General features: G+C 62.6%; 54 protein-coding genes (2 of these 54 only partly in view). 23 read left to right on the forward strand and 31 right to left on the reverse strand.

Translation table 11 applies throughout. The annotated features are described in order from the left end of the window. The 4 genes from ACZ6WW_RS10960 to ACZ6WW_RS10975 form a co-directional block, all read right to left on the reverse strand. A protein-coding gene (locus ACZ6WW_RS10960) for a sugar ABC transporter ATP-binding protein (protein WP_465274219.1) crosses the window boundary here: on the reverse strand, positions 1-43 show its beginning. It extends 1,439 nt beyond the left edge of the window; the window shows 43 of its 1,482 coding nt (coding positions 1-43); the start codon lies at positions 41-43; its stop codon lies beyond the left edge, outside the window. A gap of 8 nt (positions 44-51) precedes the next feature. After that, positions 52-450 carry a D-ribose pyranase gene (gene rbsD, locus ACZ6WW_RS10965; RefSeq protein WP_465274220.1) on the reverse strand — a complete coding sequence of 133 codons (399 nt, stop codon included), beginning with the start codon at positions 448-450 and terminating at the stop codon, positions 52-54. Further along, complete coding sequence (locus ACZ6WW_RS10970; RefSeq protein ID WP_465274221.1) at positions 447-1,340, reverse strand: ribokinase; 894 nt, start codon at positions 1,338-1,340, stop codon at positions 447-449. The genes rbsD and ACZ6WW_RS10970 overlap by 4 nt, the downstream gene beginning before the upstream one ends. A 139-nt stretch (positions 1,341-1,479) precedes the next feature. Then, complete coding sequence (locus ACZ6WW_RS10975) at positions 1,480-1,890, reverse strand: hypothetical protein (protein WP_465274222.1); 411 nt, start codon at positions 1,888-1,890, stop codon at positions 1,480-1,482. 130 nt (positions 1,891-2,020) lie between these two features. Between ACZ6WW_RS10975 and ACZ6WW_RS10980 the strand changes: the two genes are divergently transcribed. Then, complete coding sequence (locus ACZ6WW_RS10980) at positions 2,021-2,725, forward strand: glutathione binding-like protein (protein ID WP_465274223.1); 705 nt, start codon at positions 2,021-2,023, stop codon at positions 2,723-2,725. Between the two features lie 94 nt (positions 2,726-2,819). Then, complete coding sequence (locus ACZ6WW_RS10985; protein WP_465274224.1) at positions 2,820-5,048, forward strand: S9 family peptidase; 2,229 nt, start codon at positions 2,820-2,822, stop codon at positions 5,046-5,048. A 117-nt stretch (positions 5,049-5,165) separates the two neighbouring features. Here the strand turns inward: ACZ6WW_RS10985 and ACZ6WW_RS10990 are convergent, their stop codons facing one another. The 9 genes from ACZ6WW_RS10990 to lptM all read right to left on the reverse strand — a co-directional run bounded on the left by ACZ6WW_RS10990 (position 5,166) and on the right by lptM (position 11,661). Further along, positions 5,166-5,657 (reverse strand): hypothetical protein, encoded by a 492-nt coding sequence (locus ACZ6WW_RS10990; RefSeq protein ID WP_465274225.1) that lies wholly within the window; start codon positions 5,655-5,657, stop codon positions 5,166-5,168. Between the two features lie 107 nt (positions 5,658-5,764). Then, positions 5,765-6,121, reverse strand: coding sequence for a S8 family serine peptidase (locus tag ACZ6WW_RS10995; protein ID WP_465274226.1), 357 nt, complete (start codon positions 6,119-6,121; stop codon positions 5,765-5,767). Positions 6,122-6,157: 36 nt separating this feature from the next. Beyond that, on the reverse strand, positions 6,158-6,772 hold the full coding sequence (locus tag ACZ6WW_RS11000; protein WP_281851152.1) for a hypothetical protein: 615 nt from the start codon (positions 6,770-6,772) through the stop codon (positions 6,158-6,160). A gap of 111 nt (positions 6,773-6,883) precedes the next feature. Continuing rightward, a complete protein-coding gene (hslU, locus tag ACZ6WW_RS11005; RefSeq protein ID WP_465274227.1) occupies positions 6,884-8,218 on the reverse strand; it encodes an ATP-dependent protease ATPase subunit HslU in 1,335 nt (444 codons plus the stop codon). 50 nt (positions 8,219-8,268) lie between these two features. Next, positions 8,269-8,805, reverse strand: a complete 537-nt coding sequence (gene hslV, locus ACZ6WW_RS11010; RefSeq protein WP_281851150.1) for an ATP-dependent protease subunit HslV — start codon at positions 8,803-8,805, stop codon at positions 8,269-8,271. Between the two features lie 150 nt (positions 8,806-8,955). Next, on the reverse strand, positions 8,956-9,840 hold the full coding sequence (gene xerC / locus ACZ6WW_RS11015; RefSeq protein ID WP_465274228.1) for a tyrosine recombinase XerC: 885 nt from the start codon (positions 9,838-9,840) through the stop codon (positions 8,956-8,958). A 13-nt stretch (positions 9,841-9,853) separates the two neighbouring features. Next, entirely contained in the window at positions 9,854-10,537 is a 684-nt protein-coding gene (locus ACZ6WW_RS11020) for a DUF484 family protein (protein WP_465274229.1), read from the reverse strand. 67 nt (positions 10,538-10,604) lie between these two features. After that, positions 10,605-11,468, reverse strand: coding sequence for a diaminopimelate epimerase (gene dapF / locus ACZ6WW_RS11025; protein WP_465274230.1), 864 nt, complete (start codon positions 11,466-11,468; stop codon positions 10,605-10,607). A 7-nt stretch (positions 11,469-11,475) separates the two neighbouring features. Then, positions 11,476-11,661, reverse strand: coding sequence for an LPS translocon maturation chaperone LptM (gene lptM / locus ACZ6WW_RS11030; protein WP_281851146.1), 186 nt, complete (start codon positions 11,659-11,661; stop codon positions 11,476-11,478). 99 nt (positions 11,662-11,760) lie between these two features. Here lptM and ACZ6WW_RS11035 point away from each other — a divergent pair, with 99 nt between their 5' ends. After that, entirely contained in the window at positions 11,761-12,441 is a 681-nt protein-coding gene (locus tag ACZ6WW_RS11035; protein ID WP_281851145.1) for a hypothetical protein, read from the forward strand. 18 nt (positions 12,442-12,459) lie between these two features. Here the strand turns inward: ACZ6WW_RS11035 and ACZ6WW_RS11040 are convergent, their stop codons facing one another. Next, the gene (locus ACZ6WW_RS11040) at positions 12,460-12,933 is read right to left on the reverse strand and encodes a GNAT family N-acetyltransferase (RefSeq protein ID WP_281851144.1); all 474 of its coding nucleotides are present in this window, start codon (positions 12,931-12,933) and stop codon (positions 12,460-12,462) included. Between the two features lie 227 nt (positions 12,934-13,160). On the opposite strand from ACZ6WW_RS11040, the gene ACZ6WW_RS11045 reads away from it, so the two are divergent. After that, on the forward strand, positions 13,161-14,648 hold the full coding sequence (locus ACZ6WW_RS11045; RefSeq protein WP_281851142.1) for a RimK family protein: 1,488 nt from the start codon (positions 13,161-13,163) through the stop codon (positions 14,646-14,648). Between the two features lie 158 nt (positions 14,649-14,806). Here ACZ6WW_RS11045 and ACZ6WW_RS11050 read toward each other — a convergent pair whose 3' ends face one another. Continuing rightward, positions 14,807-15,067 carry a hypothetical protein gene (locus ACZ6WW_RS11050; protein ID WP_465274231.1) on the reverse strand — a complete coding sequence of 87 codons (261 nt, stop codon included), beginning with the start codon at positions 15,065-15,067 and terminating at the stop codon, positions 14,807-14,809. A gap of 124 nt (positions 15,068-15,191) precedes the next feature. Between ACZ6WW_RS11050 and aroE the strand changes: the two genes are divergently transcribed. The 5 genes from aroE to ACZ6WW_RS11075 all read left to right on the forward strand — a co-directional run bounded on the left by aroE (position 15,192) and on the right by ACZ6WW_RS11075 (position 19,207). Next, positions 15,192-16,025 carry a shikimate dehydrogenase gene (aroE, locus tag ACZ6WW_RS11055; RefSeq protein ID WP_281851139.1) on the forward strand — a complete coding sequence of 278 codons (834 nt, stop codon included), beginning with the start codon at positions 15,192-15,194 and terminating at the stop codon, positions 16,023-16,025. 2 nt (positions 16,026-16,027) lie between these two features. Further along, entirely contained in the window at positions 16,028-16,285 is a 258-nt protein-coding gene (locus ACZ6WW_RS11060) for a YkgJ family cysteine cluster protein (protein ID WP_465274232.1), read from the forward strand. 119 nt (positions 16,286-16,404) lie between these two features. After that, positions 16,405-18,174: a peptide-N4-asparagine amidase gene (locus ACZ6WW_RS11065; RefSeq protein WP_465274233.1), complete on the forward strand. Its 1,770-nt coding sequence runs from the start codon at positions 16,405-16,407 to the stop codon at positions 18,172-18,174. 67 nt (positions 18,175-18,241) lie between these two features. Next, complete coding sequence (locus ACZ6WW_RS11070) at positions 18,242-18,535, forward strand: hypothetical protein (protein WP_465274234.1); 294 nt, start codon at positions 18,242-18,244, stop codon at positions 18,533-18,535. A 126-nt stretch (positions 18,536-18,661) separates the two neighbouring features. Continuing rightward, positions 18,662-19,207, forward strand: a complete 546-nt coding sequence (locus tag ACZ6WW_RS11075) for a hypothetical protein (protein ID WP_465274235.1) — start codon at positions 18,662-18,664, stop codon at positions 19,205-19,207. Positions 19,208-19,382: 175 nt separating this feature from the next. Here the strand turns inward: ACZ6WW_RS11075 and ACZ6WW_RS11080 are convergent, their stop codons facing one another. The 3 genes from ACZ6WW_RS11080 to ACZ6WW_RS11090 all read right to left on the reverse strand — a co-directional run bounded on the left by ACZ6WW_RS11080 (position 19,383) and on the right by ACZ6WW_RS11090 (position 23,929). Further along, positions 19,383-21,146: a peptide-N4-asparagine amidase gene (locus ACZ6WW_RS11080; protein WP_465274236.1), complete on the reverse strand. Its 1,764-nt coding sequence runs from the start codon at positions 21,144-21,146 to the stop codon at positions 19,383-19,385. Positions 21,147-21,620: 474 nt separating this feature from the next. Further along, positions 21,621-22,154, reverse strand: a complete 534-nt coding sequence (locus ACZ6WW_RS11085; RefSeq protein WP_281851133.1) for a gamma carbonic anhydrase family protein — start codon at positions 22,152-22,154, stop codon at positions 21,621-21,623. A 41-nt stretch (positions 22,155-22,195) separates the two neighbouring features. After that, positions 22,196-23,929: a patatin-like phospholipase family protein gene (locus ACZ6WW_RS11090; protein ID WP_465274237.1), complete on the reverse strand. Its 1,734-nt coding sequence runs from the start codon at positions 23,927-23,929 to the stop codon at positions 22,196-22,198. Between the two features lie 124 nt (positions 23,930-24,053). Here ACZ6WW_RS11090 and ACZ6WW_RS11095 point away from each other — a divergent pair, with 124 nt between their 5' ends. The 5 genes from ACZ6WW_RS11095 to ACZ6WW_RS11115 all read left to right on the forward strand — a co-directional run bounded on the left by ACZ6WW_RS11095 (position 24,054) and on the right by ACZ6WW_RS11115 (position 30,313). Further along, positions 24,054-26,096 (forward strand): M3 family metallopeptidase, encoded by a 2,043-nt coding sequence (locus ACZ6WW_RS11095; RefSeq protein ID WP_465274238.1) that lies wholly within the window; start codon positions 24,054-24,056, stop codon positions 26,094-26,096. Positions 26,097-26,117: 21 nt separating this feature from the next. Continuing rightward, the gene (xth, locus tag ACZ6WW_RS11100; RefSeq protein WP_465274239.1) at positions 26,118-26,891 is read left to right on the forward strand and encodes an exodeoxyribonuclease III; all 774 of its coding nucleotides are present in this window, start codon (positions 26,118-26,120) and stop codon (positions 26,889-26,891) included. After that, on the forward strand, positions 26,891-27,565 hold the full coding sequence (locus tag ACZ6WW_RS11105; RefSeq protein WP_281851129.1) for a YecA/YgfB family protein: 675 nt from the start codon (positions 26,891-26,893) through the stop codon (positions 27,563-27,565). Before xth ends, ACZ6WW_RS11105 begins: the two co-directional genes overlap by 1 nt. Positions 27,566-27,616: 51 nt before the next feature. Then, positions 27,617-29,395 carry a zinc ribbon domain-containing protein gene (locus ACZ6WW_RS11110; RefSeq protein WP_465274240.1) on the forward strand — a complete coding sequence of 593 codons (1,779 nt, stop codon included), beginning with the start codon at positions 27,617-27,619 and terminating at the stop codon, positions 29,393-29,395. An 84-nt stretch (positions 29,396-29,479) separates the two neighbouring features. Beyond that, positions 29,480-30,313, forward strand: a complete 834-nt coding sequence (locus tag ACZ6WW_RS11115) for a pirin family protein (RefSeq protein ID WP_465274241.1) — start codon at positions 29,480-29,482, stop codon at positions 30,311-30,313. A gap of 174 nt (positions 30,314-30,487) precedes the next feature. Here the strand turns inward: ACZ6WW_RS11115 and ACZ6WW_RS11120 are convergent, their stop codons facing one another. From ACZ6WW_RS11120 to ACZ6WW_RS11150, 7 genes are all read right to left on the reverse strand, one after another. Next, positions 30,488-33,250 carry a discoidin domain-containing protein gene (locus tag ACZ6WW_RS11120; RefSeq protein ID WP_465274242.1) on the reverse strand — a complete coding sequence of 921 codons (2,763 nt, stop codon included), beginning with the start codon at positions 33,248-33,250 and terminating at the stop codon, positions 30,488-30,490. Between the two features lie 3 nt (positions 33,251-33,253). Continuing rightward, a complete protein-coding gene (locus ACZ6WW_RS11125) occupies positions 33,254-34,078 on the reverse strand; it encodes a carbohydrate ABC transporter permease (RefSeq protein ID WP_465274243.1) in 825 nt (274 codons plus the stop codon). Next, on the reverse strand, positions 34,075-34,953 hold the full coding sequence (locus ACZ6WW_RS11130; protein ID WP_465274244.1) for a carbohydrate ABC transporter permease: 879 nt from the start codon (positions 34,951-34,953) through the stop codon (positions 34,075-34,077). The genes ACZ6WW_RS11125 and ACZ6WW_RS11130 overlap by 4 nt, the downstream gene beginning before the upstream one ends. A gap of 136 nt (positions 34,954-35,089) precedes the next feature. After that, a complete protein-coding gene (locus ACZ6WW_RS11135) occupies positions 35,090-36,382 on the reverse strand; it encodes a sugar ABC transporter substrate-binding protein (protein ID WP_465274245.1) in 1,293 nt (430 codons plus the stop codon). Further along, positions 36,379-37,854, reverse strand: coding sequence for a glucoamylase family protein (locus ACZ6WW_RS11140; protein ID WP_465274246.1), 1,476 nt, complete (start codon positions 37,852-37,854; stop codon positions 36,379-36,381). Before ACZ6WW_RS11140 ends, ACZ6WW_RS11135 begins: the two co-directional genes overlap by 4 nt. Before the next feature lie 143 nt (positions 37,855-37,997). Continuing rightward, complete coding sequence (locus ACZ6WW_RS11145; protein ID WP_281851121.1) at positions 37,998-41,033, reverse strand: TonB-dependent receptor; 3,036 nt, start codon at positions 41,031-41,033, stop codon at positions 37,998-38,000. 157 nt (positions 41,034-41,190) lie between these two features. Continuing rightward, the gene (locus tag ACZ6WW_RS11150; RefSeq protein WP_281852799.1) at positions 41,191-42,195 is read right to left on the reverse strand and encodes a LacI family DNA-binding transcriptional regulator; all 1,005 of its coding nucleotides are present in this window, start codon (positions 42,193-42,195) and stop codon (positions 41,191-41,193) included. A 429-nt stretch (positions 42,196-42,624) separates the two neighbouring features. Here ACZ6WW_RS11150 and ACZ6WW_RS11155 point away from each other — a divergent pair, with 429 nt between their 5' ends. From ACZ6WW_RS11155 to ACZ6WW_RS11180, 6 genes are all read left to right on the forward strand, one after another. Then, positions 42,625-43,086 carry an SPFH domain-containing protein gene (locus ACZ6WW_RS11155; RefSeq protein ID WP_281851120.1) on the forward strand — a complete coding sequence of 154 codons (462 nt, stop codon included), beginning with the start codon at positions 42,625-42,627 and terminating at the stop codon, positions 43,084-43,086. A 118-nt stretch (positions 43,087-43,204) separates the two neighbouring features. Further along, a complete protein-coding gene (gene rsmG, locus ACZ6WW_RS11160; protein ID WP_465274247.1) occupies positions 43,205-43,837 on the forward strand; it encodes a 16S rRNA (guanine(527)-N(7))-methyltransferase RsmG in 633 nt (210 codons plus the stop codon). Positions 43,838-43,922: 85 nt separating this feature from the next. Then, on the forward strand, positions 43,923-44,780 hold the full coding sequence (locus tag ACZ6WW_RS11165; protein ID WP_281851118.1) for a ParA family protein: 858 nt from the start codon (positions 43,923-43,925) through the stop codon (positions 44,778-44,780). Between the two features lie 2 nt (positions 44,781-44,782). After that, positions 44,783-45,661 (forward strand): ParB/RepB/Spo0J family partition protein, encoded by an 879-nt coding sequence (locus ACZ6WW_RS11170; protein WP_281851116.1) that lies wholly within the window; start codon positions 44,783-44,785, stop codon positions 45,659-45,661. A gap of 148 nt (positions 45,662-45,809) precedes the next feature. Continuing rightward, positions 45,810-46,526 (forward strand): glycosyltransferase, encoded by a 717-nt coding sequence (locus ACZ6WW_RS11175; protein WP_281851115.1) that lies wholly within the window; start codon positions 45,810-45,812, stop codon positions 46,524-46,526. Between the two features lie 86 nt (positions 46,527-46,612). Next, complete coding sequence (locus ACZ6WW_RS11180; protein ID WP_281851114.1) at positions 46,613-46,981, forward strand: DUF488 domain-containing protein; 369 nt, start codon at positions 46,613-46,615, stop codon at positions 46,979-46,981. Here the strand turns inward: ACZ6WW_RS11180 and ACZ6WW_RS11185 are convergent. Next, positions 46,959-47,906: a patatin-like phospholipase family protein gene (locus ACZ6WW_RS11185; protein ID WP_281851113.1), complete on the reverse strand. Its 948-nt coding sequence runs from the start codon at positions 47,904-47,906 to the stop codon at positions 46,959-46,961. The genes ACZ6WW_RS11180 and ACZ6WW_RS11185 overlap by 23 nt on opposite strands. 16 nt (positions 47,907-47,922) lie before the next feature. Next, positions 47,923-48,906 carry a helix-turn-helix transcriptional regulator gene (locus tag ACZ6WW_RS11190; RefSeq protein ID WP_281851112.1) on the reverse strand — a complete coding sequence of 328 codons (984 nt, stop codon included), beginning with the start codon at positions 48,904-48,906 and terminating at the stop codon, positions 47,923-47,925. Positions 48,907-49,169: 263 nt separating this feature from the next. Between ACZ6WW_RS11190 and ACZ6WW_RS11195 the strand changes: the two genes are divergently transcribed. Next, positions 49,170-50,063 (forward strand): hypothetical protein, encoded by an 894-nt coding sequence (locus tag ACZ6WW_RS11195; protein ID WP_465274248.1) that lies wholly within the window; start codon positions 49,170-49,172, stop codon positions 50,061-50,063. Positions 50,064-50,147: 84 nt separating this feature from the next. Further along, entirely contained in the window at positions 50,148-50,975 is an 828-nt protein-coding gene (locus ACZ6WW_RS11200) for a DUF481 domain-containing protein (protein WP_281851109.1), read from the forward strand. Positions 50,976-51,154: 179 nt separating this feature from the next. On the opposite strand, the gene hemC is transcribed toward ACZ6WW_RS11200, so the two are convergent. The 4 genes from hemC to ACZ6WW_RS11220 all read right to left on the reverse strand — a co-directional run bounded on the left by hemC (position 51,155) and on the right by ACZ6WW_RS11220 (position 54,627). Continuing rightward, positions 51,155-52,075, reverse strand: coding sequence for a hydroxymethylbilane synthase (gene hemC / locus ACZ6WW_RS11205; protein WP_465274249.1), 921 nt, complete (start codon positions 52,073-52,075; stop codon positions 51,155-51,157). 77 nt (positions 52,076-52,152) lie between these two features. Then, on the reverse strand, positions 52,153-52,857 hold the full coding sequence (locus ACZ6WW_RS11210; protein WP_465274498.1) for a LytR/AlgR family response regulator transcription factor: 705 nt from the start codon (positions 52,855-52,857) through the stop codon (positions 52,153-52,155). A 23-nt stretch (positions 52,858-52,880) separates the two neighbouring features. Beyond that, entirely contained in the window at positions 52,881-53,936 is a 1,056-nt protein-coding gene (locus tag ACZ6WW_RS11215; protein ID WP_465274250.1) for a sensor histidine kinase, read from the reverse strand. A gap of 28 nt (positions 53,937-53,964) precedes the next feature. Next, a complete protein-coding gene (locus ACZ6WW_RS11220; RefSeq protein ID WP_465274251.1) occupies positions 53,965-54,627 on the reverse strand; it encodes an alpha/beta hydrolase in 663 nt (220 codons plus the stop codon). A gap of 240 nt (positions 54,628-54,867) precedes the next feature. Between ACZ6WW_RS11220 and ACZ6WW_RS11225 the strand changes: the two genes are divergently transcribed. Then, positions 54,868-55,837, forward strand: the 5' portion of a protein-coding gene (locus tag ACZ6WW_RS11225; RefSeq protein WP_465274252.1) for a S9 family peptidase. The gene runs 1,466 nt beyond the window's last position; only the first 970 of its 2,436 coding nucleotides appear in the window; it begins with the start codon at positions 54,868-54,870; its stop codon lies off the right edge, out of view.

Genomic DNA, 55,837 nt, shown 5'->3' on the forward strand with positions numbered 1-55,837 from the left:
AGGCCTTATGGATGCCGTGCATGCTGACCAGGTTGGTAGTCATGAGAATGCTTAGAAAGTGACGCCGGCGTGCAGGATCGCGTTGGCGTAAGGCGACGTTTCGCCGGTACGTACGACGGCCCGCGCCGAGGCGCAGGCGCGTTTGAAATCTTCGTGAGTCAATTCATCTACGGTGAGGCCATCGGCACGCAATCGCTCCGCCAGTGCCAGCATCGACGGGTTGCGCGCATGGATTTCGCTTGCCATGGTGATGCGCTCCACCGCGAGCTCACGATAGACCGCGTCGAAGACGTCAACGAAGCGTGGCGTACCAGCGACGAGCGCCAGGTCGATACACGTCACACCGGCAGGCACTGGCAGGCCGACGTCGGCGATGACGATGGTGTCGGTATGTCCCATCGCGGCAATCACCCGGTTGAGCTCGGCATGCAGCAGGCCTTGGCGCCTCACGACTGCCGCTCCAGAAATGCGTCCAGGGCAGCCAGGGTCGGCATGCCGTCGCGTGCGCCTAACTGGGTGACCGACAAGGCGCCGGCCGCACAGGCCTTGCGTACGGCGGTACCCAGGTTGTCCTTGAGAAACACGGCAAGCGCGGCATTGAAGGTATCGCCTGCACCGGTACTGTCGACAACATCGACGCTGAAGCCGCCCTGCGATTGCGGTTCGCCGCCGTCGCGATACCAGGCGCCTTCGGCGCCGCGGGTGAGGACAACAGGGCAAGGTGTACGGCGCATCAGCTCGCGGAAGTCTTCGTCAGGATCGGCTCCGAGCAGGATCGCCAATTCATGTTGATTGGGCGTGACGAAGCGTGCGAGCTTGAGCCAGGCCAGCGGCAGGGGCTGGGCCGGCGCGGGATTGAGGATGACTGGCACGCCGAGGCGTTGGCCCAGACGCAGCGTGGCCTCGACCGTGTCCAGCGGCGATTCCAGCTGGACCAGTACGGCATCGGCACGCGCGATGGCGTCGCTTGCCCGCTCGACGTGAGCGGGTGACAGGCGGGCATTGGCTGCGGGGACGATGACGATCTGGTTTTCGCCGCCGGCCACAGTGATCGAGGCGGTACCGCTACCGCAATCGTCGATACGGTGCAGGTGATCGAGCGCGATGCCTTCACGCTGCAGCCCTTCCCGCAGCTGATCGCCGAAGGCATCGTCGCCAACCGCACCGACCATCGTCACCTCGGCACCCAGACGGGCAGCGGCTACGGCCTGATTGGCGCCCTTGCCACCCTGCAGGGTGAGAAAGCGCTCGCCGAGCAGGGTCTCGCCCGGACCGGCGAAGCGCGGCGCCAGGGTGACGAGATCCATATTGATGCTGCCAACCACGACGACACGGGTCATGTGGTTCCTTTGAACGAATCTAAGAGACCGCGCAGGATACGCGATCCTGCGCGATCCGATCGTCAAAAGGGTGCTTTTTCAAACAGATACTAAGAGAGACAAACCCCCTTTTCCTGTTCGACGTTTCTCGGAGATCTGACTACTTGCCGCTGGCCGGTGACGCTTGGCCATCCTGTTTTGCTTCACGCCGTTCCGTCATCTTCTCGCGCATATCCGTCCAGCGCTGGCGTTGCTGGTCGGTCAGCACGGCACTGATGCTGCTTTGCGAGCTTTCCATCAAGGACTTCAGCTTGGCGTGCTTGTCGGCTGGCTTCAGGCTGCTGTCGCCGCGGATGGACTGCACCTGCTGTTGGCGGTCCTGCAGGATCGCGCCGATCTTGCTCTGTTGATCGGCGGTCAGCTGCAGGCGTTTGCTGAGCTTTTGCAGCTGCTCCTGCGGGTCCATGTGCTGGCCTTGGGCGTGGCCGGCCGGTGCACTGTCCTGGGCCAGCGCGGGAACGGCGGCGAGGCCGAAAGCCAGGGAGAGCGACGCGAGTATCAAGCGTTTCATCGGACCGATCCTTTGGGTTGGGTCCACGGCTCAACGCCTCGCCCGCGGCCGGCGTTGACGTTCTCTCGCTTGAAAGCCGGTGCAACGCCCCGAAAATCAGAGATCCGTCCGTTCTTTTTTAAGGTTTCCCATGATCGAGCTGTATTACTGGCCCACGCCCAACGGCCACAAGATCACCCTGTTCCTGGAAGAAAGCGGCCTGCCCTATGCGGTCAAACCGGTGAATATCGGCAAGGGCGATCAGTTCGAGCCGGCCTTCCTGGCGATCTCGCCGAACAATCGCATGCCGGCCATCGTCGACACCGAGCCGGCGGACGGCCAGGGTCCGCTGAGCGTGTTCGAATCGGGCGCGATTCTCGAATACCTGGCCGGCAAGACCGGTAAATTCCTCCCGACCGACACCCGCGCACGCTACGCGGTGCTGGAATGGCTGTACTGGCAGGTGGGCGGCTTGGGGCCGATGCTCGGTCAGAACCACCACTTCAATCGCTACGCACCGGAAAAGATCCCTTACGCGATCGATCGCTACGTCAATGAAACGCGCCGTCTCTATGGCGTGCTGAACAAGCGTCTGGACGGCCGTACCTTTATTGCTGGCGACGACTACACCATCGCCGACATGGCGGCCTATCCGTGGACCGTGTCGCACGAGGCGCAGGGCATGGACCTGGCCGATTTCCCCCATCTGAAAGTGTGGTTCGACACCATTGCCGCCCGCCCGGCCACGCAACGTGCCTATGCGCTGGGCGAGCCGATTCGAAACGGATTCGACCTGACCAAGGACGAAGAAGCACGCAAAGTGCTGTTCGGCCAGGGTGCCAAGCCGCAAGCCTGAGTGTGATCCATGGCGAAAACATACTGGTATTGCGTCACACAACGCGTTTTAATCTTTCGATCTTTTGTGTTGGCGCTTTATCAGGATGTTCTCTATGCGCGCTCTCTTGTTTGCGGCTTTGATGACGATGGCTGGTCCCGCGATGGCTGAAAAACTGACGATCGAACGAATCTTCGACGGCGGTAACCTCGCCGGTCCCGCACCCCGCGGCCTGCAGATCTCTCCTGATGGCTCGCGCGTCACCTTCCTGCGCGCCAAGCCCGACGACCAGAATCAGCTCGATCTGTGGGAATACCGCATCAAGGACAACAGCACGCATCTGCTGGTCGACTCCAAGAAGCTCGAGCCGCAGGGCGAGCACCTGTCCGATGCCGAAAAGGCACGCCGCGAGCGCGCTCGCACGGCCGGCCTGCACGGCATCCTGACCTATCAGTGGTCCCCGGACGGCAAGCAGCTGCTGTTTCCCATCGGCGGCAAGCTCTATCTCTACGACCTTGCCGCCGATAAGCCGGCACCGCGCCAGCTCGACACCGGCGGCGACGTGATCGATCCGCGCATCTCGCCCAAGGGCCACTATGTGTCCTATGTGCGTGACCAGAACCTGTGGGTGATCGATCTGGCCAGCGGTAACGCGCACCAGCTGACGCACGACGGCGGCGGTGCGGTGCACAACGGCGAAGCCGAATTTGTCGCGCAGGAAGAAATGGAGCGCAGCGAGGGTTACTGGTGGGCGCCGGATGACAGCCAGATCGCGTTCGAGCGCTACGACGAATCCAAGGTGCCCACGGTCAAGCGCACCGAGGTCTACGCCGATCGCACCGATGTGATCGACCAGCGCTACCCCGCTGCCGGCGACCCGAATGTGCTGGTCAAGCTGGGCCTGGTGGCGCCAGCCGGTGGCCAGGCGCGTTGGATCGACCTGGGCGCGGACACCGACAGTTACCTCACCCGTGTGAAATGGCTGCCCGATGCGAAACATCTGAGCTATCAATGGATGCCGCGCAGTCAGCAAAAACTGGAACTGCGACTGGTCGACGCCAAGACGCTGGCGCAGCGCGTGCTCGTCACCGAGACCAGCCCGACCTGGATCAATCTCAACAACGACCTCACCTTCCTCAAGGACGGCAAGAGCTTCCTGTGGGGCAGCGAGCGCAGCGGCTACCATCACCTCTACTTGTATGGCATCGACGGCAAGCTGAAGCATCCGGTGAGCCAGGGCGACTGGCAGCTCGATGGCGTGCTGGCGGTGGATGAAAAAGCCGGCAAGGTCTATGTCAGCTCGAACCGCGAGTTTGTACCCGATCGTCAGGTCTACGAACTCAAGCTCGATGGGAGCAACGCGACGGCGCCTGCGCGCATCAGCCAGGGCAACGGCACGCACCAGGCCGAGTTCTCGCATGATGCGGCGTTCTACCTCGATACGTTCTCCAACTCGCAGACGCCGCCACAGGTGAGCGTGCACAAGCCAGACGGCACGTTGATCAGCTGGATCGAACAGAACCCGCTCGATGAGAAGCATCCATTCTGGCCCTATCGCGACAGTCTGATCAAACCCGAATTCGGCACCATTACCAGTTCGGACGGCCAAACGCTTTACTACCGCATCTACAAGCCGGCCGGTTTCGATCCGAGCAAGAAGTATCCGGTGTTCGATGCGTACTACGGCGGCCCGCATGCGCAGCTGGTGGTCGACAGCTGGGGTGATTACTTCAACCAGTACATGGCCAACCAGGGTTTCGTCGTCTTCACCCTCGACAACCGCGGCATGGCCCGTCGTGGCCGCAAGTTCGAAGATCCGATCTACCAGCAACTCGGTGCGGTTGAAGTCGACGACCAGCTTGCCGGCATTCATTGGCTGAAATCGCAGCCGTGGGTGGATGGCAATCGCATCGGCGTGTTCGGCTGGAGTTACGGTGGCTACATGACCACGATGATGCTGAGCAAGGCATCGAACGAAATCGCCGGCGGCGTTGCCGTCGCGCCCGTTACCGATTGGCATCTTTACGATACGTTCTACACCGAGCGTTACCTCGGTCGTCCGCAAGACAACGAAGCCGGCTACACGCGCAGCTCTCCGTTTGCGTGGCTCGATGGCCTCACCTCAAAGCTCTATCTCGTGCATGGCATGGCTGACGACAATGTGTTGTTCGTCAATTCGACCAAGCTGATGGCGGAGTTGCAGAAACGTGGTACGCAGTTCGAGTTCATGGCGTACCCGGGTGCGAAGCATGGGCTGAATCTGCCGGGGCAGCGCGTGCACGTTTATCACCTGATCGAGAATTTCTTTCAGGGGCAGGTGAAGGGTGATGCGTCGGGTAAATAAGGCCTGGCGGGCTCTATCAATCTGCGCGGTCGAAAGGGACGTCTAAAACCCCTCCTACTCGTCATCCCGGCCTGCGCCGGGATGACGATAGGAAGAACTGAGGTTATTCGACGTTGGCTATGGCTGTCCCACGACTTGCCGCACATCCTGCCAAACCTTGTCGATCTTCTTCTGCTTCTTCTTGGACTTCGAACAAAGCGGAATCGAAACGTAGTTGCCGTTGGCGAAGAACGAAAGGTCTTCGTAGCCCGTGGTAGGACCTGGGCAAGGCGGGTTGTCGGAGAGATCGTCGAATGCGCCGTCGCTGCGCAGCGCGGCGTAGAAGTTGTCGTATTCAGCAGGGCTCAGTTGCACCGTCTTGTTGACGTCGCCATTGTGCGATCCCGACTGGATGGTCTTCTTGCCTTTGGCGTCGATGTCGACGGCATAGCGCGACCAGTTCGGCGATGAAATCACGCCGGTGGACTTGGCGTATTTCACCGCGAAATCATCGGGACGCTGGTGACGCCTGGAGATCATGCTGCAGCCGGCGATCGCAACGATCACGCCGAGTGCGGCGATGACACGCAAGGCTTGGAGGAAGCGCGACCGACCGTTGACACCGAGCATGCGTGGCTCTCCTACGCGTAAGGCTACGCGCGGATCATACCAACGCATGCGACGCAAGAACGTCGCACGGGCAACCGCGTTGCACGAGTATGAATTTGCGATGCGGGTTATTTATCCAGCTTCGGACCGCGAATCGGGTCGACGGTCTTGCGCGCGTTGACTTCCACATGCGTCACGCCGGGCTGGGCCTGGAACGCAGCGATGGCCTGATCGATATCCGCATCCGGTGGTAGCGTGACAACGGCGGCGTCACCCGAACCCATCGGCCGTACGAAAATCGTGCCGACTTTTGCGTTCGCCGCCTGCGCTGCAGCGGATTTGGGACCGTCCTTGTAGGTGACGATCAATTGCTTGGCGTTGGGTGCCGCATCGGCAGGCATGGCATTACCCCGATAGACCTGGGCGTGGGCGGCACATACAAGAAAGGCGGCCAGCGGAACGAGGATGAAAGTTCGAATACGCATGGGCCGCCTCTTTGTCGATGTGGATGTTGCCGAAGCTTACTCGTGCGCCAACCCCAGGCCGGAACCTTGTTCGATCGGCGGCGCGGTACCGGCGACGGCGAGCAGGGACTGCGCATAGCCGTCTTCGATGCTGACGGTGGATACCTCGTCCCAGGAGAAGAACGATGCCTCGCGCAGCCATTCCGCGTCGGGGCTGATTTCCTGCATGTTGAAACCGTCTTCCTCGACGCTGACCAGCTTGCCGATGTAGCAGACCTCGGCCTCTTCCTCGCTATCGACATGCACGCCGATCACCGCCGACTGGCGGGCCGCCGCTTCGACGACTTCGCGGATGTTATCCAACGGGAAGTTCTGCGGCAGGGTCGGCGTCAGCCCTTTCAGGGTCAGTGCCTTCTCCATGAACAAGGCGTGCTTGTCCGGGACTTCCAGTTCGCTGACATCCCGGTGACGCATGATGTAGATGCCGTCGTAGGTGATGGTGTCGCCCACCACCCACAGCAGAAAGAACTCGCGTCCGACGCCGCCGACGTATCCGCAGAAGCTGCCGTGTTCGAGTTCTTCACGCCATAGCCTGACCAGCTGGCGGTTTTCCTGGGCCTCGCGCAGTTGCGCGCGCTGCCCAGTGGTCTTCAGTTCGATGATCTTGCCCATGGGCGCAATTTTACCAGAGGGGGGTCGCCGGCTTGTTAGGGCCGGCTAACGGGCAAGAAAGTTCGGTACTTAAGCTTTTACAAACAATAACTTGCGACAATGCCGCAGGGCTTAGAGGATGTAGCGGCTGAGGTCTTCGTCCTTGACCAGGGTACCGAGGTTCTTGTCTACATATTCGGCGTCAATCGTGTACTTTTCGCCGGACTTGTCTGCAGCTTCGTAGGAGATCTTTTCCAAAAGTCGCTCCATGACCGTGTGCAGGCGGCGGGCGCCGATGTTCTCGGTGCGCTCGTTTACCTGGAAGGCGACCTCGGCCAGGCGATCCACGCCGGAGTCGGTGAATTCCAGGCTGACGCCCTCCGTGCCAAGCAGAGCGACGTACTGTTTGGTCAGCGCGCTGTGCGGCTCGCGCAGGATGCGCTTGAAGTCGCCGACCGACAGCGCTGACAGCTCGACGCGGATCGGCAGACGACCCTGTAGCTCCGGGATCAGGTCCGACGGCTTGGCCAGCGAGAACGCACCCGAGGCGATGAACAGCACGTGGTCGGTCTTGATCGGGCCATACTTGGTCGACACAGTGGAGCCTTCGACCAGCGGCAGCAGGTCGCGCTGCACGCCTTCACGGCTGACGCCGGCCCCGCCCCACTCCGAACGCTGGGCGATCTTGTCGATCTCGTCGATAAAGACGATGCCATTCTGCTCGGCCGCCTCGACGGCCTGTGCGCGAATTTCTTCGTCGTTGAGCAGCTTGCCGGCTTCTTCGTCGATCAGCAGCGGGCGCGCGGCCTTGATCGACAGCTTGCGCTGCTGGGTCTTGGCGCCGCCCATGTTCTGGAACATCTGGCGTAGCTGCTGGCCCATCTCTTCCATGCCGGGCGGCGACATGATCTCGACGCCGACATTCATGGCGAAATCGAGTTCGATCTCGCGGTCGTCCAGCGCACCCTCGCGCAGCTGCTTGCGCAGTTTCTGGCGGGTATCGCTATCGATGGCCGGTGCCGGATCGTGGCTCCAGTCGCTGGGCGACTGGCGGCGCGGCAACAGCGCGTCGAGAATGCGATCCTCGGCACGGTCTTCGGCCTGGGTGCGCACGCGCTTCATCGCCTGCTCGCGAGTGAGCTTGTAGGCCACGTCGACCAGGTCGCGCACGATCGACTCGACGTCCTTGCCGACATAGCCCACCTCGGTGAACTTGGTCGCCTCGACCTTTACAAACGGCGCATTCGCCAGCGTGGCGAGGCGGCGTGCGATTTCGGTCTTGCCCACGCCGGTCGGGCCGATCATCAGGATGTTCTTCGGCGTGACCTCGTCGCGCAGGCTCGGCTCCAGCTGCATGCGGCGCCAACGGTTGCGCAGCGCGATCGCGACGGCGCGCTTGGCGTCGTGCTGACCGATGATATAGCGATCGAGTTCGTTGACGATTTCGCGGGGAGTGAGTTCGGACATGGCTTTAGCTCGGGGAACAGGGAATGGGGAGCGAGGGGAGACCGCTCACGTCAAAGTTCTTCGATCGTCGTGTTGTGATTGGTGTAGATGCAGATGTCGCCGGCGATCTTCAACGCTTTTTCGACGATGACGCGCGCATCCATCTCGGTGTTTTCCATCAGCGCGAGCGCGGCCGATTGCGCAAAGGGGCCGCCTGAGCCGATGGCGATCAGGCCGTGCTCCGGTTCCAGCACATCGCCGTTGCCGGAAATCAGCAGCGAGGCATCCTTGTCGGCCACCGCCAGCATCGCCTCGAGGCGGCCCAGGCGGCGATCGGTACGCCATTCCTTGGCAAGTTCGACGGCGGCACGCGTCAGGTTGGCGCTGTGCTTGGCGAGCTTTTCCTCGAACAGCTCGAACAAGGTGAATGCATCGGCCGTGGCGCCGGCAAATCCGGCGATCACGTCGCCGTTCTTGCCCAGGCGGCGGATCTTGCGTGCATTGGCCTTCATCACGGTATTGCCCAACGTGACCTGACCGTCGCCGCCGATGACGACGCGGCCGTTGCGGCGGACCGAAACGATGGTGGTGGCGTGGAAGGATTCCATGAGGTCGCTCCGAAGACTTGAACCGATGAGGTGGGGGTGCCTGCTGGCGGTTCAATGGTTGCGGGGACAACCGCGATCAGACACACCGGTTCCTGCGATGCGGCGGTCGCGACAGGCCATACGTAAACGTTGATTGCGATCGAAGCCGTTCTAACGCTTTTTCGCCCGCGGATGCGCCGCGTCATACACCTTCGCCAGGTGCTGAAAATCCAGATGCGTATAGATCTGCGTGGTGGCGATATCGGCGTGGCCGAGCAGTTCCTGCACCGCGCGCAGGTCGCCGGACGATTCGAGCATGTGACTGGCGAAGGTATGGCGAAGCAGATGCGGGTGCACGTGCTTGGCGAAACCGTTCGCCAGTGCCAGATGTTTCAGCCGCGCTTGCACGGTGCGCGGACTGATCGGGGCACCGCCGCGGCCGCGGAAGATCGGCGACTCGGGCGCACGCCCTTCCGCTTCGCCCAGCGCACGCAGCGCGGTAATGGCATGCCGGCCGACCGGCACGATGCGTGTCTTGCTGCCCTTGCCGAGCACACGCACTTCGCCGTCGTCGAGATTGAGGTCGATCCAGCGCAACCCGATCAGTTCGGACAGACGCAGGCCGGACGAATAAAACAGCTCCAGCATCGCGCGGTCACGCACGCCCAGGCTGCCGCCGCTATCGACTTCGACCAGGGTGGTCGCTTCGTCCACGTCCAGCACCTGCGGCAGCTTGCGGTGCACCTTTGGCCCACGCACGCCAGCCGTCGGATCGTGGCTCAGGGTGCCTTCGCGATTGAGCTGGCGGAACAGGCTGCGGCACGACGACAGCAGACGCTGCAGGCTTTTCGGCGACAGGCCGCCGCGGTGTTCCGCGGCAACGAAGCTGCGCATGCGATGCGAATCGAGTGTGTCGAACTGCTCGATCTGCTGCGCCTCCATGTAACGCAGCAACTTGGCCAGATCGCGCCGATAACCATCGACGGTATGCGTAGAAGCCTTGCGCTCGCCGGCGAGTCGGCCGAGCCAGGCTTCCACGTGCTCGCTGGGCTTCATCCGGACACGCGCGTCAGACGACGTCCTGCGTGCGTGCCAGGGCGGCGGTTACCGTGGCGGCGATCATCTTGAGGAACACCGTCCCCATGCCGGGCTGGAAATGATCCGGGTCCTTGCTGCCGATCGCCAGCAACCCCAGCTCACCCAGTGGCATCACCGCGGCCGAACGAATCTCACTGGCGTGCTGGCCGAACAGGCGTTGCAGGCGCTCGTGGGTCAGACGGCCGGAGATCGGTTCGTGGTGGGCAAGGAAGTCGGCGAACTCCGGTATCGACGCGCGGCCACCGGGTTCGAGCACCAGCCAGTCGGCCGGCGGCAGCGCGGCGTCGCCGAACAGCATCAGGCGTACCTGTTCGGTGTGGAAATCTTCGCTCAGCGTAGCGATCACGCTGCGAGCGGCCACGGCAGGCGTACGCGCGCGCAGCACCGCCACGTTCAGTTCGTGCACGCGCTGCATCAGTTGTTCGTTCTCTGCCGCCACCGCGATGAACTCGGCCATGCGCCGCTCGAGCTCGGCGTTCTTCTCGCGCAGGTTCTGCAGCTGATAGGTCGCCAGCGAGGCGACCTGGCCCTGTTCGCGCGGTAGCTGCAACTGGGCAGCCAATTCGGGGTAGTCGGTGAGAAAGTCGGGGTGACGCTTGAGATAAGCGGCCACGTCGCTGGCTTGTAGCGGATCCACGAGTGCCGTGTCGGTCATGCCTTGTCCTCAAATACCGTGCGGAGGGGGCGCACAGCCGGAGTGTGCGACGAGTCGATGCCGGGCATCAATCGCTTAGGTCCATATCCAGCCATTCACCCTCGAAGACGAAGGTGGCCGGGCCGGTCATCCATAAGGTGTGGCCGGGGCCGGCCCAGTCGATACGCAGACTGCCGCCAGGCAGATCGACCTGCACGCTGTCGTCCACTTCGCCGCGCTGGTGGAGCACCGCCATGGCGGCGCAGGCGCCGGTGCCGCAGGCCTGGGTCCAGCCGGCACCGCGTTCATGGACGCGCAGTTGCAGGTGGTCGCGGGCCAGCTTGTGCACGAAACCGGCATTGACGCCGTCGGCGAAGCGCGGATGTGTGGTCAGTGCGGGTCCGACGGTTTCCAGCACCGGATCACGGAGATCGTCCACGGTGACCACCGCATGCGGGTTGCCCATCGACACCACGCCAAACTCGACCACCGTGCCGGCCAGCGGCCCTGGCGGTTGACCGAGCGTCACGCCGATCGTCGGTGCGCCGCCGTCGAAATGCGAGGCCTTCGGATCGAAATCGGGTTCGCCCATATCGACCGATACGCGAGTGGCTGTCAGCAATTTGACCGACACCGGGCCCGAGGGGCTCTCCAGTCGTGCCTCGTCGCCCATTGACATCAGCCCGGCGCGATAAAGCCACGCGGCGACACAGCGCACCCCGTTGCCGCACTGCCCGGCCAGCGAACCGTCGGTGTTCCAGATGCCGTAGTAGAACGCGCAGGACGGATCGCGCGCCGGCTCGATCGTCAGCAGCTGATCGAAACCCACGCCGCGATAGCGATCGCCGATCGCGCGAACCCGCGCCACATCGAGTTCGAAATCGGGAGCCCGGCCGTCGATCACGACAAAATCGTTGCCCAGCCCGTGCATCTTGGTGAAGCGCAAACTCACCGTCGACTCAGAGCGAGCTGCTGGCGGAAGCGGGCTTGACCGTGCTGGTCGCAGGCGCAGGTGCCGCAGGTTTGGCGGGTGCTGCCGCAGGTGTGGCCGGCTTGGCCGGCATATAAAGCGGTCCCTTGTTGCCGCAGCCCGCCAGGGCAAGCGCCACGGCACAAAGCGAAACCAGTGAAAGTGAACGACGCATAGTGAGAATTCCTGCCAGGTCGGCGCGAGTATAGAACGAGCATGCTGGCGCGGTTGGCTATCATAGGCGCCAGTAGTGTTCGTCGAGGTGGAAAAAACAATGGATTGGAGTGTCTGGCTGCGTTGGCCATCGACCATCCTGCTGATTCTTGCGGCAGTCATGCTGCTGGTGACGTTGCTGCAGCTGTTTGTGCTGCGCGATCGCCTGCAGCGGGGTTTGCGCCTTTCGGCGGGCATCCGTGCCGTGGTGGTGCTGGTGGCATTCATACTCACGCTGCTGCTTGGCGGCACCGGCTGGATGATTCACGGCTACCGCCTGCTGGACGAGGAAACGCCCGTCGCCGAGATCGACGCACGCATCCTGTCGCCGCAGCAATGGGCGCTGACCTTGCACCGGCCTGACGGCAGCGTGCAGCACATGACCGTCTCCGGCGACGCGTGGCGGCTGGAAGCGCTGGTGGTGAAATGGAAACTGCCGGCGGTGCTGGCCGGCGTGCCGCCACTCTATCGGTTGGACCGCCTCAGCGGCCGTTACGACGATACGGACCAGGAAGCGCATGCGCCACGCACGGTGATCGATCTGCGTGACGGTGCCGAGGACCTCGTCGACCTACGCAAGAACTATATGACCTGGCTGCCGGAGGTCGATGCGGTCTATGGCGGCGGTGTGTATCTGCCGCTGGTGGATCAGGGGCATTACACGGTGACGCTGTCGCGTGCCGGCGGGCTAGTGGCGCGGGCGGATGAGGCGACCGAGCAGCGGATGGGACAGCCTTTCTAAAGCGCCAAGGGGACGCTCTTAGCCCAGCACCTTCTCATATCGCCAGGCATCTGCACCGTCCTGGTAATAGCGCGCATAGCGTCCGATCTGCCGATATCCCAGCCGCTCGTACAGGCGCATCGCCGTCTCGTTGTCGGTACGCACCTCCAGTCGCAGCGACTGGCAGTGCCGCGCGCGTGCAGCACCTTCGACCGCCGCGATCAGCGCCGAGCCCACACCCTTGCCGCGTGCCTCGGGCTTGCTCGCAATGGAGTACAGCCGCGCGACCCGGCTGCCCTTGCGGAAGAACACCACGGCGGTGCCGAGAAAGCGGCGATGGTTGGCGCTGGCCACCAGCACCTGCGCGGTATCGCTGTCCAGGTGCCGGCGATACTGCGCGCGGCTCAGCCGGTCACTGTCGAAGGTGGCGTCTTCGAGCGCGACCAGGTCGTCCAGATCGGAGAGTTCGGCGCGCCGCACGCGGACGGCGGCGGTAGCTGGCGTAGGGGTCATCGTGGCGTCCTGCGCTCAGGGGAAGGAGAACAAGCGCGGCACTCTAGCGGTCCCTTCCCATGGCGGCAAACACGACCGGCCCGGGCGTTTAATTTGGCTTCAGTGCGCACACTTGTGTGTGAGTGGCTATGTGCCACACTGCGCGACTTGAACGCATGGCGACCATGCGCCGAATTTTCACGTCCTCCCGCGGCGACGGATTGCCAGGGCAGGCTCACTGAGGTGTCATGACCCGGCTCGTCATCGTCGTCGAGAAAGCTTCCGACTGGGGCTCGTATTATCCGTCTGTGGACGTGGTCAGCGCGATGGACTATCTGCGCGAGCCGATCAACAACGATGACGACGAGCGTACACATGTCATCAACCTGTGCCGCAGCTACAAGTATCTGGGCACGGGCTACTACGTATCGTTGCTGGCCGAGGCACGCGGGCATCGCGTGATGCCCTCGGTGCGCACGGTCAACGACCTGCGCCGCCGCTCGCTGTACGGCCTGGATATCGACGACCTCAACCAGAAGCTCACCCACTTTCTGCCGGCGGGCGGGCGCGACACGACCGACTTCGGCATCCTGGTCTATTTCGGCGAGACCGCTTACCCGGCGCTGCAGGACCTGGCCCGCCAGGTGTTCGAAACCTTTCCGTGCCCGCTGCTGCGGATCGAGTTCGAGCGCGACCGCGTGTGGCAGATCAGCTCGATCAAGCCGGTCGGCCTGCACACGCTCGACGACGCGCAAGAAGACGCCTTTGCCGAGGAGCTCGATCGCTTCTCCAAGAAGCTCTGGCGCAAGCCGCGTGCGCGCAAGCGCTACCGCTACGACATCGCGATGCTGGTCGACCCGGACGAGTCGATGCCGCCGTCGAACAAGAAGGCGCTGAAATCCTTTATCTCGGCCGGCAAGGAGCTGGGCATCGAGGTCGACCCGATCGGCAAGAACGACTACCAGCGCCTGGCCGAGTACGACGGCCTGTTCATTCGCGAAACCACCGCCAGCGACAACCACACCTACCGCTTCGCGCATCGCGCGGAGAAGGAAGGCATGGTGGTGATCGACGATCCAAGCTCGATCCTTCGCTGCACCAACAAGATCTTCCTCAACGACTTGATGGTGTCGCGCAAGCTGGCCGTGCCCAACACCGAGATTCTGTATCGCGACAACGCGAAGGGCTTGAAGGATGTCGCCGCCAAGCTGGGCTTTCCGCTGGTGCTGAAGATTCCCGACGGCTCGTTTTCGCGCGGCGTGGTCAAGGTGGAAAGCGAGGCAGCGCTGGAAAAAGCCGCGGGCGAACTGTTCCAGCACAGCGCCCTGCTGCTGGCGCAGGAATTCGTCTATACCGATTTCGATTGGCGCATCGGCGTGCTCAATCACGAGCCGATCTACGCCTGCAAATACTATATGTCGCGCGGTCACTGGCAGATTTACAACCATGGCGCCAAGGGCACGGCCAAGTCGGGCGGTTTCGAAACGATTGCGGTACGCGATGCGCCATCAGAGGTGGTCAAGCTGGCGTTGAAAGCCACCCAGCCGATCGGCGATGGCCTGTACGGCGTGGACCTGAAACAGGTCGCCGACAAGCCGGTCGTGATCGAAGTGAACGACAATCCGTCGATCGACGCAGGCGTGGAAGACGCCTACCTGGGCGACGATCTCTATCGCCGGATCATGCAGGAGTTTCTGCGCCGGATGGAGCGCAAGCGGCTTGGCATAGCCGACTGAGCTTAGGCAGGGTCATGCCGGCGACTCGTCCCTGAGTCGCCAGGTGCATAGGCATCGTCCCTTGATGCCGCTCGCGGGTGGTGCACCGCTTCCCTTTCCACCGACGAGTCCCCTCGCGGCCTCCTGCCGCTTTCATCCACTGCCAAGCGGAATGTTCTTTAGTTCCAGACCGTCGTGCGCACCGGTCGGCGGCGCAGGCGAGCCAGGGCCAGCAGCTGGTGCGGCAGGCTGGGTTCGAGCACCAGCAGGACCGACAAGGGCGCCGCGACCAGCCAGAACGCCAGGGTCCAGCCCCATTGCTCGCTATGCACCGGAACCAGGGTGGTCAGCAGTGCGGCGGTGCCGGCCAGCAACCACACGAGCGCCGCGCCGAGCAGGCGCTGGTGGCGGGCTTGATGGGATTGAGTAGGCTGGCGCATCGCTTCGCATCCGGTGATGGTGTGGAAGCAAGTGTGGGCGGCAGTCATCTCACGGACTGCGACCGCGATAAAATCGCCGTTTGGCCGGTCCGACCGGCCGTCGACTCATTACAAGGGAGTGCTCATGAAGGCAGGTCAGTTCGCGGTTTTCGGTCATCCGATCAGCCACTCGCTGTCACCGCAGATCCACCAGGCGTTCGCGCGCCAGTTCGGCCTGGAGCTGGCCTATCGCACGATCGATGCCAGCCCGGACGACTTCGCCGATGCCGTGCGCCGTTTCTTCGGCGAAGAAGGCGCGCGCGGTGCCAATGTCACCCTGCCGCACAAGAACGCCGCGTATGCATTGGCCGATGTCCGCAGCGAAGCGGCCACGCGCGCCGGTAGCGCCAACGTGCTGACCTTGCTTTCCGATGGCCGCATCGCTGCGCATAACACCGATGGTGCCGGCGCTGTACGCGACCTCACCGAACGCCATCAGCTGGATCTGCGCGGGCACGATGCCCTGTTGCTTGGTGCGGGTGGGGCCGCGCAAGGTGTTGCGTGGTCCTTGATGGATGCGGGCGTACGCACGCTGACCATCGTCAACCGCACGCCCGAAAAAGCCGACGAACTGGCCGATGCGATCGGCGAGCCGTTGCGCGCGCATACGCGTTATTGGGAAGACCTCGACGACATCGGCAGCTTCGATCTGGTGATCAACGCGACCTCGGCCGGCGTGCTCGGCAAGCCACTTGACCTGCCGTTTGGTTTTGTCGGCAACCGTGCTACCTGTTACGACCTGTCCTACGGCAAGGGTGCCACCGGCTTTCTCGCCTGGGCGCGTGTGGCCAACGCCAAATTCATCGTCGACGGCTTGGGGATGTTGGTGGAAACCGCGGCCGATGCCTTTGAGCTATGGCATGGCAAGCGCCCGGACACCGAGCCTGTCTACAACGAACTGCGTCAACAGTACGGCTGAGCATGAGCCTGGCCTGCCGCATGGGTTGCGGCGCGTGTTGCATCGCGCCGTCGATCTCCTCGCCCATTCCCGGCATGCCCGATGGCAAGCCGGCTGGCGTGCGCTGCGTGCAGCTGACCGATGACAATCGCTGCGCGATCTTCAGGCAACCCGGTCGGCCGGCGGTGTGCTCGGGTTTGAAACCGGACATCGACATGTGCGGCAAAGATCGCGGGCATGCGTTGTCCTATCTGCGGGCACTGGAGGCGGCGACCGGCTAGTGCCGGCGGTGCCCGAATAAACTTGCGATGGGGAACACGATGCTCTTCTCCCCTCTAAACCCAGCCCCGTGCTAGCTTCGGCCGGCAGGGGGTTCGGGGTGTAACGGGAGTGCATCGTTATGTCGCAGCATGGTTGGGCTCGCCACGTTCTGTGCCTGGCGGGTTTGTCGTGTGCCTTGGGTTTGGCGGGCACGGTTTTCGCTGATGGGGCTACCCAGCCCACTGTCGGTTCCGCCAATGTCGCTGTGGCTGATCCGGGGGTGCCGCGCCCGTCGGGCAAACCTTGCGTGGTCGAGCTGTTCGGCGATACCACATATACGGATTTCAGCAATCACACCTTCAGCTATGCGCCGCCGGCCGGTTGCCAGGGCAGCTGGTCGAAGGTGGTGCTGGAGGCCGATTTCTCGGTAACGGCCGGACGTCAGTTCGATCGCACCGCCAATATCTGGATCGGCGGCGTCAATATCTATTTCGGAACCACCCAGGAGCCCTCGGCCACGGTAGCGCCGAGCTGGCATATCGAGCGTGACCTCACCGACTACACCGCACTGCTCAAGTCGCCACAGCAAGGCCAGAGCCTGATCGGCAATATCGTCGACGGCACCTATACGGGTGTGATCCATGGCACCGCGCGCTTGCTGTTCTATCCGGGCAAGCCGGCGGCAGCGGCACCCGACGCGGTGTATCCGCTTGGTAGCGATCCGGTTGGCAATACCACGTCGCTGATTACCTCGAGCGATACCTTGTCCAGGACGTTGACGCTGCCGCGCAATGTCGAGAAGGCGTATCTGGATGTATTCGCGCAAAGCCAGATCGGCGATGAGTTCTGGTACACCTGCGTGCCCGACCAGTACGCGAGCGAGGTCGAGGAGTGCGGCGGCGGCAATTTCCGCGAAACCGAGGTCAGCATCGACGGCCAGCCCGCCGGTGTGGCGCCGGTCTATCCGTGGATCTACACCGGTGGCATCGACCCGTACATGTGGCGCCCGACACCCGGCGTGCAGACGCTCAATTTCCTGCCGTATCGCGTTGATCTGACACCGTTCGCGGGTGTGTTGAGCAATGGCCAACCGCATACGGTTTCGGTGAGCGTGGCCGGCGCAAACAACTATTTCTCGGCCACCGCCAGCTTGCTGGTGTACCAGGATGCGCACGCCAAGCAGGTCACCGGCGGTATTACGCGCAACACGCTTGCCAACCAGCCGCCGACGCCCAGCGTCAGCGACACGTTGCAGAACGATGGTGCTGGCAACGTCTCCGGCTCGATCAATACAGACATCAGCCGGCAGTTCGTGATCGAGGGCTATGCCAATACCTCCAAGGGGCGTGTGCAATCGACGGTGACGCAGACGGTGGGTTTTGCCGATACGCAGACATTCACCATCAACGCCACGCAATACCGTCAGGTCACGCAACAGAACACCACGGTCAATAGCGTGAGCCAGAGCAAGCTGGGGCCGGTGATCACGGCCGAGTATCGCGAGAACATCAGCTATCCGTTCTATCTCGATTACAACCAGACCGCGAACGAAGACGGCAGCAGCAACGTCGCCAGTGCGGTAAAGCAGGGTTACCAGAAACATCTGGCGCATCGCCTGCTTGGCTTCGATCTGTTCACTGCCGATATCGCCAATGCCATCAGCACCGGCGACACGCTGGTCTTCGATGCCACTGGCGCCCTGGTGTCGCATAGCGGGCAGCAGAGTACGCAGGACTTCAGCTATGGCGATTCGCTGCTGGGTTGCTACAAGGCTTCGTTGACCACCTCGGCCGGCACCCTGGCCAGCTACACCGAAGGCAAGGGCTGCCTTGGCGGGCGCAATCGCCTGTCGTGGTTCACCCATCCGGACGGTTCGCCTGATGGGGGCAATGCCAGTATCTTGTGGTGAGGTCGAAGCGCGCTCCTCGTTGATGACGAGGAGCGCGTTCTTTCGGGCGCTACCAAGGAGAACCGCCATGCGTCATCGTCTGTTCCTGGCTGCGACCATCGCCGTAGCGCTTGGCCTGGGAGGCTGCCAGACCGTGTCGACGGCCAGTCCCGCGCCTGTGCATGGCTATGTCACCGACATGACGGCGTTCAATGCATTTATCGCAACGCACCCGACGCCAGCACAGTTCCGCGCGATGTATCCGGATGTGCAGCTGGTGATGCCCAATACGATCACCACCATGGATTTCCGCTCCAACAACAGCCGGTATTTTGTCGAGCTGGACAAGGACGGGCGCATCGTGGGCGGGCATTTCGGCTGAGCGTCGCTCAGGACTCCGGTCACATTCCTGACACGCTGTCCGGTTACGGTAATCAAGTTGTCGCGAGGACCTGTCTACAGGGGGCAGCTTCCTGTTGCGACGGATTTCCCCGATCCCCCCGGTGTCATGAACGCTTCTCTCTCCGCCACGCCCAACCGGCGCGGGCTCATCTGGATTTCCAGCGCGGTAGCTGCTGTCGTGCTTGGCGCGATCGGTTGGTACGTCGTCGGCCATACTGGCATGGGCTCATCCGTTTCGACCGGCGGCGCGCCGGCATCGGCATCCAGCACGGACAATTCAGGCACGGGCATCCTGCTCGGCCTGGCCGATACGGCGATCAAGGACAAGCATCTGGTCGCTCCGGCCGGCAGCAACGCGTACGAGTTTTATCTCTCCGTGCTGCAGCTGGATGGGCAGAATAAGACCGCCCAGCAGAACATGCATGATCTGTTCAGTTCGGCATCGGAAGAAGTCGAGCGCGCGATCAACAACAACGATCTCGATGAAGCACAGCGTGAGCTTGGATTGCTGCGTGAATTCGACAGCACCAACTACACGCTCTCGTTGCTGGGTGGCAAGCTCGATGCTGCGCGCCAGGTGATGATCAAGCAGGACGAGGCACGTGCGGCCGCTATCCAGGCGGCTAATGCTCAGGGCACTGCCGCGCACTGACGCCGTATCCGGGCCGAATCTGAAAAGCGGATCTTCTTCGGCAACTGTCTATGCCGTGGTAGTCGCACAATAACGTCGCTGAATGAAAAGCCCAACGCCATAGTTGCGTTGGGCCTCGATGCTGCGTCCGCAAAAATACGCTCCTCGCATGGAGCGAGGAGCGTATCGGCGGATATCACCAGAGCAGGCTGGCGTTGCCACCATCGGACGAACCATCCGGATGGGTGAACCAGGACACACGGTTGATCCCGGCCGGGCAACCCTTGCCATCGGTGAAACTGGCCAATGCCCCAGCCGAGGTCGTCAACGAAGCCTTGTAGCAGCCAAGCAGCGAGTCGGTATAGGTGAAGTCCTGCGAGCTTTGCTGGCCCTGATTCGAGGTCGAGCCGTCGCTATTGAAGATCTGCGTATTGCTGGCATTGACGGTGTTGGACACGTTCGCCGTAAACAGATTAATACCAAGCAGGCGGTGAGCGAGGTGCTTCTGGTAGCCCTGCTGCACCGTGTTCGCCACGCTGAAGTTACCCTGGTCGTCGATCGTCTGGTTGAGATCCACGTCCAACGGATAGGTGAACTTCTCGCTATAGTCAGCGGCGATCAGCGAACCGATCTTGCTCTGGCTATTGCTCTCGACGGTTGTGATCTGGCTGATCGTCTGGCGATATTGCGTGCCACTGATGATGAAGTCCTGGGTGTTGTCGAAGCCCACGGTTTGCTTCACGGTCGATACAACGCGGCCCTTGGACGTGTTGACGACGCCCTCGATCACGAACTGACGGCTGAGGTCGGTGTTGATCGCACCGCTCAGATTGCCACTCGCATCGGTCTGCAGCGTATCGCTGATAGACGGCGAAGTTGACTGGCCAGCCAGCGTATTGCGCGTAACATTACCCGTTACCTGGCTGCTGTTGGCGTCCTGGTATACCAGCAACGCTGCGGTGGCGGCGAAGGACTGGTTTGCGCCCTCGACGCGGACAGTAACCGCATGCGGCTGACCGTCGCTCAACACGCCGGCAAATGGGGTCAGGTCTACGCGATACGGAAGGAAGTTTAGCGACTGAACGCCAGGCGTCGGACGCCACAGATTCGAGTCCATGGCACCGGAAGAAATCCACGGATATACCGGTGCGACACCCGCCGGCTGGCCGTCGATGCTGATTTCAGTCTCGCGAAAGTTGCCGCCGCCGCATGCTTCAACTTCGGCGGAGAATTGGTTGGGCACACAGCTGAACCACAGCGCGTCTGAATTCTGGCCTTGCGCAAATACGTCCAGATAGGCCTTTTCTACGTTGCGCGGCAGCGTGAAGGTCTTGGTCAGCGAAGCAGATGAGGTGGCCAGGGTCGTGATGGAGCCGACCGGGTCGCTGCCCAGCGGATACACAGCATTTGCTGCAGTGGCGGCTGGCTTGCCCGGATAGAACAACAATCGGGCGCTTCCGTGAATCGTGCCGGTATTGGTGTTGTCGACAATATTGTTGATCAGGCTCTGACCTTGCTGCGACGACTTGAGCAGTGCGGTGTAGTCGGTCAGGTCGCGCTCGACATGCCAGTTCGGTGACAGCGTGGCACTGGACTGCGGCGTGGTGCCGAAAAAGAGGTTCACGCCACCAACCCAGATGTTAGCGACGCGATCGACCTGCAAGCCACCAGTGATCGAAAAATCAGCTTCCAGCACCACTTTCTGCCAATTGCCCTGGCAACCGGCCGGCGGTGCATAGTTGAACGGATGATTGCTGGAATTGGCGTAGCTTTCGTTGCTGAACAACTCGACCACGCACGGCGTACCGGCCGGACGCGGCACGGCCGGATCGGCCACGACAGTGTTGGAGGAACCGACCGTGGGTTGAGAAACCCCGTCGGCGTAAACCGTGCCCGCAAAACCCAGGGCACACAAGCTGGCCAAGTAAAGGGCGCGACGAGCCAAAGCGCGATGCGACATGACGTATATCTCCCGATGGATGTACAAAGAAGAACAGCCCCTGCGCAGACAAAGCTGTCTGCAGCTGATAAACCTATCACGCTGTTTATTTAAAATGATGGAAAAACCCGTCGTATAATAAAATTTATTCTCATGGAAATATTCCATGTAATAAAATCCATACGGAAATATTGGCGATCATAAAAGCATTACAAAACAGCAAAGTAAGTGGCGGAAACATTCGCTGTAACAACCATGCTTTTGAATGATAAACGTCACTCCAAACACCGACATATAAACGTTGGTGCTTAATCGAGGTGCCAGTGTCAGTGGGAGGGATATATATACTGACGTAACGATAATGTAGCCATGGATATCAGGCGTTAATCGACTGAAATAAAATTTATGACAACGCCCCCGCCACCAACGCTGTCGTCAGACGGTATTTAGGGAAATCTTGCGATGAAGCCGGCTTCTTACGCCAGGCGACCGTCGTCAACCGGCGAGGTAATCGTCCTTGACCCGCACGTAGTGCTCGGCGGAATACTGCAGCTGCTCCACTTGTTTGTCCGTGAGCAGACGCACGAACTTGGCCGGGTTGCCCAACCATAACTCCCGTTCGCCAACGACCTTGCCCGGCGGGATCAAGCTGCCCGCGCCGACGAAGCCGTATTTTTTCACCACCGCGCCATCGAGCACGGTCGAATGCATGCCGATCAGGCAGTAGTCCTCGATGGTGCAGGCATGGATCACCGCGCCGTGGCCGATGGTCACGCCTTCGCCGACCAGGGTCGGAAAGCCGCCCGGGGAATACGGGCCGTCGTGAGTCACATGCACCACCGCACCGTCCTGCACGTTGCTGCGCGCGCCGATGCGGATGCGATGCACGTCGCCACGCAACACCGCGCACGGCCAGATCGAGACGTCGTCGGCCAGTTCTACCGCACCGATCACCGTAGCGGCGGGGTCGACGTAGACGCGTGCGCCGAGGGTCGGAGTGATGCCTTTGTAGCTGCGTAGCGGGTTCATGGCCGCATTGTAGTTGAGCGCGGGTCGCCCTCACTCGTTTCTTACTTCTGTTTACCCGTTTCCCGCTTCTCGAGCATCTCGCATGTATGCCGATACCCCGATTCGATGGCCGTTTGCCAATCCTTCCAGTCGAGCATCCCCACATGTTCCAACGGCGGCGTCAGCAACAGATCGGCGCGCTCGCGGCGGCGTTCGGCGGGGCCTTCGCTGTTGACCATGGCCGCGCGCACCAGGGTCGAAACGATGCCGGGGCGGCTGATATCGGCGTCTTTTTGCATCAGCACGCGCCACCATGGCGGTGTGGCGAATTCCTCGGCGGTGGTGGCCAGGGTGATTTCCGCGCGGATATCCACGGCCGTGATGTGTTCGATGCCGTCGTCGGCCATGACGTCGGTGGGCAGGTTGTCGACCAGCGCACCGTCGACATAGACGCGCCCCTGATGCAGCACCGGTGGCAGTACGCCGGGGATCGCCGAGGAGGCACGCAGCCAGAGCCACAAGGGGCCATGCCGGTGCACGCTCATGCCATTGCCGGACAGGCAGGTCGAGACACAGAAAAACGGCAGCACCATATCGTCGATATCCAGCGCGCCGAAGGTGGAACGCAGCATTGCCGAGGTGCGATGGCCGCGCGTCAGCGCGACCAGCGGCAAGGTCCAGTCCGATAGCGGCCGGCCCTGCATGAAGGCCCGACGGAAGGTCTCGGTCATGGCGTCGATATCCCAGCCGCAGGCCACGCCCGCGCCGACGATGCCGCCGATACTGGTACCGCCGACCGCGTCGAACACATGACCGGCCTCGTGCAGTGCGCGCAACGCGCCCAGATGGGCCATGCCACGCGCACCGCCACCGGCCAGCACGAGGCCGCGGCCATGGCCACTGATCATCCGCGCCAATCGTTCCACGTCGCCCTGGTGGCCGATATGGTGGTGCTGCAGCTCGCCACTGAACTGCGCGCGCCAGCGGTGCGCCGAGCCCAGGCCGGGCTGGCGGCCGGGTTGCAGCAGGATCAGGTGGCGCGGACGGTGTCGCACCCGCGACGGATGCCCCGGCGCCGTTTCCGGCCAGGACTGTGCCGGCTGCGCGGCGAGGGCAGGCAGCAACAGCGCATCGGCCTGACGCAGGCAGCGCTCTCGCCAGTGGGGGTCGAGCTGGGTATCCAGATAGATGACGAAACGGGCCTGGGCTTCGCGCTCGGCGAACCAGTCGCTACCGCGTCCGGCCCCGATCGAGGCATCGATCACCAGGCAGTTGCCGTAACGCTCCAGCGCCTGGGCCAGCTGCATCGCCAGCGCGCGCGCCGGGACCTCGACGCTGACGGGCAGCACGGCAAACGTACGCGGAGTGAATGGGACGGCCTCCTGCCGATCGCGCCGCAGCAGGCGGTCGATGGCCACCTGGGCCACACCCAGCATCGCCTGTGGATAACGGGCGACCAGCGATTCGAACGCCGCGCGATCCAGGCGCAGCAGGTCCGAATCGCGAAGCGCCCGCACGGTCCGGCGGCGGACCTCGCCGCTGATCAGGCTGATTTCGCCAGTGCTGTCGCCTGGGGCGATCAGTTCGAGCAGGTCGGTTGGCCCCTCGAACACGCCCAGGCTGCCGGTTTTCAGCAGATAAAGCGCGTCCGCCGGCTCGCCCGCCTTGAATAGCGGCCGTCCGCCGGGGAGGCTGAACCACACTAATTCGCGTTCCAATGCCGCCAGCGCGCCCGCATCCAGATGCCGAAAGACGGCATAGCGTGCGAGCGACCCGGCAAGATCCGTTGAGCTCATGATCGGCGATGTTACGGCGCGGTTTGTGACAAAACGAAAGCAGGGATCTTCGAACCATGACGGACCGGCTTGATTTCGACCCGCGTGGTCGCCACGCTGGTCGCCTGATCGTTAAGGAGCACCCATGAGCAAAGACAATCCGCTGCTGGCCGACGACGCCCTGCCGGCGTTCTCGAAGATCCGTCCCGAACACGTCGAACCGGCGATCGAGGCGCTTCTGGCCGACTATCGCAGCGGTATCGATGCCATCACCGCGCCTGGCGCGTCCCGCGATTTCGCCAGCGTCATGCTGAGCCAGGAACGGCTCGATCAGCAGTTGTCGCGCGCCTGGGCGCCGGTCGGCCACCTCCATTCGGTCGCCGACAGCGAGGCGCTGCGCAAGGTCTACGGACCGGCGGAGGAAAAGCTGACCGACCACTCGATCGAGGTCGGCCAGAATCGCGAACTCTATGCGGCCGTTCAGGCCGTGGCCGACGCTCCGGAATTCGCGGGCCTGGGCCGGCCCGAGCGCGCCCTCGTCGAGCATGCGCTGCGTGATTTCCGCTTGTCCGGCGTATCGCTGGAGGAGCCTGCGCGCTCTCGCTTTCGCGAGATCGGCGTCGAACTGTCCAAGCTGTCGACCGAGTTTTCCAACGCGGTGCTCGACGCCACCGACGCGTGGCACGAACACTTAACCGACGAGCGCGACGTCGTCGGCATCCCCGAATCCGGCCGAGCGGTGCTGCGCCAGTACGCCAAGGACCAGCAGCTGGACGGCTACCTGGTCACGCTCAAGCAGCCCAGCGTGCAGGCCGTGCTTACCTATGCCGATAATCGCGGCCTGCGCGAGCGCGTTTACTGGGCATATCAGACCCGGGCGTCGGATCAGGGTCCGCATGCCGGCAAGTACGACAACAGCGAACGTATCGAAAAGATCCTGGCGTTGCGCCATGAGGCGGCGCTGCTGCTCGGCTTCGACAACGCGGCGGAGGAGTCGCTGGCCACCAAGATGGCGCAGTCGCCGCTGGAAGTGATGGAGTTCCTGCGTGACCTGGCTACGCGCGCCAAGCCGGTAGCGCAAAAAGAGCTGACCGAGCTGCGCCAGTTCGCTCGCGAGGAACTCAAGCTCGACAACCTGGAACCCTGGGACGTCGGCTATACCTCGGAGAAATTGCGCCAGCAGCAGTACGCGCTCGACGAGGAGCAGTTGAAGCCTTATTTCCCGCTGCCGGCGGTGATCGACGGCTTGTTCGGCCTGACCGAAAAACTCTATGGCATCACTCTCGCCGCGCGCGATGGCGTCGACGTATGGCATTCGGACGTGCGCTATTACGACGTGCGCGACGCCGACGGCCGCGTGTTTGCAGGCGCCTACGTCGACCTGTACGCCCGCAACGGCAAACGCGGCGGTGCCTGGATGGATGTTTGCCGCGCGCGTTTCCGCGATGGTGAGCACGAACAGTTGCCGGTGGCTTTCCTGACCTGCAACTTTGCGCCGCCGACCGAAGGCAAGCCGGCGCTGCTGACGCACGACGACGTGCTCACGCTATTCCATGAATTCGGCCACGGCCTGCACCATCTGCTGACCGAGATTTCGTTGCCGTCGATCGGCGGCATCGACGGTGTCGAATGGGACGCCGTGGAATTGCCCAGCCAGTTCATGGAGAACTTCGGCTGGAACCGCGAAGCCCTCGATCTGTTCGCGCGCCATTACGAAACCGGCGAACGACTCCCCGACGAACTGTTCCAGCGCATGCTCAATGCACGGCACTTCCATGCCGGCCTGTTCCTGGTGCGCCAGCTTGAGTTCGCTCTGTTCGACTTTCTGCTGCATCTTGAATACGACCCGACCACCGGCGCTCAGACCATGGCCGTACTCGAACAGGCACGTAAAGAGGTGGCGGTGTTGCATCCGCCGGCTTGGCAGCGCTTCCCACACGCGTTCAGCCACATCTTTGCTGGCGGGTATGCCGCCGGCTATTACAGTTATCTGTGGGCGGAGCTGCTGAGTGCCGATGCGTTTGGCGAGTTCGAGGCCCACGGGGTCATCGATCGCGCCACCGGCGAGCGTTTCCGCCGTGAAATTCTCAGCGTGGGCGCGAGCCGTCCGGCATTGGAGAGCTTTGTCGCGTTCCGCGGGCGCAAACCCGAACCGGAGGCTCTGCTCAAGAGCCACGGCCTGGCCTGACGCATCGCTTACAATGCGCCGATGAAAATTGCCTCCTGGAATGTGAATTCGTTGAAGGTGCGCCTGCCGCACCTCGCCCAGTGGCTGGCCGAGGCGCAGCCCGACGTGGTGGCGCTGCAGGAAACCAAGCTGGAAGACGCCAAGTTTCCAGTCGACGAGATTGCCGCGATGGGCTACCGCGCAGTGTTCTCCGGCCAGAAGACCTATAACGGTGTGGCCATCCTCGCGCGCGACACACATGCGTTTGAGGATGTGCTTACCGATATTCCCGGTCTTGAGGATCCGCAGCGGCGCATCCTGGCGGCCACCGTCGGTGGCGTGCGCGTGGTCGATCTCTACGTCGTCAACGGCAAGGCGGTCGGCGACGAGAAATACACCTACAAGCTCGACTGGCTGGCGAAGATGCGCGATTTTCTCGCGCAGGAAATCGCGCGCCACTCGAAACTGGTCGTGCTGGGCGATTTCAACATCGCGCCGGATGACCGCGATGTCTACGACCCGGTGAGCTGGGGCGAGGACATTCTCTGCTCACCACCGGAGCGGGCGGCGCTCAAGGCGATTACCGACCTCGGCCTGACCGACAGCTTTCGCCTGTTCGAAACGGCCGGGGAACACTACAGCTGGTGGGACTACCGTCAGGCGGCTTTCCGGCGCAACATGGGTCTGCGCATCGATCTAATCCTGATCTCCGATGCCCTGAAATCCGTGGCAAAGGCGGCGGCTATCGATCGCACGCCACGACGTTGGGAGCGTCCTTCCGATCACACGCCGGTGACGCTGGATTTGGATATCTGATGAATACGCCCAAGAAAGATTGGCCCAGTTCGCTGGACGACAACGAGCTCGACGAGCTGGACCGTTACCTGCGCGTCCATGCCAACGACGGCGACCTGCTGCTGGATGGCGTGCACGGCATGCTCTCGGCGCTGGCGGTCGGGCCGCTGCAGGTACTGCCGGAAGAATGGCTGCCTGAAGTGCTGCACGAACCCTTCGTCGATGAAGACGAAGGCAATCGCGTACTGGCGCTGCTGGCCAAGCTCAACGATTCGATCAGCGCCGAGCTCGACGTCGATGCCTATGAGCCGATTCTTGGCGAAGTGGATACCGAAGCCGGTCCCGTGCTCAGCGCGGCGGGCTGGTGCGAAGGTTTCAGCCGTGCGATCGATTTGCGCGCCGGTCTGTGGGAAAAGCGCCTGGCTGACGATCCGCAACTGATGGAACTGCTCGGCCCGGTGATGGCGCTGGCGGTCGACGAGGGCATCTTGAGTGCCGAGGCCGATTTCGAAAAGCTCAGTGACGATGAATACGACGAGTGCCTGTCGCAAGTGCCCATGGTGCTGAGCGCGGTCGGTCAGTATTGGCTGGAACATCCCGCGACGGAATCGGAGCTCGAAGCCCTGGTTCACGAAGAGCCCGAAGAGAAAACCACGACACCGCCGCGTCAGCGCAGCGGGCACTGGGTGCATTGAGCAAAAGCGCTGCGGTCGGCGACGGCAGCGACCCTTGAGGGGAAGAGAAGGATGGCTTACGAATACGGTTCAAGCGCGCAGCGCTTGGATTTCCCCAACCCTTACCGGGTCGAGAATGTCTTCCGCATGGCCGCGGCGGTCATTCTTATCGGCGGCGGTCTGTATGCGTTGTTCCTTGCGCGCAACGGGCTGACCGCCCATCTCGAAGGCTGGTCGCTGGCCCCGATCATTATCGGCATCGGCATGCTGGCCGGCGGCATCAAGCACGCGGCTACGGCATTGAGCCGACTGCGTTTCTTTTTCGGCCGCGGCAAACCCGAAGGCCTGGCCGGCGAACTGGCCGAGGGCCAGACCGGCGAAAAACCCGATGCGCCGCGCCTGAAAGCCACCATGCGTGGCGGTGCGATTGCGGTAGAGGAGCCCACCGGCGCGTTGAACGGCCTGCTCTACAGCATGGTTCGCCCACTGATCTGGGCGCCGCAGCCGATTCAGTGGGTCGCTCAGCTGCAGTTCCGTACCGGGCTCACCTTGATCGTGGTGCTGGTGGCCTTGCTGGCCACCATGCTCGGCGTGTCCGAAGCGAACGATCTGGCCTGGCTCGGCCTGTTCTTTTTCGTCTATACGGCGGCCTTGCTGTTTATTCCGCTGGAACGCGGCGCCCTGGCACGTACGCATCTGGGCCCTGGCGGACTGATCGGGCTGGTGCTGGTGGCGATTCTTGCGCCGGTGCTGATTCACAACCTGTCGCCGCATCTGCGCACGCTCGGCGGTGTCGATCTCAGCGGACAGGCGCTGTTTCTGCTGATCTGCGCGATTACCGCCGTGGTGGTGTTCTTCATTGCACTGCTGCGTCAGATGGTGGCGCCGCCGCAGACCATCATGGCTTGCGAGATCGCTACGGTATCGATGAACGCGCCGCCGAATCAGGTGCTGGTGGAACTCGATCGCGAAATGCAGCGCGGCTGGATCGAACAGATTCCGAACCGTCGCTACGCGCGACAGATTCCGCAAACCGTCGGCGCCTCGGGCAGTTTCAACGGCGAGCTGCTGGAAGAAACCCAGCCGATGCCGCGCGACGACATGCGCAAGATCACCTTGCAGGATGCACTGCGCGAACCGCGCTATCGCTGGCTGACCCTGCTGAGCGGCCTGGGTGTGCTCTACACCCTGGCCACGGCGGTGGCGTTGCTGCTGTTCGCGCACAAGGTGTCCATGCGTTTCACCGAGCCGGTGATCTGGGAATACATCTGTTTTGCCGGCGGCATGTTCTCGCTCGCCACCTTCTGTCTGCGTGCCGGCCATATCCTGTGGTCGCGCTTCGATTTCACCTCGCGCCTGACCTGGGTGGAAGTCGACGGCAACTTCCAGCGGTCCAATACCGCGATCGGCGCGCAGTTCACCGACCGCGTGCGTACCGAGAAAGAGATCATCAGCGTCAACGACATGACCTTGCGCGTGTGGGTGGCCGAAGTCGATTCGGTGACCTTCGGTGCCGACTCGCAGCGCCGCATGATCGGTCTGCGCGGCCGGCCCGACCTGGCCTTGTCCCTGCGCGAGCACCTGCAGCGTTTTGCCGAAGGCCAGAGCAGCGTCGATATGCCCGCCTCGCGCGCGGACCTGGAAAAGATCGCCGCGATGAACTCGATGAACCGGGCCAGCGCGGGTGCCGATCCGCGGGCTGCGCTGCAGGGCGTCGTCGATGCGGTGGCGCCAAGCCCGCCGGTGACGCCGAGCTTCGCCAAGCCAAGGCCCGACGCCTGTCCGAGCTGCCAGCATCCGGTGTCGTCCACCGCCAAGTTCTGCCCTGAATGCGGCAACCCGCTCGGTTAGGAAACAATCCGTTCGTATCGCGCGGCTTGGCGTAGGCTTCGTTCGGCGCCATCTTGGCGGGATCCGAAGTAAGAGGAACTCTTTATGACCGAGCGCAGCATTCTCCGCCGCATACGTGGCATGGACACCTCCGACGGTGCTGGTGTGCGCCTGAAGCGCATCATCGGCCAGCCCGGCCTGGATATGGTCGACCCGTTCCTGTTGCTGGACGAATTCCGTTCCGACCAGGCGGGCGACTATATCGCCGGCTTCCCGGAGCATCCGCATCGCGGCTTCGAAACCGTCACCTACATGCTTGCCGGCCATATGCAGCACGGCGACAACCATGGCAACCGCGGCGATCTAGGCCCCGGCAGTGTGCAGTGGATGACCGCCGGCCGCGGCATCCTGCATTCGGAAATGCCGCAGCAGGAAAACGGCCTGATGTGGGGTTTCCAGCTATGGGTCAACCTGCCCGCCTCGGACAAGATGACCGCGCCGCGCTATCAGGACATCGCGCCGGATCGCATTCCCGTCGTGCATCCCAGCGATGGGGTCGAAGTGCGCGTGATCGCCGGCGAACTCGATGGCGCGGTCGGTCCGGTCAATGGCATTGCCACCGCGCCGATCTACATGGACATCGCGGTGCAGCCGGGCGCGCAGATCGAGATCCCGTTGCCGGAAGGCCATAGCGGCTTTGCGTATGTGTTCGACGGCACCGATGCATCCGTTGCCGGTGAGCGTCTTGGACGCAGCGAACTGGCGGTGCTGTCCAAGGGCGACAGCGTACGTGTCGCCGGGCGCGATGCCGCGGCACGCGTGTTGCTGGTGGCGGGCAAGGCGCTGAAGGAACCGGTGGCTCGTTATGGCCCGTTCGTGATGAATACGCCCGAGCAGATTCATGAGGCGATTGCGGATTTTCGGGCTGGGAAGTTTTAAGAGCGGAATTTCTGCGCCGGACATCTGCCTCCGTGCTACAACCTCGTCATCCCGGCGTAGGCCGGGATCCACACCTCAGTCTGCCGCTCGTTAGATAAGATTTCGCAAGCGGAGGCGCTGAGGAATGGATCGCGGCCTGCGCCGGGATGACGAAGTAGGAAAGGTCAAACACAACTATGGAAGAGCAATCGTCACCTTCGCCGGTACACGGCGAATAACCAGCTCCCCGTTTCGCCAACGCGTAACTTCCCCATTGATCAGAACCTTTCCATCCGGTACTCCCGAATAGGGCCAGGCAAGCACCAACCCACCCGGCGGCACTGCCACCCCTGCCTCAACACGCAACTCCAGCTGCTTCCCCTGCTCGCGCAGCGAATAACTCAACAATCCATAAGGCGTCCGCAACCGCTCGATCCCAACGCCATCGCCCTTGAGCCACTGGGCAGGAATCCCGCCAGCCAATACCAGCGCCTGATCCCTCGCCCGCTCATAAGCAAACAAGTCATACGCCGAGCGCAGAAAATCCGAAGCAATCCACGCATGCGGCATGTCCCCGACAAAGCGCGGCTTGCGCGGATCGCGCCCAACCACCTCCGCCCACTGGTTCCACGCCGCCGGTCGACGATCGGCAAAGAAGAACGTCAACAGCTGCCCGATGCGATCGCGCCAGCCAAGGCGCACGAAGCTGGCGATGGTGCGTACTTCGTAAGGTGTGTAGTCCTCCCAAGCATTTTTTCCGTCACGGCGCGCGACGAATCCATCCCAGTAACGCTGGAAAGTCTGCTCGACGAGTGCAGGCGACAGCCACGTCTGGCCGTCGCCGGGCGAGAGCGCAATCGTGGTGGACGTCGCATCGAAGTCGCCCAGTTCGGCCGCGCCAGGGAGGTAGTCAATGTGATGCTGCGCGACGGCCGCATCGATGGATTGCGCCAGGTCCTTGCGAAAGGCGTCGCGCGACAAGGAGAACCTTGCCGCTTCGTCGGGCTTGCCCAGCACACCGGCAAGCATCGCCGCGTCGTCATAGCCTTTGAGCGCCCAGAAATCGTCCCAATACGAATGCATCGGTTTGGCCGAGTAGCCTTCATGGCTGATCGATGCGGGCATAAGGCCGAAGAGCGGTGCCGGTCGGGTCTCACTGGCACGTAGCTTGTCCATGTAGGCGATCGCGCGCTCGATATGCGGCCAAAGTGCCTCGAGCGCCGCACGATCATGTGTGTACCGCCACAGCTCAGCGATGGCGAAGATCAATTCACCGTGGCTATCATTCTCCGGCACCGGGTCGGAGCCGCGAGCGTCGACGCAGCAAGGCACCTTGCCGTTGCTGAATTGATGCGGCGCGTACCAGTGGACAAACTCCGCCGCGACATCGGCATGGCCGCTGCGCACCAGTCCCTCGGTCATCATGGCGCCGTCGCGCACCCACGTCCGCGCATAAGAGCGCGTGCCCGGTTGTAGCGCCGGTCCGTCGCGAGACATCAATATCTGCGCGAGCGCGCTGCGTACCGTATCGGCGATAGCCTGCTGGTCGGTCGGCACGTGCAAGGTGACGCGATTGAGCTTGTCGCGCCAAGTAGCAGCGGTCTGCTGCACCTGTTGTTCGAGCCACGTCATGGGCTGGTTGCCGATCGATGGCATGGCACCCGTCCATGGCATCAGCAACGCAAACTGCCGACTACCATGCGGTGCGATGGTGACGTGATAAAGCATGGCACCCTGGGCGAACCCTTTGGGGTCGCCCAACTGCGATACCGCCGGTTCGTCGCCGTGCGTCAGGCGCTCGGGCAGATTGCCTGCATCGAACGGACTGGCGACGAACGCATCGGTCGCTTGTAGCGGCTGCACGGTATAGCTGTCGTTGATACGCAGCGCGCGGCCGTCCCAGGCGAATCGGTGTAGCGGGCTGATGCCCCCGGGTGTATTGAGAAACTGCGTCGGCGGGTTTACCTGGAAAGGGCGTGCCAGCAAGGCGAATGTCAGTTGTCGTGGACGATCGCTGTCGTTGCGCAGGACGTAGCTCAGCAACAACTGCGAATGCGCCTGGCTGCCGTTGGCGATGGCGGTGGTTTCCAGACTTAGTTGGTCGACCTGCCAGCGCACGGTAGGCATGGGCAGGTAACCGTCTTCGAGGCGCTGCGTGTTTTTGCCACTCGCCCAGTCGATCGCCTTGCCGTCTTCGAACAGCATCGGCTCGATCGACCAGCCGCCCTTGTCGACCTCCACCGCACCGTCTTCGGAGATCAGCGCCGAATGCCGGGCTCCGCCGTCTACGCCGACCAACGTCCAATAACTCTGTTCACCAGAGAACCCGCGTGGATACATGCCGCGCGATGCCTTCTTCGCCTGTTCCTGGAAGAAGGCATTCGGCGTCTGCGGCAACGGTTTGTCGGCGGCGTGCGGCGGTAATGGCTGCAAGTGCAGATGAGAGACGCAAAGCTGCCCCTTGCCACCCTGGCCGGCATAGACGGTGAACTCGATAGCGGCCGTTCGCTTGAGCGCATGGTCTTTCAATGGGCCCCAGGCGAACTCGACCTGGCGATCGTCCGCACGGATGGTCTGCCAATCGGCATTGGGCTCGAACGCCTCTTGCCGATACCACCAGACATTGTCGCCGCTGGCATCGATCAACTTCACCTGAAGATCATTCGGCTTCATCGATCCACGCGTATCGAACGACAGCGCGAAGTGCTCTGGAAAGTCGACCGGCAGATCGCGATGGAGTGTTGCCGCGCCGGATACACCGTTGAAGTTGAAATCCAGGCAGATGCCAGCTCCGTTCTTGCCTTGAACGGCGTGCAGAGATGTATCGATGTCGTCGGTACCGCTGGCGCGCCATGCGCCGGGTTGGCCGAAATCATCGAGTACCCGTGACGTTGCCGCGTGGGCCCAGCACGTACCCAGCAGCAGCGTCGCCGCCAGCCAGCCCTGCCATCGTTTCATTGCCTAACCCTTTACGCTGCCCAGCAACAGCCCTTGCAGGTAGTAGCGCTGCAACGCCAGGAACAGCGCCAGCACCGGAAGCACGGTGACCACCGAGCCTGCCATCATCAGTTCCGAATCCTGCACGTGCTCGCGCGACAGCGAGGCCAGCGCGATCGGCAGCGTGTAATGCTCCTGGCCGGTCAGTACGATCAGCGGCCACATGAAGTCGTTCCACGCAGCGAGAAAGGTAAAGATCGCCAGCGTTACCATGATTGGCTTGAGCAAGGGCAGCACGATCTGCACGAAGATGCGTAGCTCACCCGCCCCGTCGATGCGTGCCGCCTCCAGCAGGTCGTCAGGAATGCCGCGTGCATACTGACGTACCAGGAAGATACCGAAGATGGTCGCCATGCCGGGCACGATCACGCCGGCATAGCTGTTGACCAGACCCATGTACTTCAACAGCAGGAACAGCGGCAGCATCGCTACCTGCGCGGGAATCACCAGGCCACCGATCAATAGCTGGAACAAGCGCTCGCGGCCGGCGAAGCGCAACTTGGCGAAGGCGTAGCCGGCCATCAGATTGCAGGCCAGCGCCAGCAAGGTGATCGCGGTGGAAACCAGCAAGCTGTTGATCAGATACCGGCCCATGCCCGCGTGCACGAACAGCTCGCGATAGTTGCCGAACGTCGCGTGCCTGGGCAATAACGGCGGCGGCAACGAGCTAGCTTCACCCGGCTGCATGAACGATACCGAGAGCATCCACAGCAGCGGGAACAGCGCGACGATCGCGCCGCCGATCAGCAAACCGTTGATGATCGCCTTGCCCAAGCGTGTCTCGTTCATGCCTCGTCTCCGCGTTGCGACAGCCGCAGCAACACGGCGGTCACCACGAACATGATCACGAACAGCAGGAAGGCCACCGCGGAAGCGGAGCCCAGGTTCCACCATTTGAAACCTTCTTCGTACATCAGGTACAGCACGCTGGTGGTGCTTTGCAGCGGGCCGCCTTCGGTCATTACGTAAGGCTCGGCAAACAACTGGAAATAACCGGCGACGGTGAGGATCGCCACCATCACCAGCGTTGGCTTGAGCATCGGCAAGGTGATGTGCTGAAACTGGCGGCGGAGCGAGGCGCCATCGATGCGCGCGGCTTCGTAGAGATCGGCCGGGATTGCCTGCAGACCGGCCAGGAAGATGATCATGTTGTAACCGAAGTTTTTCCACACCGCGAACAGGATGATTGTCGGCATCGCCCAGTGCGGGTCGCCGAGCCAATCGACCGGATGAATGCCGACGCTCTGCAGAAAGTAGTTGGCCCAGCCGTACTTGGTGTTGAATAGATAACGCCAGATCACCGCGGTCGCGACCACTGTGGTAACCACCGGTGCGAACAAGGCCGTGCGGAAGAACGATTTCATGCGCGCCATCGGCGAATTGAGCAGCAGCGCGGCGCCGAGCGAGGTACAGATAGACAGCGGCACACCGACGATCACGAAGTAGAACGTGTGCCCCAGCGCCGACCAGAACAGTGGTCGGTGCAGCAGTTCCCAATAATTGCCCAGTGCAACGAAGCGCAGGTTGTGCAGGTTGGCCAGCGCGTAGAGGTCGTAGTCGGTGAGGCTGAGCAGCAGGGCTGCGATGACGGGGAGCAAGAAGAACAGGCCCAGAACCACCAGGGCTGGTGCAAGAAAGATCCAGGCGGCACGCGTGGGATTCATGCAACCTTTCCTATCGTCATCCCGGCGCAGGCCGGGATCCACTGGCTTAATGGCGTGGTTGTCGCGAAAACCCAATGCGAACGAAACTGGATCCCGGCCTGCGCCGGGATGACGATGATGGGAGGCGAGAGGTTATTCACGGGTGCGCCTCTTTCAAATGCTCCAACACCCAACGCCGCTTCTCCAGAATCCGGTCCGCCCGCCGATCGATTTCCTCGGCCGCCTGATCCACCGTCAACTGACCCGCCACAGCCTGCGCCGCCACCAGCTGCATCTCGGTCACGATGCGTTCCCATTCGGGAATCGGCGGCAGCGGCTTGACGCGTTCGAGCTGCTCGCGAAAAGCGCGCGCTTTCGGGTCGTCGTGCAAGGCACCGCCTTCCCACGACGAGCGTCGCGGCGGCATATCGCCAAGCAGGTCGTAGAAGCGCTGCTGGATATCGGGGCGCGACAGATATTCGATCAACTGCCAGGCCTGTTCCTTGTGCCTGGAGGTGTTGAAGATCACCAGACTCGATCCACCGGCGTTCGACGCGCCGGGGCCGTCAGGGCCGGGCAGCGCCGCGGTCGACCAGTCATCCTGCTGCTCCGCCGGAAGTCGCTTACGGAACTCGCCGATATTCCACGGACCGGAAAAATAGAAGGCGTAGACGCCGCGACCGAACTCGCTCCAGGGATTACCCGCTTCCACATTGGTAATCGCCGGCGCCTGATGAAGTTTGAAAGTATCGACGTAGAAACCCAGGGCGCGCTTGAAGCCGGCGCTGCGAAAATTGCCGTAGCGGTTGTTATCGCGCAGGATCGGATCGTTCTGCTGCAAGGCGAGCGAAAGCAGCTGTTCGAACTCGTTGGTCGGCAGCAGCGCGCCGTAGATTTTCCTGTCCGGGTGGCTGGTGGCGGCAAGCATTTGTCGCCACTCATTCCAGTTTTTGGGTGGATGATCGAACCCGGCCTGCTTGAGCAGATCCACGCGATAGAACAGCAAGCGCGTGTCGACGTACCACGGCACGCCATACAACGTACCGTCGATGACGTTCGTGCTCCAGATGCTGGCGAAGTAATCGTCTGGCTGGATCACCTTCGATTGCGCGACACGCTGCTGTAGTGGCTCGATCGCGTTGAGCGCGGCCACTTCCGGAATCCAGGTATTGCCCAGCTGACTGATATCGGGGGTCGAGCCGCCGGCGATGGCGGTGAGCAGCTTCTGGTGCGCAGCCGTCAACGGCAACTGCTGCACCTTGACGTGAATCTGTGGATACTCGCGTTCGAAATCCGGGATCAGCTTGGCAATCGCTTCGCCTTCGCGACCGATGGTCCAGAACACCAACGGGTCGGAATCCTCATTGCGCGCACAGCTGGTCAGCGCCAACGCCAGGCCAACGCCCAGCGCCAGTTTCGCCATCCAGCGTGTGGGCGAGAAAAACGTCATGGCTGAGCGGCGTCCTTACTCAGCCAGCCGCCAGTGAATCCGGCGCGTTCCAGGCCCTTGCGGATGTACGGGTTTTTCTTCATCACGTTCCACACGAAATCGCTGCGCCAGTTTTCGATCATCAGCACGATCGGTCCCTGGTCGATGCCGATCTGCACGGTGTCGGCCCATCCCATTTCGGGCACCAGCCGGCCGGTGCGCAGCTGCACATTCTGGACGTGGAAGCTGGGATTGAACGCATCGACGAAGCCGTACTTGTTGTAGATGTACTTGCCGTAGCGCTTCCTCATTTCTTCGAGCGCCGGCACTACGATCTCCGGCGCGAACGCGATCGAGCCACCGGCAGCAGTCGGCACGATGGTGCAGTCGTCTTGAATGTAGTCGATACCCGCGCCGCGCGCTGTATAACCGAAGAACTTCGGCTGCTGTGCGCTGGCTGCGCCAAGTACGATGTAACCGCCGGGGCCGTTGCTTGCGGTCAGCCCCCAGACGTCCTTGCCGTAGCCGGTGCAATGTCCCGGATTGGCGATGGCGTAAGCGCGCTGCGAATACGCAGCACGGCGACTGTTCTCGAAATAATCCAGGTTCTTTTCCCGGCTCCATGCATCGCGGATGCCGCGGAAATCTACCCACACATGGCTGTACTGATGACCGAGCGTCGGTGCGAAGCCAAGATGTTCCTGGCCGTAGAAGGTGCCCCAGGTGCGCTTGTAGCTGGCGCTCCAGGCAGCCCAGGCATCGTCGCTGACCGGGTGCGTCGGCGAGCCCAGCGCCAGGATGTACACCAGCATGCCTTCGTTGTAACCGGTCCAGTCGTGCGGAATGAACTTACCGCCCGGCGTCCAGCCCATGCTGATCAGCGGCGCGCGCGGTTGCGCCCATGACCATTCGATGCGGCGGTACAGCTCGTCGGCGATCTCGCGGATCTCCTTCTCCTTGGGCGTGTCGCGGTCGTAGTACGACTGCGCGAACAGCACGCCGCCCATCAACAAGGTGGTATCGACGGTAGATAGCTCGACCCAGCGCGCTTCGCGCTTGCCCGTCTGCATGTTGAGGAAGTGATAGAAGAAACCGTGAAAGCCGGTAGCGTCGTCTTCGCTATCGTTCTGCGGCGCATCGCGGAAAAATTTCAGCGTTGTCAGGGTGCGTTCGATCGCCTGGTCGCGCGTGATGTAACCCCGTTCCACGCCAACGCCGTACGCGGTAAGCCCGAAGCCCACTGAAGCGATACTGGCGAAGGAATCGGTCGGGTAGTGATCGGGTATCAACCCGTTGACCGGATTGGCGCTGTCCCAGAACCAGCTGAAGGTACGTTTCTCCAGGTCCTCGATCGCAGGCGGAATGCGCTTGCTGTCGGCTTGCTGGTGGGTAGGAGCAGCCTGGGTCTTCTTTGCCTGTGCCGCTACCGGACTGAGGCAGGTCAGGGCCGTGGCGAGGACCAGGGTAAGGCGGGTGGGTTTATTCAAGCGCATGGTGCTGCCTTTTGAAGCAAAAAAGCGGGCGGTCCTTAGATGCCATGATCCGCCCGCAGGGGAAAGCATGTTGTATCACGTAAACGTTTACGTTGGCGTCCCAAAAAAGAGCCCGCAGGCCCTTTTTTGGACGTTCCGTCGGGTCAGAACTTCAGTCCGACGGTCAGCTTGAGCTGGCGCGACACATCGACGATGTTGCCGTCGGGGTTATAGACCACTGGCGTGCGGTTGAGTACGCCGTTGGCGCCATAGTTGGTGATGTAGTCGTTGTAGTTGGCCCAGTTGAACAAGTTCAGGACATCCAGACGAACGTAGGCATCCAGGTTGTTCCACACCTTGAAGTTCTTGGTGGCCTGGATGTCCAGGTCGCGATAGCCGAATACCTTGCCACCGATCAGGAACTTGCCGGTGCCCGGCGGAACGGCGCTGAATGCCTGACACCCATCAGGCGTTGCGATCGGGGAAGTCGAGCCGAAGCAGGCCTGACCGACCGATGCGGTCGGTGTCGCCAGTGTCAGCTTGGCGGCCAGCAGGAAGCCCCACGGACCGTCGAACGTACCGGTGGACACCAGGCGATGCTTGGCGATGGGACCGCCGACAAACGGATAGTCGCCGACAGTCGGATAGTCGAACGCGTACTGGTCAGTCAAATCCTGCTGGTCGTGGTTAAACCGGCTCTTGGTGTACGTGTACGCAAACGTCGCGCCCCAATGCGATTCGGGCGTGTAGGGCTTTTCAACCGAGATCAACCCCTGGGTCGTCTTGGTCTTCAAGCCATTGTTGGCGTAGATCATGGCGCCGAAGCCCGGGATCGGGTTGCCGAACGGCTTGTTCGTGCCCTGGAAGAACGACCCATCCGGGAAGCGGTTGCCGAGCTGGAAGATCAGCCCATCAAAACTGTTGACGCGCTGGATGGTGACGTCGGTGTTCCAGTCCCCCAGCTTGTTGCGCATACCCAGGCTGATCTGGTCGGAGTACGGGGTCTTGAGGTGGTTGGTAATCATGTCCACCTCCTTGCCCGCATTGCTGCCGGCGACTAGCGCCTGGAGATTGCTCAGACCGTTCAGATAGATGGGATTCCACGGGATACATGTGGGACCAGGCGTGCACGGATGGGTGGCGTCGAAACCCTGGAAACTGATCGTGGGCTGCGACAGCACCGACTTGGTCTGTTCCAGCTGCAGGATCTCGTAGATATCACGGTCGTACGAACGGCCCACGCCGCCATGGATCACATGCACTTCGTCGCCATTGACGTCATACGAGAAACCGAAGCGCGGCTGGAAGTTCAGGCGCGGCGCATGGCGGTTGTGACCGTTGCTGATGTAGTCGTTGACGTTGATGCCACCCTTGGCCAGCGACTGTGCATAAGTCTGCCCCGGGGGCGCGCCGGTGTTCGGATCTTGCGAGTTGAACGCATCCACCACGGCCTGCGGGGTGACGTAGTTGAGATACGAAGGCGTCTTCTCGTAATCCCAACGAATGCCCAGGTTCAAGGTCAGGTGCTCGTCGACGGTCCAGTCGTCCTGAATATAGGCACCGAACTGGCGATCGACCGTGCTGGCGGTCGGGTTCTGCCCAGGTGTCGGCGACGGGAACTGCACCTGGTAAGGCAATGCGAGGGTTCCCGCATCCGGGGTCACGTCATAGAAGAACTGCGGATTGAACTCGCCCGCGTCGCGTGCCGTCAGGCGGACCCATTTGGCCTTGAAACCCGTCTTGATGACATGGTCGCCATGCCATTCGATGTCGTTGAAGGTGAAGTCGTCCTGCAGCGCCGGACCCTTCTGGCCCTTGTTCTGCGAGGCCAGCGGCGACGCTGCACCGGTGGCAAGAATCGATTGGTTGTTGGCGCCGAGTGCGGTATAGACCGCGCCATTTCCGATGTTGGTCGCCGTCGGCGTGTAGAACGCGTTCTCGTAAGTCACCTGCAGGCGGTTGAACCAGCTGTCGGTGCTGTGATCCCAACGGATGTCGTAGCGCTTGTCGGTGTTCTTGGTGCTGTAGGACGCGGACGCCGCCGTGCCGGTACCAATGCCGCTCACTGCGGTTTCGTCGCGGTATTTGCCACTGACTTCAATGCGGTCGCGATCGGTCGGCTCCCAGTCGAGCTTGGCGAAATACAGGTTTTCCTTGAACGGCTGGCTGGCGGGGCCGAGCTGGGCCAGGGCGCTGGCCGGCAGTTGGCTGGTGTAGGCGGCGGGGCCGCCCGGAATAACGGTAATCGGCTGATCGTATTCCTTGCCCTCGTAGGTAACGAAGAAATGCGCCTTGTCCTGAATGATCGGACCACCCAGGGCGAAGCCGTACTCTTTGTTGTGCGAAGGGATCTTCTTGCCGCTGGCGTCTTCTGCCGGCGTCTCGGCTCGCACGGACTGGTTGGTGTAGTTGCCGAACACTTCACCGTGGAATTCGTTGGTACCGGACTTGGTCTCCGCCGTCACCGCCGCGCTCGACACCTGGTCGTATTCGGCCTTGTAGTTCGACGTGATGACCTTGTACTCGCCGATCGCCAACTGCGGGAACGGATTACCCTGTGTGTTGTTCTGGCCGGAAATGCCGGTCGGCAGGATGTAGTTCTTCTGACCGACGCCATCGATATAGACGTTGATCGCACCGGAGTTCTGGCCGCCCGCCTGCAGATTGGTATTGCCGTTTTTCACCGTGAACACCATGCCGGGCACGGTATCGGCGAATTCGAGGAAGTTGCGCGTGATCTGCGGAATCGTGGAGATCTGACGCTGCGACACCGACGTGCCCACTTCCGAAGTCGTCACTTCGGCCAGCGTGGTCGCGTTGACGGTGATCGTGCCCAGTTCTTTCGCATTGGCGGACGCTGCCACGGGCTGCTCGGCTGTCGCCGCCGTGGGGAAATTGAGCGTACCCACCGATGCCACCGTTACCGTCACCGTACGCTGGTTACCGGGGCCGGCATCGACTTGATACGTGCCGGGAGGCAGGCCGACCAGCGCATAACTGCCGTCTTTGTCAGTGCGCGTACGGCGCACCGAACCGGTCGCCACATTCTTGGCAACCACGTCGGTGTCCGCTGGACCCCGGCCGCGCAAGGTGGCGTCGGACGTCTGTGACCAGGCGACCGAAGGCAGTAGCGCCGCGGTCGCGACCAGGCCTGCCAGGGCCAGTGAAATCTGCATCGAAAGTGCGTGTCTGCGTGCCATGGCTTACTACCCTCCCTCAAGGGTCGAAACAGTGTGCTGTCGGCGAGGTGCCGTTGTTGTCATGGTTCCGAGGGGCACGGCGGAGCCTTCGCCACGCCGTAATCCCGGAATGTTTCCTGGTAAAACCCGGTGATGCGAACCGCCAACCCCGGCGGCGTTACGATCTCGAAGACTTGTTGCTGGAACTTCGTACGACCAGATCGGCGTCGACGCGCTGCCCCGATCGCGCGGGTCGTTCGCCGTTTTCGATATGTGCAGCCAGTTCGTTCAGCGCTTCTTTTCCCAACTCGGCGATGCGCACGCGCACCGTCGTCAAAGCCGGCGTGACGTAGCGGGCCATCGGCACGTCGTCGAAACCGGCTATCGCGATGTCCTCGGGAATGCGCAGTCCCGCTTCGCGAATGGCGGCCATGCAGCCGATCGCCATCATGTCGTTGGCAGCAAATACCGCATCGGGGCGCGGCTGCATCGTCAGCAGCTGTTGCCCGGCGCGATAACCCGAGTCCTCGTTGAAATCGCCCGGCAGCACGATCGCCTGACGCCCCCGTTCGGCCATGACTTCTCGATACGCCGCTTCGCGTTCGGCCACGTCGCGGTTCTTCGGCGGACCCTGGATGAACGCGATCTGCCGGTAACCGCCGTCGAGCAGATGCTCGGTCATCAGGCGTGCGCCGCCGTGGTTGTCGACCGATAGCGCCGGATAGTCGTCGCCATCGAGCACGGTGTTCATCAGTACCGTCGGCAAGCCCACCGGCAGGTTCTGGCGAAGGAATGCCACGTCGGCGTGCGGCGACATCACCAGCAAACCGTCCACCCGACCCTGCATGGCGCGCAACGCGGCGGCCGCTTCATCGGCATCGTCGTGCGAGCTGGACACCAGCAGGTGCAGGCCATGCGCTCGAGCCGCCAGATCGATACCGCGAATCAGCTCCGAAAAGAATTCGCCGTACAGGTCAGGCAGCAGGGCGCCGACGGTATGCGTGCGGCGGGTGATCAGGCTGCGCGCGGCGCCGTGCGGCACATAACGCAGGCGGGCGGCGACCTCGCGGATACGCTCGAGCGTGTCGGCCGTGACGCCGCCATGCCCGTTTAGCGCACGCGACACCGATGCCACTGACACGTTGGCTTCGCGCGCCACGTCTTTGATGGTCACTGCCACGATGTGAGAGCCCCAGTGGATGCCGCGGGAACGACTTCGGGCGCAACGTAAACGTTTTCATGAAGCCTTGTAAAGCTTTTGCAAATCAAAGACTTTGCTGCAATGCAATATGTTTGAAGCACGAATTTGCCCCTTTTTCGAGTGATTTGCCGGGATTTGGCCATTGAGGGATGGCCTGCCCGGGAGTGTGGCGACGCAACAACTTGCCTCACAAGTTTTTTCGCATAGGCCATGAAGAAGACGGCGATCCGGCCGATAACCCCACTAAGGCTGACGTTTTCGGGAAAACGGCGTCCGATCTAGGCCAAAGGTCGACTGTAAAAAGTCATCAGAATGTCGTTAAATTCTGATTAATCTAAGGGCAGGCAAGTCGCTGTACCCTAAACCTCCTGCAAAAAGCGAACTTAACCGCGATAACTACTTGTTATTCCTATGAACACTGTGCTCCTACTCATCGCTGCGACTTTTCTGCTGGTACTGGCTGCCAGCGCGGTGAAGCGGGTGCCTTCGGGACAGGTAGTGAGCGTGTATCGCCGCGGCAAGCCGAGCCGCCTGTTGCAGCCGGGTACCCATCTGACCCTGCCCTGGGTCGACCGCGTCGGCCACCGCATCGATCTGAGCGGGCAGGTGCTGCGTTTCGAAGAGCCGCTGGCTGACGCGCACGACGTGCGCGGCACGGTGTACTGGCAGGTGCTCGAGCCGGAGCGTGCGGATGCGGTCATCGACCAGGTCGACCAGCTGATCCGCCGCGGGGCGCTCGCCGCGCTGCGCGACGAACCCGAAGCACTGCAGGCCGACCGCCGCGACTTGAACACGCGACTGAAGCTGGCCATGAACAAGGCGCTGCGCGAACGCGGCATGATGGTGACACGCGTCGAGCTGGACATCGCTTAAAAGATTCGCGAAACAGAATGCGAAAGCCCGCTACGGCGGGCTTTTTTTGTGGATTCACCTTGGCTCGGCATAGCAGATGCCGAGATACTCTCGATCTTCGCTCCGAGACGATTTGCCGATGACCGACCGCGCCGTTTTGCAAACCCAGCTCGAAAAAGGCATCACTACGCTTGGCTTGGAGCTATCCGGTGCGGCGATCGATCGGTTGCTGGATTACCAGGCCCTGCTGCAACGCTGGAACGCCACATACAACCTGACGGCGGTGCGCGAAGCCCAGGAAATGGTTTCGCGTCATCTGCTCGATTCGCTCGCGATCCTGCCGTTCGTACGGGGCAGCAGTTTGGCCGACCTGGGCACCGGGCCGGGTTTGCCGGGTATCGTGCTGGCTATTGCCGCGCCGGGACGCGAGATGCTGTTGGTCGATTCCAATGGCAAGAAGGTGCGCTTCCTGCGCGAGGCGATCCGTTCGCTTAAGCTTGAAGGCGTACGTGCGGTGCAGTCGCGTGTCGAGGCCGTCGAGGGACAGTTCGACTGCGTGACCGCCCGTGCCTTTGCCAGCTTGGCAGATATGCTTGGTTGGGGCGGTCATTTGCTGGCGCCCGATGGGGTCTGGCTGGCGATGAAGGGTAAACGGCCCGATGATGAACTGCCGGGCGTACCGGCTGGTTTTACGGTTCAGGCGACACATGCTTTGAAGGTGCCCGGTGTCGATGGTGAACGACATTTGCTGGAAATTGGCCGCACGCCTTAGCTGGATACCCTTGCGGACAGGCTCTAAAGCTGAACCAATGGTACTCTAGCTCCCCTTTTCACTTGCGCACGGTATCGACCACTCCATGGCCCGCATCATCGCTGTCGCCAACCAGAAAGGCGGGGTTGGCAAGACCACCACCGCCGTCAACCTCGCTGCAGCCCTGGCGGCTGCCAAGCGCAAGGTGTTGTTGGTCGACCTCGATCCGCAGGGCAATGCCACCATGGCGTCCGGCGTGGACAAGCACGAAGCCAAGCCCAACGGCTGCGAAGTACTGCTGGACGAAGCCACGCTCGATCAGGCCATCGTCGCGACCGAAGGCAACTACGACTTGCTGCCGGGCAATGGCGACCTGACCGCGGCCGAGCTGAAACTGATGGACGCGATCGCACGCGAGAGCCGTCTGAAAGAACAGCTGGCCAAGCTGGGCGACAAGTACCACACGGTGCTGATCGATTGCCCGCCGTCGCTGCATCTGCTCACGCTCAATGCGTTGACCGCCGCCGATGCGGTGCTGATTCCGGTGCAGTGCGAGTATTTCGCACTGGAAGGTCTGTCCAGCCTGCTCGATACGATCAAGGCCGTGCGTCAGCGCTTGAATCCCAAGCTGGAAATCGAAGGCTTGCTGCGCACCATGTACGACGTGCGCAACAACCTCGGCAACGAAGTGTCCGCGCAGCTGACCCAGCATTTTGGCGACAAGGTGCTGCGTTCGATCATTCCACGCAACGTGCGCCTGGCCGAGGCGCCCAGCCATGGTCAGCCCATTCATCTGTACGACCGTAGCTCGCGCGGCGCGATTGCCTATATCGGCCTGGCCGGCGAAGTGATCCGTCGCGAACGCGGCCTGGCTGCGGGCGCGGCGAGCGAACCGGTACCGGCAGCGCAGGACGATGGCGATGATGTTGCCCTCGATAGCGCTGTCGATATTCATCAGGAGTAAGCATGGCAGCAGCGAAGAAGCGAGGATTGGGCCGCGGACTGGACGCGCTGCTCGGCACCGGTGCCGAGACCGACAACGCCAAGCCGAATGTGCTCGAGCAGGAAGGCGAGCTGCGCACCTTGCCGATCCATCATATTCAGCCGGGCAAGTACCAGCCGCGCCGCCACTGGAACGACGAAGCGCTGGACGAGCTGGCCGCGTCGATCCGGGCGCAGGGGCTGATCCAGCCGGTGGTGGTGCGCTCGATCGGGCCGAACAGCTACGAGCTGATCGCCGGCGAACGCCGCTGGCGCGCGGCCCAGCGTGCGCAGCTCAGCGAGCTGCCGGCGCTGGTCAAGGACGTGCCCGAAGTGGCCGTGCCGGCGATGGCGCTGATCGAAAACATCCAGCGCCAGGACCTGACACCACTGGAAGAAGCCGATGCGCTCAAGCGCCTGATCGACGACTTCGACCTGACCCACCAGCAGGCGGCCGACGCGGTCGGCCGTTCGCGTGCGTCGGTATCCAACATGCTGCGCCTGACCGAGATGCCCGAGTCGATCAAGCGCCTGCTCGACGAGGGCAAGCTGGAAATGGGCCACGCCCGTTGCCTGCTGACCCTGCCCGAGCGTGATGCAGAGCGGCTGGCCCTGGAGGCGGCGCGTCATGGCTGGAGCGTGCGCGAGCTCGAAGAAGCCGCACGCCGCGCGCAGACGGCGCCCAAGGGCAAGGCCAAGAACGCGCCGCCGCGCGATCCGAATATCGCCGACCTGGAGCGCCAGCTGGGCGAGCGTTTCGCCACCCGCGTCGAGCTGGCCCATGGCCGTGGCGGCAGCGGCAAACTGGTGATCCACTATCACAGCAATGATGAGCTGGAAGGGATCCTGGGGAAAATCCGTTAAAGCGAGTAGTGAGAGACCAGGAGTGAGGAGAGAGAGTAAAGAGCAGGCTCTCACGCGTTTCCTACTCTCGATCTCTCGTTACTAGTTCCGTTCCTCGCCGGTACAGCCGGCCAACATAGAATTCGCTCTTCGTACCAAGGTCGCTCCCATGTCCCAGCTATCCGTCGTCGTGCCGGTCTTCAACGAGCGTGACAATATCCCGCCGTTGCTTGCCGAAATCGCTGCCGCCCTGCGCGGCAGGATCGAGTTCGAGATCATCTACGTCGACGACGATTCCAGCGACGACAGCGTCGCGGTGCTGGCGGCGGAAAAAGCCAAATACCCCGAGTTGCGCATCGTGCGCCACCTGACCCGTAGCGGTCAGAGCACTGCGGTGTGGAACGGGGTACATGCGGCGAAGTCGCCGTGGATCGCCACGCTCGACGGCGATGGCCAGAACGACCCGGCCGATATCCCGAAACTGCTCGCGGCACGCGATGGCGCGGCGGCGGAGATCCGGCTGTTCGCCGGCTGGCGTACGACCCGCCGCGACAGCTTCAACAAGCGCATCTCCTCGAAGATCGCCAACGCGGTGCGGTCGAGCATGCTCAAGGACAACACGCCCGACACTGGCTGTGGCCTGAAGCTGTTCGAACGCAGCGTCTTCCTGCGCCTGCCCTACTTCGATCACATGCACCGCTACCTGCCGGCCCTGGTCAAGCGGGCCGGCTTCGCCAGCCAGAGCGTGCCTGTCGGCCACCGCCCGCGTACCGCAGGCAAGTCCAAGTACGGCATGCTGGATCGTCTGTGGGTGGGCATCGCCGATCTGCGCGGCGTGGCATGGCTGATGCGGCGCGCGAAGGTGACGCGGGTCCAAGAGCTGTAAGCTCACTGGGGTTACCTGCTTTCGCACCACCTCTACCTTCGTCGCGCGTATGCTATCGGCTTGATCATGCGTCGAGCGGGTCGTCCATGAGCATTGCCGTCAAGCGTATCTACGAGCCAGCCGCCAAGGCCGATGGTTATCGTGTATTGGTCGATCGTCTATGGCCGCGCGGTCTCAAGAAAGAAGATGCCGCGCTGGACGAATGGGCCAAGGAAGTCGCGCCCTCGCCCGCCTTGCGCAAATGGTTCGGACACGAACCGGCGCGATGGGATGCGTTTCGCCATCGCTACGCCAGCGAGCTCGACGCGAAGGCCGAATTCTGGCGGCCGCTGGCGACGCACGCGATGCATCACAAGCTGACGCTGCTGTTCGGTGCGCGCGATGAGGAACACAACGGTGCTCTCGCGCTGAAGGCTTATCTCGAAGCCTGGCTCAAAGTTCACGGTCCGCGTTGACCGATAAGCCGGCGGGTTTCCAGCCGGTCATCGCCAACCGCGTGCGTTCGCGGCCCAACGCGATCAGCTCGTGCGCACGGTAGAACTCGTAGGGGGTCGATACGTTGCGTGGCAACTGAACCAGCAGATCCGGTTCGTACGCAGCCATGCGCAGCCGTGACAGGTTCGATTGCATCAGGTCCATCGACTGGGTCAGCAGTTCGAGCAAGCCTGGCTCACGCGGTTTCTCGGCGCCGTGCGGGAGCAGCCGGCCGAGAAAACCGCCCACACGACTGCGCGCGCGCTGCGATCCGGCTTCGCTGGCATCGACCGCGGTTTCCGGCGAGGCCAATTGGGGCGGCCCGTCGAGACTTACCGCGATCAGATAATCGGCTGGCTCGCGAATCAGCGGCGTGACCGGCAACGGATTGAGCAAGGCGCCATCGACCAGGCGGCGGTCGCCAATGACGTAGGGGCGAAATACGGTCGGGATGGCGATCGACGCGCGAATCGCATCAAACAGCGGCCCGCGTGTCAGCCACACTTCGCGTTCGCGATCGATATCGGTAGCCACCGCGGTATAGGCCAGCGGCAGTTCCTCGATCAGCACATCGCCAACCAGTTCGCGCAGCCTCCCGATAATGCGCTCGCCCTTGATCAGGCCGCCGCCGGAAAAGGTCCAGTCGACCAGCTTGAGCACATCCATCTTCGCCAGCGTGGTGACCCAGTCGCGATAGATATCGAGCTTGCCCATCGCATACACGCCGCCGATCAGCGCGCCCATCGAGGTGCCGGCGATCGATGTGATCTCAAAACCGCATGCCTCGATTTCCTCGATGGCGCCGATGTGCGCCAGGCCTTTGGCGCCACCGGCACCCAGGGCAAGCGCGACGGTGGGTTTGCGAGGTTGGCTGATCGAGGTGTCGACGATGTCCGTGAGGCTCATATCGGGGAGAGGGCGATCAACGTGGCGGCTGACGGTAGGTGCCCAAGGCCAGGTCCAGCAGGATCTTCATTTCTTCGCGCAACGAGATCGGCGCGATGATTTCCGCGTCCGGACCGTACTTGAGCACGTCCATCAGCAATTCCTTGGAATTGGAGTAAGGCAGTTTCAATTCGTACTTGCCGTCGGACAGCCATTCGCCCTTTTGCTGCGAATGCCAGTGTTCGTCGGCGACCCAGCGCGCGGCATGCTCGGAGAACCGCACGGTTGCCCAGGCTTTTGGTTTACCGGCGAAAATGCCGTAGCTCGAGGCCAGCATTTCGTTGAGATCGTTCTCGGCCACGTCGATGGCGAGCGCGTCCTGTGCCTGCGGTTCGACGATGCGGTCGACGGCGAAGCTGCGCAGCGCCTCGCGATCGTGGTCCCACACATCCAGATACCAGTTGTCGCGGTAATGCGTCAGCCGCTGCGGCGATACCGTACGGCGGCTGTCGGCGTTGGTGGTGCGTGCGCGATACCGAAAGCGCAACTGCTTGCGTTCGAGCACGGCGCCGGCGACGGTGCGGAAGACCTGCTGGTCGAGCTTGCGCTCGCCCCAGGAAATCACCCGGATACGTTCGATCGGCAAGGCCTTGCCGCTGCCCTGGTCGGACAGCAGGTGCTCGATGCGCGCCTTGAACGGTGCCAGCGCGCCGGCTAGCACGCCGGGGCCGGAGCGACCGATCAGTTCGTTCAAAGCCAGCAGCGCGGCCAGCTCGTCCGAGGTCAGCCACAATCCGGGTAGTTCGAAGCGCTCGCCTTCGCCCTGCTCGTAGCGAAACGCGGCGTGTTCGCCGCCCGCGCTCTCGATCGGTGCGCCCAGCGCGTCGCGCAAGAAAGCTACGTCGCGATAAAGCGTGGCGCGCGAACACTCCAGCTCGTCCATCAGACGAGGCAGCGGCACCGGATAGTGCGCCGACTTGAGCAAGCGGTGCAGGGTGAGAATGCGCTCGTAACGATCCATGAAATAAAGTGTCTGTTTAGAACTTCCCCTAGCATGGGCATGCGTAGAGACACTAGCAAGTCCAGGACGTCATCCCCGCACTCGCCGTGAGACTGTGTTATTAAAATCAGTTCACAGTTCGGGTCGGGGTACTCCCGTGTCGGGTCGGGGTACTCCCGTGGAATCCAGACTGGTCCGCGAGTCCAGCGGGCATTCTTCACTGTCGTTTGCCAATAGCGCGTAAAGGATCGATGGAGCACAGCGGCGAGATATCCCCAAGCGATGTGAAACTGCATCGCCAAACCACAGGCCAACGGCATGGACTGGATGCCGGCCTGCCTCGCATGTTGCTGGAAGTACTGGCATTTACCGGCTATGGCATGTGGATGTTGCTGGGCCTGGCGCTGGCTTTGGGCATCTACAGCAGCGGGCGCGGCGAGTCGTTGGTACCGCTCTCGTTGGGCGCGGGTTTTGTCACCCTCGGTTTGCTGGTTGCCTGTCTGCGCCTGCCGGCGGTACCCGATTGGCATGGCTGGCGGATGGGTCGTGGCAGTCGTCCTACGCGCGAGGCCATGGTCGCCCTGCTCGCCTACCTGCCGATGCTGGCGGTGGCGGCTCTTGCTCGCGGCGACAACGATTTCTGGGCCACTCGTCTGGCGGGTGCGGCCCTGACGCTGGCGAGCCTGGCGGCGCTGATTTACACCGCGCACGGTTTTGGCGTCCGTCGCGCACCCGAACTGACCCAGGCCACCTCGCATCTGCCGATCAGCCGGGTGGTGTCGGCGTGTTATGCCGGTGGTTTGTGGCTATGGGTCTGCCTTGCCGCGCAGGACGATCAGATCACCATGGGCAGCACCTTGTATTGGGTGTTGAGCCTGTTGGCGCTGGCCTTGTTACTTGGTGGCGTGGAGGGCATGCGTTGGCGCGCGCTGCAGGGGCAGGGTCTTGAATCGAATGCAAAATCGCGGCGCATCCAGCCGCTGACGCCGGCGCGTTTTCTTGCGGCGGCATTGGTCTATGCCTTGCCCTGCGTGGCATTGCTTGCCACGGGCTTCGAATGCGCGCCGCTGTGGCTGGCGGTCATGGCCGCAGTCGCCTGCGGGCTCGGTAAAACGCTGGAACAGCGCCTGTATGAGTTGGCGCTCGCCAGGCGTTCTCGCGAAACCGGCCCGATCTGAACCCTGCCGGTTTTGTTCACTGCACATTCAATCGGCTCCGTTAAGGTTCATGATTACTTTTATTTAACTATGTGGATCGATCCAATGAAAAAGACCTTGATCGCCAGTTTGGTGCTCGCAGCCCTAGCGAGCACGGTTCACGCCCAAGATGCCGGTACGCCCGGTGGCACTGCTTCCAATGCGGCCAATAACGGCGGCTGGAGTGGTTCGGGCGAATTTGGTTTCGCCTCTTCGCGCGGCAATTCGCGTACGGACAACGCCAACGCCAAACTCACCCTCAACCAGGAAAACGAGCTGTGGAAGAACAATTTCTTCTTCACCGGTCTGCGTTCCAAGGGCGAGGTGCAGGTACAGGACAACGAAGGCAACACGATCAACCGCCTGAGCACCACCGCCAACCGTTACGACGCCGGCGCCTCGGTCGGCTTCAAGCTCGACCCACGCAGCTATATCGTGGGTGCGGCGCGTTACGACCATGACGATTTTGGCGCCAACCTGTGGCAGGGCACCGTTTCGATCGGCTACGGCTACGTGGCGCTGAAGAACGAAAAGATGGAGCTCTCGTTCGAAATCGGTCCCGGTTACAAGGAATATCGCCCCGCCGACCAGCAGGTCACCCTGCCCGATGGTTCGATCGAGCGCGTGCGTCAGGACAGCCAAAGCGAACCGGTGGCGCGCGGCCTGGTCAACCTGAAGTACCGCCTCACCGGCAACACGGCGTTGGAAGACACGCTGCTGATGGAAGCGGGCACCAAGAACAAGTATTACCAGAACGATATCGGGCTCTCGGTCAGCATGACCAAGAAGCTTGCGGTCAAGTTGGGCTATCAGGTTCGCTACAACAGCGACGTGCAGGTCGGTATCAAGAACACCGATACGTTGGCGACGACGAATCTGGTTTACAACTTCTGATGGTTGGGGGGCTTTGTGCGAGCGAGAGCCCCCCTCACCCCAACCCTCTCCCCCGGCGAAGCCAGGGGAGAGGGAGTCTGACTGAGTAGATCCTCAACGTTTCGAATTTCCGTAACCTGCTCCCTCTCCCCTGGCTTCGCCGGGGGAGAGGGTTGGAGTGAGGGGGCGGCTCTGAATCCTCAATGCCCTGCAAGCAGCTCCCCAGCTCCTTGCAGGAATAGCGCTTCAGCCACGCGCTGCCCCAACCCTTCGGCATCGTCGCTACGCCCTTCGAGCGCGGCGTGCAGCAGGCGCCCGCTTTGCGCATCGCCGACCATGCCGCGCAGGTGCAAGCCGTGTTCGGTCACTACGCACCAGCCGCCCACCGGTACGGTGCAGCTGCCGCCGAGGGCGCGATTCATCGAGCGTTCCGCGCTGACCGTCCAGCGGGTTTCCTCATCGTCGAGAGCGCGGAGCAGCTCCAGTACTGCCGGTTGATCGCTGCGGGCCTCGATGGCGATGGCCGCCTGGCCAGGGGCGGGCAGCCAGTCGGGAGAGGTCAGGCGGCTGCGAATGCGCGAGGCAAGACCGAGGCGTTCGAGTCCTGCGCAGGCAAGGATGATCGCGTCGTAGTCGCCGGTGTCGAGCTTGTTCAGACGTGTGCCGACATTGCCGCGCAGGTCGAGCAGCACCAGATCCGGTCGCACGGCGCGCAATTGGGCCTGGCGCCGCAGCGACGACGTGCCGACCCGTGCGCCTTGCGGCAGCGCAGCCAGGTGGTCGTAGTCGTTGCTGACAAAGGCGTCGGCGGCATCGGCGCGGGGCAGGATTGCCGGCAAGGTAAAGCCCGGTTCCAGATCGGCGGGCACGTCCTTGAGCGAATGCACGGCCAGATCGGCGCGGCCTTCGAGCATGGCCACCTCGAGCTCCTTCAGGAACAGTCCTTTGCCACCGATGGTAGCCAGGGGCTTGTCGAGGATTTCGTCGCCGCGTGTCGTCAGCGGTACCAGTTCGACATGCAGTGACGGATGCGCGGCACGCAGTTCGGCGGCGACGTGCTCGGCTTGCCACAAGGCGAGCGCGCTCTTGCGGGTGGCGATGCGCAGGATGGAAGGATTCATGGTCGGGCACGACGAAGGAAAGCCGTATTGTTGCGTAAAAACGGTTGTCGAGTTGTCGGCGAATGGTCGCGGGCCGCTCAGCCCATCCGCAGCAGCTTGCGCAGTGCGGGCAGGTTGCGCCGGCTGACCTCCGGCGTCAGCTCGGTGCCGCCCAGACGCGCCAGCACCCGTCCGTCGGTCAGGGTTTTCAACCCGAGCAGGCGCTGGGTCGGTACCAGGCAGTTGCGATGCAGTCGGACCAGATGCTCGGGATAGGCTTCTTCGAGCTGACGCAGCGATTCGTCCAGCAATAGCTGACCGGCGCGATGCTGGACGACGACATATTTTTCTTCGGCCAGCAGGCAGATCACTTCGTCCAGCGCGATGCGTACCTGTTCGCCATGCTGGCGGCCGCGCAGATAGCGGGTCGACTCGCGCGGGGCATGGCTGAGGCGAAGACGCGCGCGTTCGAGCGCGTCGCGCAGACGTTCGAGGCGCACGGGTTTGAGCAGGTAGTCGATCGCGCCCAGATCGAACGCCTGTACCGCATGGTTTTCGTACGCCGTGCAGAAGATCACCTGCGGACGCCCGCGACTGGCCAGTCGCCGGGCCAAAGCAATGCCGTCGATGCCGGGCATGTTGATGTCCAGCAAGAGCAGGTCGGGCTGTGAGGCGTCGAGCTCGTTCAACGCCGCGTCGCCATCGGCGACGCTACCGGCGATCACGATGTTGTCGCATTCGCCCAGCAATGCCGCCAGACGCGCGCGCGCCAGTGGCTCGTCGTCGACGATGAGCACGCGCAACGCGGTGGTGGTCGACGTCGTCATCAAGGTGTTTCCGGCAATTGCACGCGCACACAGAAGCGGCCATCGCGCGGCCCCGCGTCGACGCGCGCGCGCGGGCCGTACCGATAGGCGATGCGCTGGCGCACATTGTCCAGGCCGTGCCCGGTGCCCGGTTCGGAAGGCGTGGCGGCGAGCGGATTTTCGATATCGATTACCAGGCTTTTGTTCTCGCGGTAGCCGCGCAGCACGATCTGGCCACCTTCGCGCGACGGCTGAATGCCATGCCGCACCGCATTCTCCACCAGCGGCTGCAACAACAAGCGCGGCAAGGGGTAATCGGCGGGCAGGGCGTCCAGCTCGCGCAGCACCTGCAGCCGGTCGCCCAGGCGCAATTGCTCGATGGCCAGATAGCGATCGACCAGGGCGAGCTCGTCGGCCATGGTGCCGTCGCGCGACTGGTGCTGGCCAAGCGCCGCGCGGAACAACTCGGAAAGATCTTCTATCGTGCGTTCCGCCGCATCCGGATCGACCCGCACCAGGGCGGCAACCGTATTCATGCTGTTGAACAGAAAGTGCGGGCGAATGCGTGCCTGCAAGGCGTCGACCTGGGCACGGCTGACCGCTTCAAGGCGCACCTGCCATTGCGCCAGCACATAGAAATAGCGCAGCACGGCGGCGCCCAGCAGCGCGGCGATCAGCACGCTGTCGCGCACGAAGGCGAGGTTGCTGGTTTGCAGCGCTTCCATCGGTAACGACGTCGCCAGCCAATGAGCCAATGCACTGGTCGGTGCGACGATCAGCAGAATCCAAAGCCATGCGCCGACATACGACAGCGTTCCACGCAGCTTCTGCAGCCAGGGCCGCAACTTGCATAGCGTGAGGCCGAGCACCAGCATCAGCCATTCGATAAACAGCACACACAGACAATAGCCGCTCCAGCTCATGCCGCTGGCGGCGAGCCAGACCACGGTAGCGGTCAACGCGCCGATCACCAGCAAGGCGAAGATCACCGAGAGACTGCAGAAGTCCGGCAGCGGTGCGTTATCGGTGAGGGGGCGGCTGGTGTCGCGCATGGGCGACAGTATGCCCAAGAGCATCGAAACTCGTCTGTGTAGCGGGTCCGCCTCAGGCGAAGCGCTTACCGAGCCAGTCGCGCAGATCGGCGATTTCTTCCGCACAGACGGAATGCGGCATCGGATAGGTGTGCCATTCCACCGTGTAGCCCAGCGATTGCAACAGATCGCGCGAGGCGACGCCGCGGCTCAGGGCGACGATCGGGTCGCCCGTGCCGTGGCCCCAGAAAATCGGTATCGATGCATTGGCCTGGCTGCGCTCTGCCGGGAAATGCTCCTGCATCGGCAGATAGGTGGACAGCGCGATGATGCCGGCCAGCGGTTTGGCATGGCGCAGGCCAGCGGCCAGCGCGATGGCGCCGCCCTGGGAAAAGCCCGCCAGCACGATGCGCTCATCCGGGACGCCGCGGGCATTTTCCTGGGCGATCAGCGCCTCGACCGCTTCGACCGATGCCCGCATGCCGGACTCGTCCTGGCGCAGCAGCAGATCGATGCCGACGATGTCGTACCAGGCACGCATCGGCATGCCGCCGTTGATCGTGACTGGCCGCACCGGTGCATGCGGAAAGACGAAGCGCAGCGCAGGCCAGTTGGGCGCGATCAGCTCGGGCACGATCGGTGCGAAGTCGTTGCCGTCGGCGCCCAGGCCATGCAGCCAGATAATGCTGTAAACCGGCTGGGCGGCGGTTTCGCGTTCGACGGTCGGCAAGGTCATGCGGGTCTGGCTCATTGGCTGGCGGGGAGGCGCGCCGATCGCGGCGGGCTCACATGCGAAACGCATGATCGCGCGATTGGCTGACGTCTCCGACAAATACGCGTCGGATAAAGCGCGCGCCGGATAAATGCGGCTAACCGCCGAGCGTAGCGGCAACGCCGTCGCAGGGAAACCAACCCTTGGCGCTTGCGGCGACGCCGGTCACGGTTATGCTGTCCGGTTTCAAACAGGGAGCTTCCCATGCGCCGAATGTTTGTCGCCGGTCTGGCCGCCTTGGCCGCGCTGCCGTCTGCCTTTGCCCAGTCCGCAGCAGGCGGCCCGCTGGACCTGGAAACCATCATGGCCAATCCGGACTGGATCGGCGCCGCGGTCGAGCAGCCGTACTGGAGTGCGGACGGCCATGCCGTGTACTACGCGCTCAAGCGTGATGACAGCAAGGTGCGTGACCTGTATCGCGTCGACGTGGCCAGCGGACAGTCGAGCAAGCTCGATGCCGCGGCACAGGCGCAGGCCGATGGCCCGTCGGTGTTCGACCGCGAGCATCGTTACGCGGCATTCGTGCGCCATGGCGACATTTTCCTGGTCGAGCTTTCCAGCGGCCGGCGCCTGCAAGTCACCCGAACACCGGAAATCGAATCGGCGCCGCGCTTTTCCAGCGACGGTCGTGCGCTGCAATTTCGCCAGGCCAATACGTGGTTCAGCTACGACATCGCCGCCCGGGTGGTCGCGCCGGCTGCGCAACTGAAGTTTGCCGACGACCCGAAAGACAAGGACAAGAAAACCAACGACCTGACCGATGACCAACTGCGTCTGTTCAAGGCGTTGCGCCAGAACAAGGCTGACAAGGATGGCCTGCGCGACAACGACGACGCACTGGCAGCGGTCGACCCGAGTCGTGCGCCCGAGCCGATCTATCTGGGCGACAAGGCCGACCTGCTCGATGCCGAGCTGTCGCCTGATGGTCGCTGGATGCTCCTGGTCACCCAGCCCAAGGACGCCAGCGAGGGCAAGAAGCCGCAAGTCACCCATTACGTCACCGATTCGGGTTACGCCACGCAACAGGAAACGCGCGTCTACGTGGGCCGCAACGATCCCACGCCGCAGTCGTTGTTGCTGGTCGATCTGAATCAGCGCAAGAGCTATTCGCTGGCTACCGGCGACTTGCCCGGCATCAAGGACGATCCGCTCAAGGCGCTGCGCGCCAAGGCCA

Source organism: Dyella sp. NPDC103356, from assembly GCF_055584465.1.

Excerpts from the sequence above, each read along its gene's own strand:
- ACZ6WW_RS10970 (WP_465274221.1), bottom strand. The coding sequence starts at position 1,340 with ATGACCCGTGTCGTCGTGGTTGGCAGCATCAATATGGATCTCGTCACC.
- ACZ6WW_RS10975 (WP_465274222.1), bottom strand. The coding sequence starts at position 1,890 with ATGAAACGCTTGATACTCGCGTCGCTCTCCCTGGCTTTCGGCCTCGCC.
- ACZ6WW_RS10980 (WP_465274223.1), top strand. The coding sequence starts at position 2,021 with ATGATCGAGCTGTATTACTGGCCCACGCCCAACGGCCACAAGATCACC.
- ACZ6WW_RS10985 (WP_465274224.1), top strand. The coding sequence starts at position 2,820 with ATGCGCGCTCTCTTGTTTGCGGCTTTGATGACGATGGCTGGTCCCGCG.
- ACZ6WW_RS10990 (WP_465274225.1), bottom strand. The coding sequence starts at position 5,657 with ATGCTCGGTGTCAACGGTCGGTCGCGCTTCCTCCAAGCCTTGCGTGTC.
- ACZ6WW_RS10995 (WP_465274226.1), bottom strand. The coding sequence starts at position 6,121 with ATGCGTATTCGAACTTTCATCCTCGTTCCGCTGGCCGCCTTTCTTGTA.
- ACZ6WW_RS11000 (WP_281851152.1), bottom strand. The coding sequence starts at position 6,772 with ATGGGCAAGATCATCGAACTGAAGACCACTGGGCAGCGCGCGCAACTG.
- hslU (WP_465274227.1), bottom strand. The coding sequence starts at position 8,218 with ATGTCCGAACTCACTCCCCGCGAAATCGTCAACGAACTCGATCGCTAT.
- hslV (WP_281851150.1), bottom strand. The coding sequence starts at position 8,805 with ATGGAATCCTTCCACGCCACCACCATCGTTTCGGTCCGCCGCAACGGC.
- xerC (WP_465274228.1), bottom strand. The coding sequence starts at position 9,840 with ATGAAGCCCAGCGAGCACGTGGAAGCCTGGCTCGGCCGACTCGCCGGC.
- ACZ6WW_RS11020 (WP_465274229.1), bottom strand. The coding sequence starts at position 10,537 with ATGACCGACACGGCACTCGTGGATCCGCTACAAGCCAGCGACGTGGCC.
- lptM (WP_281851146.1), bottom strand. The coding sequence starts at position 11,661 with ATGCGTCGTTCACTTTCACTGGTTTCGCTTTGTGCCGTGGCGCTTGCC.
- ACZ6WW_RS11035 (WP_281851145.1), top strand. The coding sequence starts at position 11,761 with ATGGATTGGAGTGTCTGGCTGCGTTGGCCATCGACCATCCTGCTGATT.
- ACZ6WW_RS11040 (WP_281851144.1), bottom strand. The coding sequence starts at position 12,933 with ATGACCCCTACGCCAGCTACCGCCGCCGTCCGCGTGCGGCGCGCCGAA.
- ACZ6WW_RS11045 (WP_281851142.1), top strand. The coding sequence starts at position 13,161 with ATGACCCGGCTCGTCATCGTCGTCGAGAAAGCTTCCGACTGGGGCTCG.
- ACZ6WW_RS11050 (WP_465274231.1), bottom strand. The coding sequence starts at position 15,067 with ATGCGCCAGCCTACTCAATCCCATCAAGCCCGCCACCAGCGCCTGCTC.
- aroE (WP_281851139.1), top strand. The coding sequence starts at position 15,192 with ATGAAGGCAGGTCAGTTCGCGGTTTTCGGTCATCCGATCAGCCACTCG.
- ACZ6WW_RS11060 (WP_465274232.1), top strand. The coding sequence starts at position 16,028 with ATGAGCCTGGCCTGCCGCATGGGTTGCGGCGCGTGTTGCATCGCGCCG.
- ACZ6WW_RS11065 (WP_465274233.1), top strand. The coding sequence starts at position 16,405 with ATGTCGCAGCATGGTTGGGCTCGCCACGTTCTGTGCCTGGCGGGTTTG.
- ACZ6WW_RS11070 (WP_465274234.1), top strand. The coding sequence starts at position 18,242 with ATGCGTCATCGTCTGTTCCTGGCTGCGACCATCGCCGTAGCGCTTGGC.
- ACZ6WW_RS11075 (WP_465274235.1), top strand. The coding sequence starts at position 18,662 with ATGAACGCTTCTCTCTCCGCCACGCCCAACCGGCGCGGGCTCATCTGG.
- ACZ6WW_RS11080 (WP_465274236.1), bottom strand. The coding sequence starts at position 21,146 with ATGTCGCATCGCGCTTTGGCTCGTCGCGCCCTTTACTTGGCCAGCTTG.
- ACZ6WW_RS11085 (WP_281851133.1), bottom strand. The coding sequence starts at position 22,154 with ATGAACCCGCTACGCAGCTACAAAGGCATCACTCCGACCCTCGGCGCA.
- ACZ6WW_RS11090 (WP_465274237.1), bottom strand. The coding sequence starts at position 23,929 with ATGAGCTCAACGGATCTTGCCGGGTCGCTCGCACGCTATGCCGTCTTT.
- ACZ6WW_RS11095 (WP_465274238.1), top strand. The coding sequence starts at position 24,054 with ATGAGCAAAGACAATCCGCTGCTGGCCGACGACGCCCTGCCGGCGTTC.
- xth (WP_465274239.1), top strand. The coding sequence starts at position 26,118 with ATGAAAATTGCCTCCTGGAATGTGAATTCGTTGAAGGTGCGCCTGCCG.
- ACZ6WW_RS11105 (WP_281851129.1), top strand. The coding sequence starts at position 26,891 with ATGAATACGCCCAAGAAAGATTGGCCCAGTTCGCTGGACGACAACGAG.
- ACZ6WW_RS11110 (WP_465274240.1), top strand. The coding sequence starts at position 27,617 with ATGGCTTACGAATACGGTTCAAGCGCGCAGCGCTTGGATTTCCCCAAC.
- ACZ6WW_RS11115 (WP_465274241.1), top strand. The coding sequence starts at position 29,480 with ATGACCGAGCGCAGCATTCTCCGCCGCATACGTGGCATGGACACCTCC.
- ACZ6WW_RS11120 (WP_465274242.1), bottom strand. The coding sequence starts at position 33,250 with ATGAAACGATGGCAGGGCTGGCTGGCGGCGACGCTGCTGCTGGGTACG.
- ACZ6WW_RS11125 (WP_465274243.1), bottom strand. The coding sequence starts at position 34,078 with ATGAACGAGACACGCTTGGGCAAGGCGATCATCAACGGTTTGCTGATC.
- ACZ6WW_RS11130 (WP_465274244.1), bottom strand. The coding sequence starts at position 34,953 with ATGAATCCCACGCGTGCCGCCTGGATCTTTCTTGCACCAGCCCTGGTG.
- ACZ6WW_RS11135 (WP_465274245.1), bottom strand. The coding sequence starts at position 36,382 with ATGACGTTTTTCTCGCCCACACGCTGGATGGCGAAACTGGCGCTGGGC.
- ACZ6WW_RS11140 (WP_465274246.1), bottom strand. The coding sequence starts at position 37,854 with ATGCGCTTGAATAAACCCACCCGCCTTACCCTGGTCCTCGCCACGGCC.
- ACZ6WW_RS11145 (WP_281851121.1), bottom strand. The coding sequence starts at position 41,033 with ATGGCACGCAGACACGCACTTTCGATGCAGATTTCACTGGCCCTGGCA.
- ACZ6WW_RS11155 (WP_281851120.1), top strand. The coding sequence starts at position 42,625 with ATGAACACTGTGCTCCTACTCATCGCTGCGACTTTTCTGCTGGTACTG.
- rsmG (WP_465274247.1), top strand. The coding sequence starts at position 43,205 with ATGACCGACCGCGCCGTTTTGCAAACCCAGCTCGAAAAAGGCATCACT.
- ACZ6WW_RS11165 (WP_281851118.1), top strand. The coding sequence starts at position 43,923 with ATGGCCCGCATCATCGCTGTCGCCAACCAGAAAGGCGGGGTTGGCAAG.
- ACZ6WW_RS11170 (WP_281851116.1), top strand. The coding sequence starts at position 44,783 with ATGGCAGCAGCGAAGAAGCGAGGATTGGGCCGCGGACTGGACGCGCTG.
- ACZ6WW_RS11175 (WP_281851115.1), top strand. The coding sequence starts at position 45,810 with ATGTCCCAGCTATCCGTCGTCGTGCCGGTCTTCAACGAGCGTGACAAT.
- ACZ6WW_RS11180 (WP_281851114.1), top strand. The coding sequence starts at position 46,613 with ATGAGCATTGCCGTCAAGCGTATCTACGAGCCAGCCGCCAAGGCCGAT.
- ACZ6WW_RS11185 (WP_281851113.1), bottom strand. The coding sequence starts at position 47,906 with ATGAGCCTCACGGACATCGTCGACACCTCGATCAGCCAACCTCGCAAA.
- ACZ6WW_RS11190 (WP_281851112.1), bottom strand. The coding sequence starts at position 48,906 with ATGGATCGTTACGAGCGCATTCTCACCCTGCACCGCTTGCTCAAGTCG.
- ACZ6WW_RS11200 (WP_281851109.1), top strand. The coding sequence starts at position 50,148 with ATGAAAAAGACCTTGATCGCCAGTTTGGTGCTCGCAGCCCTAGCGAGC.
- hemC (WP_465274249.1), bottom strand. The coding sequence starts at position 52,075 with ATGAATCCTTCCATCCTGCGCATCGCCACCCGCAAGAGCGCGCTCGCC.
- ACZ6WW_RS11215 (WP_465274250.1), bottom strand. The coding sequence starts at position 53,936 with ATGCTCTTGGGCATACTGTCGCCCATGCGCGACACCAGCCGCCCCCTC.
- ACZ6WW_RS11220 (WP_465274251.1), bottom strand. The coding sequence starts at position 54,627 with ATGACCTTGCCGACCGTCGAACGCGAAACCGCCGCCCAGCCGGTTTAC.